General features: G+C 41.4%; 54 protein-coding genes and 2 other RNA genes (2 of these 56 only partly in view). 38 read left to right on the forward strand and 18 right to left on the reverse strand.

Going from position 1 to position 57,671, the window contains the following annotated elements:
• The 4 genes in view from N745_RS0102920 to N745_RS0102935 are tightly spaced (at most 16 nt apart) and all read left to right on the forward strand, a layout consistent with a single transcriptional unit that may run on beyond the window.
• Positions 1-1,867, forward strand: partial view of an HAD family hydrolase gene (locus N745_RS0102920; RefSeq protein ID WP_024850643.1) — the 3' portion only. Its footprint begins 323 nt before the window's first position; only the last 1,867 of its 2,190 coding nucleotides appear in the window; the start codon falls outside the window, past its left edge; the stop codon is at positions 1,865-1,867.
• Positions 1,864-2,709 carry an HAD-IIB family hydrolase gene (locus N745_RS0102925; RefSeq protein ID WP_024850644.1) on the forward strand — a complete coding sequence of 282 codons (846 nt, stop codon included), beginning with the start codon at positions 1,864-1,866 and terminating at the stop codon, positions 2,707-2,709. Before N745_RS0102920 ends, N745_RS0102925 begins: the two co-directional genes overlap by 4 nt.
• Before the next feature lie 16 nt (positions 2,710-2,725).
• Entirely contained in the window at positions 2,726-3,628 is a 903-nt protein-coding gene (locus N745_RS0102930) for a carbohydrate kinase family protein (RefSeq protein ID WP_024850645.1), read from the forward strand.
• An 11-nt stretch (positions 3,629-3,639) separates the two neighbouring features.
• Positions 3,640-5,592 (forward strand): alpha-amylase family glycosyl hydrolase, encoded by a 1,953-nt coding sequence (locus N745_RS0102935; protein WP_024850646.1) that lies wholly within the window; start codon positions 3,640-3,642, stop codon positions 5,590-5,592.
• Here N745_RS0102935 and N745_RS0102940 read toward each other — a convergent pair whose 3' ends face one another.
• From N745_RS0102940 to N745_RS0102960, 5 genes are all read right to left on the reverse strand, one after another.
• A complete protein-coding gene (locus N745_RS0102940) occupies positions 5,593-6,483 on the reverse strand; it encodes a DMT family transporter (RefSeq protein ID WP_024850647.1) in 891 nt (296 codons plus the stop codon). It abuts the gene before it with no gap.
• Positions 6,484-6,500: 17 nt separating this feature from the next.
• Positions 6,501-7,352 carry a sugar phosphate isomerase/epimerase family protein gene (locus N745_RS0102945; RefSeq protein WP_024850648.1) on the reverse strand — a complete coding sequence of 284 codons (852 nt, stop codon included), beginning with the start codon at positions 7,350-7,352 and terminating at the stop codon, positions 6,501-6,503.
• A 36-nt stretch (positions 7,353-7,388) separates the two neighbouring features.
• Complete coding sequence (locus N745_RS0102950) at positions 7,389-8,171, reverse strand: N-acyl homoserine lactonase family protein (protein ID WP_024850649.1); 783 nt, start codon at positions 8,169-8,171, stop codon at positions 7,389-7,391.
• Between the two features lie 20 nt (positions 8,172-8,191).
• The gene (locus tag N745_RS0102955; protein ID WP_024850650.1) at positions 8,192-9,202 is read right to left on the reverse strand and encodes a fatty acid desaturase; all 1,011 of its coding nucleotides are present in this window, start codon (positions 9,200-9,202) and stop codon (positions 8,192-8,194) included.
• A 100-nt stretch (positions 9,203-9,302) separates the two neighbouring features.
• Positions 9,303-10,292 (reverse strand): ABC transporter substrate-binding protein, encoded by a 990-nt coding sequence (locus tag N745_RS0102960; RefSeq protein WP_024850651.1) that lies wholly within the window; start codon positions 10,290-10,292, stop codon positions 9,303-9,305.
• 282 nt (positions 10,293-10,574) lie between these two features.
• Here N745_RS0102960 and ffs point away from each other — a divergent pair.
• The 4 genes from ffs (at position 10,575) to recR (ending at position 14,021) form a co-directional block, all read left to right on the forward strand.
• Positions 10,575-10,671, forward strand: an RNA gene (gene ffs / locus N745_RS12490) — signal recognition particle sRNA small type.
• Positions 10,672-10,804: 133 nt separating this feature from the next.
• Complete coding sequence (gene dnaX, locus N745_RS0102965; RefSeq protein ID WP_024850652.1) at positions 10,805-13,054, forward strand: DNA polymerase III subunit gamma/tau; 2,250 nt, start codon at positions 10,805-10,807, stop codon at positions 13,052-13,054.
• 26 nt (positions 13,055-13,080) lie between these two features.
• Positions 13,081-13,410 carry a YbaB/EbfC family nucleoid-associated protein gene (locus N745_RS0102970; RefSeq protein WP_024850653.1) on the forward strand — a complete coding sequence of 110 codons (330 nt, stop codon included), beginning with the start codon at positions 13,081-13,083 and terminating at the stop codon, positions 13,408-13,410.
• A gap of 23 nt (positions 13,411-13,433) precedes the next feature.
• Positions 13,434-14,021 carry a recombination mediator RecR gene (gene recR, locus N745_RS11655; protein WP_038070586.1) on the forward strand — a complete coding sequence of 196 codons (588 nt, stop codon included), beginning with the start codon at positions 13,434-13,436 and terminating at the stop codon, positions 14,019-14,021.
• A gap of 61 nt (positions 14,022-14,082) precedes the next feature.
• Here recR and argF read toward each other — a convergent pair whose 3' ends face one another.
• Positions 14,083-14,985: an ornithine carbamoyltransferase gene (gene argF, locus N745_RS0102980; RefSeq protein WP_024850654.1), complete on the reverse strand. Its 903-nt coding sequence runs from the start codon at positions 14,983-14,985 to the stop codon at positions 14,083-14,085.
• A 35-nt stretch (positions 14,986-15,020) separates the two neighbouring features.
• Complete coding sequence (locus tag N745_RS0102985) at positions 15,021-16,205, reverse strand: acetylornithine transaminase (RefSeq protein WP_024850655.1); 1,185 nt, start codon at positions 16,203-16,205, stop codon at positions 15,021-15,023.
• A gap of 286 nt (positions 16,206-16,491) precedes the next feature.
• Between N745_RS0102985 and N745_RS0102995 the strand changes: the two genes are divergently transcribed.
• Both N745_RS0102995 and N745_RS0103000 read left to right on the forward strand, forming a co-directional pair.
• Complete coding sequence (locus tag N745_RS0102995; protein ID WP_024850657.1) at positions 16,492-17,418, forward strand: branched-chain amino acid transaminase; 927 nt, start codon at positions 16,492-16,494, stop codon at positions 17,416-17,418.
• A gap of 27 nt (positions 17,419-17,445) precedes the next feature.
• Positions 17,446-17,637 carry a zinc-finger domain-containing protein gene (locus N745_RS0103000; RefSeq protein ID WP_024850658.1) on the forward strand — a complete coding sequence of 64 codons (192 nt, stop codon included), beginning with the start codon at positions 17,446-17,448 and terminating at the stop codon, positions 17,635-17,637.
• 75 nt (positions 17,638-17,712) lie between these two features.
• Here N745_RS0103000 and N745_RS0103005 read toward each other — a convergent pair whose 3' ends face one another.
• On the reverse strand, positions 17,713-18,720 hold the full coding sequence (locus N745_RS0103005) for a putative transporter (protein WP_024850659.1): 1,008 nt from the start codon (positions 18,718-18,720) through the stop codon (positions 17,713-17,715).
• A 186-nt stretch (positions 18,721-18,906) separates the two neighbouring features.
• Positions 18,907-20,313, reverse strand: coding sequence for a type I glutamate--ammonia ligase (gene glnA / locus N745_RS0103010; RefSeq protein WP_024850660.1), 1,407 nt, complete (start codon positions 20,311-20,313; stop codon positions 18,907-18,909).
• Positions 20,314-20,884: 571 nt separating this feature from the next.
• Between glnA and phoU the strand changes: the two genes are divergently transcribed.
• From phoU to phoR, 3 genes are read left to right on the forward strand one after another with little or no spacing between them, the layout of a single operon-like run.
• Complete coding sequence (gene phoU, locus N745_RS0103015; RefSeq protein ID WP_024850661.1) at positions 20,885-21,622, forward strand: phosphate signaling complex protein PhoU; 738 nt, start codon at positions 20,885-20,887, stop codon at positions 21,620-21,622.
• A 6-nt stretch (positions 21,623-21,628) separates the two neighbouring features.
• A complete protein-coding gene (gene phoB / locus N745_RS0103020; RefSeq protein ID WP_024850662.1) occupies positions 21,629-22,321 on the forward strand; it encodes a phosphate regulon transcriptional regulator PhoB in 693 nt (230 codons plus the stop codon).
• 19 nt (positions 22,322-22,340) lie between these two features.
• A complete protein-coding gene (gene phoR, locus N745_RS0103025; RefSeq protein WP_024850663.1) occupies positions 22,341-23,642 on the forward strand; it encodes a phosphate regulon sensor histidine kinase PhoR in 1,302 nt (433 codons plus the stop codon).
• A gap of 38 nt (positions 23,643-23,680) precedes the next feature.
• Here phoR and N745_RS0103030 read toward each other — a convergent pair whose 3' ends face one another.
• Positions 23,681-25,252, reverse strand: a complete 1,572-nt coding sequence (locus tag N745_RS0103030; protein ID WP_024850664.1) for an inorganic phosphate transporter — start codon at positions 25,250-25,252, stop codon at positions 23,681-23,683.
• Positions 25,253-25,456: 204 nt separating this feature from the next.
• Between N745_RS0103030 and N745_RS12785 the strand changes: the two genes are divergently transcribed.
• On the forward strand, positions 25,457-25,588 hold the full coding sequence (locus N745_RS12785; protein WP_281171880.1) for a hypothetical protein: 132 nt from the start codon (positions 25,457-25,459) through the stop codon (positions 25,586-25,588).
• A 49-nt stretch (positions 25,589-25,637) separates the two neighbouring features.
• Here N745_RS12785 and N745_RS0103040 read toward each other — a convergent pair whose 3' ends face one another.
• Positions 25,638-25,889 carry a 2Fe-2S iron-sulfur cluster-binding protein gene (locus N745_RS0103040; RefSeq protein WP_024850665.1) on the reverse strand — a complete coding sequence of 84 codons (252 nt, stop codon included), beginning with the start codon at positions 25,887-25,889 and terminating at the stop codon, positions 25,638-25,640.
• A 168-nt stretch (positions 25,890-26,057) separates the two neighbouring features.
• Entirely contained in the window at positions 26,058-26,591 is a 534-nt protein-coding gene (locus N745_RS0103045) for a DsrE family protein (RefSeq protein ID WP_024850666.1), read from the reverse strand.
• A gap of 102 nt (positions 26,592-26,693) precedes the next feature.
• Between N745_RS0103045 and N745_RS0103050 the strand changes: the two genes are divergently transcribed.
• Complete coding sequence (locus N745_RS0103050; protein WP_024850667.1) at positions 26,694-26,996, forward strand: BolA family protein; 303 nt, start codon at positions 26,694-26,696, stop codon at positions 26,994-26,996.
• Between the two features lie 4 nt (positions 26,997-27,000).
• On the opposite strand, the gene N745_RS11660 is transcribed toward N745_RS0103050, so the two are convergent.
• The 6 genes from N745_RS11660 to N745_RS0103080 are packed head-to-tail and all read right to left on the reverse strand — an operon-like array spanning position 27,001 to position 33,940.
• On the reverse strand, positions 27,001-27,582 hold the full coding sequence (locus N745_RS11660) for a hypothetical protein (protein ID WP_051453364.1): 582 nt from the start codon (positions 27,580-27,582) through the stop codon (positions 27,001-27,003).
• A 14-nt stretch (positions 27,583-27,596) separates the two neighbouring features.
• Positions 27,597-28,430, reverse strand: a complete 834-nt coding sequence (locus tag N745_RS0103060) for a symmetrical bis(5'-nucleosyl)-tetraphosphatase (protein WP_024850668.1) — start codon at positions 28,428-28,430, stop codon at positions 27,597-27,599.
• A 3-nt stretch (positions 28,431-28,433) separates the two neighbouring features.
• Entirely contained in the window at positions 28,434-29,255 is an 822-nt protein-coding gene (rsmA, locus tag N745_RS0103065; protein ID WP_024850669.1) for a 16S rRNA (adenine(1518)-N(6)/adenine(1519)-N(6))-dimethyltransferase RsmA, read from the reverse strand.
• Positions 29,252-30,250 (reverse strand): 4-hydroxythreonine-4-phosphate dehydrogenase PdxA, encoded by a 999-nt coding sequence (gene pdxA / locus N745_RS0103070; RefSeq protein WP_024850670.1) that lies wholly within the window; start codon positions 30,248-30,250, stop codon positions 29,252-29,254. The genes rsmA and pdxA overlap by 4 nt, the downstream gene beginning before the upstream one ends.
• Positions 30,250-31,596 carry a peptidylprolyl isomerase gene (locus N745_RS0103075; RefSeq protein ID WP_024850671.1) on the reverse strand — a complete coding sequence of 449 codons (1,347 nt, stop codon included), beginning with the start codon at positions 31,594-31,596 and terminating at the stop codon, positions 30,250-30,252. The genes pdxA and N745_RS0103075 overlap by 1 nt, the downstream gene beginning before the upstream one ends.
• A gap of 1 nt (position 31,597) precedes the next feature.
• Positions 31,598-33,940 (reverse strand): LPS-assembly protein LptD, encoded by a 2,343-nt coding sequence (locus N745_RS0103080; RefSeq protein WP_024850672.1) that lies wholly within the window; start codon positions 33,938-33,940, stop codon positions 31,598-31,600.
• A gap of 75 nt (positions 33,941-34,015) precedes the next feature.
• Between N745_RS0103080 and N745_RS0103085 the strand changes: the two genes are divergently transcribed.
• From N745_RS0103085 to N745_RS0103195, 23 genes are all read left to right on the forward strand, one after another.
• Positions 34,016-35,056 (forward strand): aminoglycoside phosphotransferase family protein, encoded by a 1,041-nt coding sequence (locus N745_RS0103085; RefSeq protein WP_024850673.1) that lies wholly within the window; start codon positions 34,016-34,018, stop codon positions 35,054-35,056.
• Positions 35,057-35,095: 39 nt separating this feature from the next.
• The gene (gene murU / locus N745_RS0103090; RefSeq protein WP_024850674.1) at positions 35,096-35,791 is read left to right on the forward strand and encodes an N-acetylmuramate alpha-1-phosphate uridylyltransferase MurU; all 696 of its coding nucleotides are present in this window, start codon (positions 35,096-35,098) and stop codon (positions 35,789-35,791) included.
• An 11-nt stretch (positions 35,792-35,802) separates the two neighbouring features.
• Complete coding sequence (locus N745_RS0103095) at positions 35,803-36,063, forward strand: hypothetical protein (RefSeq protein ID WP_024850675.1); 261 nt, start codon at positions 35,803-35,805, stop codon at positions 36,061-36,063.
• Positions 36,064-36,204: 141 nt separating this feature from the next.
• Positions 36,205-36,372 carry a hypothetical protein gene (locus N745_RS12635; RefSeq protein ID WP_157833740.1) on the forward strand — a complete coding sequence of 56 codons (168 nt, stop codon included), beginning with the start codon at positions 36,205-36,207 and terminating at the stop codon, positions 36,370-36,372.
• A 153-nt stretch (positions 36,373-36,525) separates the two neighbouring features.
• A complete protein-coding gene (gene yaaA, locus N745_RS0103105) occupies positions 36,526-37,299 on the forward strand; it encodes a peroxide stress protein YaaA (RefSeq protein ID WP_024850676.1) in 774 nt (257 codons plus the stop codon).
• A gap of 287 nt (positions 37,300-37,586) precedes the next feature.
• An RNA gene (gene rnpB / locus N745_RS12420) (RNase P RNA component class A) lies at positions 37,587-37,962 on the forward strand.
• Positions 37,963-38,419: 457 nt separating this feature from the next.
• Entirely contained in the window at positions 38,420-38,878 is a 459-nt protein-coding gene (mraZ, locus tag N745_RS0103115) for a division/cell wall cluster transcriptional repressor MraZ (protein WP_024850677.1), read from the forward strand.
• Positions 38,879-38,881: 3 nt separating this feature from the next.
• Positions 38,882-39,814: a 16S rRNA (cytosine(1402)-N(4))-methyltransferase RsmH gene (gene rsmH, locus N745_RS0103120; RefSeq protein WP_024850678.1), complete on the forward strand. Its 933-nt coding sequence runs from the start codon at positions 38,882-38,884 to the stop codon at positions 39,812-39,814.
• A gap of 81 nt (positions 39,815-39,895) precedes the next feature.
• The gene (ftsZ, locus tag N745_RS0103125) at positions 39,896-41,065 is read left to right on the forward strand and encodes a cell division protein FtsZ (RefSeq protein WP_024850679.1); all 1,170 of its coding nucleotides are present in this window, start codon (positions 39,896-39,898) and stop codon (positions 41,063-41,065) included.
• Between the two features lie 54 nt (positions 41,066-41,119).
• Positions 41,120-41,488: a cell division protein FtsL gene (gene ftsL, locus N745_RS0103130; RefSeq protein WP_157833741.1), complete on the forward strand. Its 369-nt coding sequence runs from the start codon at positions 41,120-41,122 to the stop codon at positions 41,486-41,488.
• Complete coding sequence (locus N745_RS0103135) at positions 41,481-43,361, forward strand: peptidoglycan D,D-transpeptidase FtsI family protein (RefSeq protein WP_024850681.1); 1,881 nt, start codon at positions 41,481-41,483, stop codon at positions 43,359-43,361. Before ftsL ends, N745_RS0103135 begins: the two co-directional genes overlap by 8 nt.
• A complete protein-coding gene (locus N745_RS0103140; RefSeq protein WP_024850682.1) occupies positions 43,358-44,953 on the forward strand; it encodes a UDP-N-acetylmuramoyl-L-alanyl-D-glutamate--2,6-diaminopimelate ligase in 1,596 nt (531 codons plus the stop codon). Before N745_RS0103135 ends, N745_RS0103140 begins: the two co-directional genes overlap by 4 nt.
• Positions 44,950-46,365, forward strand: coding sequence for a UDP-N-acetylmuramoyl-tripeptide--D-alanyl-D-alanine ligase (locus N745_RS0103145; RefSeq protein ID WP_024850683.1), 1,416 nt, complete (start codon positions 44,950-44,952; stop codon positions 46,363-46,365). Before N745_RS0103140 ends, N745_RS0103145 begins: the two co-directional genes overlap by 4 nt.
• A 9-nt stretch (positions 46,366-46,374) precedes the next feature.
• Positions 46,375-47,460 carry a phospho-N-acetylmuramoyl-pentapeptide-transferase gene (gene mraY, locus N745_RS0103150; RefSeq protein WP_024850684.1) on the forward strand — a complete coding sequence of 362 codons (1,086 nt, stop codon included), beginning with the start codon at positions 46,375-46,377 and terminating at the stop codon, positions 47,458-47,460.
• Positions 47,461-47,489: 29 nt separating this feature from the next.
• A complete protein-coding gene (gene murD / locus N745_RS0103155) occupies positions 47,490-48,854 on the forward strand; it encodes a UDP-N-acetylmuramoyl-L-alanine--D-glutamate ligase (protein ID WP_024850685.1) in 1,365 nt (454 codons plus the stop codon).
• Between the two features lie 12 nt (positions 48,855-48,866).
• Entirely contained in the window at positions 48,867-50,042 is a 1,176-nt protein-coding gene (ftsW, locus tag N745_RS0103160; RefSeq protein WP_051453365.1) for a putative lipid II flippase FtsW, read from the forward strand.
• Positions 50,039-51,085, forward strand: coding sequence for an undecaprenyldiphospho-muramoylpentapeptide beta-N-acetylglucosaminyltransferase (gene murG / locus N745_RS0103165; protein ID WP_024850687.1), 1,047 nt, complete (start codon positions 50,039-50,041; stop codon positions 51,083-51,085). Before ftsW ends, murG begins: the two co-directional genes overlap by 4 nt.
• A gap of 37 nt (positions 51,086-51,122) precedes the next feature.
• Entirely contained in the window at positions 51,123-51,941 is an 819-nt protein-coding gene (locus tag N745_RS0103170; RefSeq protein WP_024850688.1) for an SDR family NAD(P)-dependent oxidoreductase, read from the forward strand.
• Positions 51,942-52,000: 59 nt separating this feature from the next.
• Positions 52,001-54,022, forward strand: coding sequence for a methyl-accepting chemotaxis protein (locus N745_RS0103175; protein WP_024850689.1), 2,022 nt, complete (start codon positions 52,001-52,003; stop codon positions 54,020-54,022).
• 131 nt (positions 54,023-54,153) lie between these two features.
• Positions 54,154-54,960: a prolipoprotein diacylglyceryl transferase gene (lgt, locus tag N745_RS0103180; protein WP_024850690.1), complete on the forward strand. Its 807-nt coding sequence runs from the start codon at positions 54,154-54,156 to the stop codon at positions 54,958-54,960.
• Between the two features lie 12 nt (positions 54,961-54,972).
• Entirely contained in the window at positions 54,973-55,806 is an 834-nt protein-coding gene (locus N745_RS0103185; protein ID WP_024850691.1) for a thymidylate synthase, read from the forward strand.
• Positions 55,803-56,330 carry a type 3 dihydrofolate reductase gene (folA, locus tag N745_RS0103190; RefSeq protein WP_211239094.1) on the forward strand — a complete coding sequence of 176 codons (528 nt, stop codon included), beginning with the start codon at positions 55,803-55,805 and terminating at the stop codon, positions 56,328-56,330. The genes N745_RS0103185 and folA overlap by 4 nt, the downstream gene beginning before the upstream one ends.
• 52 nt (positions 56,331-56,382) lie before the next feature.
• Positions 56,383-57,671: the 5' portion of a methyl-accepting chemotaxis protein gene (locus N745_RS0103195; protein ID WP_024850693.1), read on the forward strand. It continues 1,177 nt past the right edge of the window; only the first 1,289 of its 2,466 coding nucleotides appear in the window; its start codon is at positions 56,383-56,385; its stop codon lies beyond the right edge, outside the window.

Consider the following 57,671-nt stretch of genomic DNA (forward strand, 5'->3'; position numbering starts at 1 on the left):
CAATATGATGAACTATTTTCGCGAGCAGGATGCTTACCCGGATATCTTACATAGTCATTATGCGGATGGTGGTTATGTGGCAGAACATCTGGCGAATCAACTCGGTATTCCTTTGGTTCATACAGGGCATTCTTTAGGGCGCGTGAAGCGTAGGCGATTGTTAGCCAGTGGATTGTCCGCACAAGAAATTGAAGTTCTCTACAACATGACGCGTCGAATCGATGCGGAAGAAAATGTGTTGGCTGTTGCCGAAAGGGTGATTACCAGCACTCACCAGGAAATAGAAGAACAATACGAGCTCTATGACTTCTATCAGCCTGAAAAAATGCGTGTATTGCCACCAGGAACGAATCTAAATGATTTTATGCCACCTGATGGTGATCATGAGTTGGATACCCCTTTGTTTTACGAACTGGTGAAACATCTGAAAGAACCATTCCGTCCGATAATTCTTGCTTTATCCAGACCTGACAAGCGAAAAAATATTGTTTCTTTGGTTGAGGCCTATGGTCAATCTTTAAGACTGCAATCATTGGCGAATTTGGTCATTATTGCGGGTAATCGAGATGATATAGACGATTTGGAGCATGGAGCACAATCTGTATTTCAAGAGATTTTTGTGGCGATAGACCGTTATGATCTTTACGGCAAAGTTGCATTACCAAAGCATCATAAACGAGAACAAGTTTCCCAAATTTATCGAATTGCCGCCGCGACCAAAGGTATTTTTGTCAATCCCGCACTGACCGAACCTTTTGGATTGACTCTGATAGAAGCAGCCGCTTCTGGGCTGCCCATCGTGGCAACAGAAGATGGTGGGCCGAGAGACATCATTGGCAATTGTCATAACGGTATTTTGATTGATCCTTTGGAGCCTGAAACCCTCAGTGATGCCTTATTAAAGCTACTGACTTTTCCTGACTTGTATAGTCGCTATGTAGAGAACGGTTTAAAAGGTGTGCGAGAGCATTACTCTTGGGACGCGCACGTTGAACGCTATTTGGATGTTACGGAAACCATAGCGAAAGATTCAGAACAACGACTGAAGCCGAGTGTATCAGGGCAGCGTCGAGATATTTATCCTGATCGTGTCTTTGTCACGAGTTTGGATCAAAACTTAATGGGCGACAGTGAATCATTGCATGAGTTGATAGGTCTGTTGCGTCAAAATCGTAAGAACACATTATTTATCGTCGCAACCGGAAGGCGTCTAGATTCTGCATTGAAGCTAATGAAAAAAAATGGCATGCCGGAGCCGGATATTTTGATTAGTAGTGGCGGAACCGAAATCAATTATGCACCCAAACTTACCATGGATACTGCATGGGCAAAACACATCGATTATCACTGGACAAGGCATAAATTAAAGCAGCTTTTGGATGAATATCCAGGTTTGGAACGTCAGCCAAAACTTGAACAAAGCTTCTTCAAACTCAGTTATTTTATTGATCCCGATATAGCCGATGTAGAAGAGATTAAACGTTTGTTGCATAAAGAAGAGCAGTCGGTGAATGTACAACTGTCATTTGGACAGTTTTTAGATATCTTGCCGATACGCGCGTCAAAAGGCATGGCTCTGCGCTATGTTGTCAATCAATGGCAAATTCCTTTGGAAAGGGTTTTTGTTGCAGGTGGTGCTGGCTCGGATGAAGATATGATGCGAGGCAATTCATTGGCTGCAGTCGTGGCAAACCGCCATGATGAAGAGTTATCTAAATTGGTGGATATTGATCGTATTTATTTTGCCGACCAACCTTATGAAAAAGGAATATTGGAAGCCTTAGAATTTTATGATTTCTTTGGTAGCTGTCGTGATCCGCGTGAAGAACAGGACGTAATCAAAACCATGGAGGTTGAAGGTTCGTGAATCAGCAATCGATACTCTTGTGTACCGACATGGATCGTACATTGATTCCTAATGGTGAACAGCCAGATGAACCTGAATCAAGGCGTTTATTTGCTCAGTGTTGTCGTTTGGATGACGTAAGCTTGATTTATGTAACAGGTAGGCATAAAGCTCTTGTAGAAGAAGCAATAGCGGAATATAACTTACCGACACCGGATTACGCGATTACCGATGTTGGTACACAAATCTATCATGTCGATAACGGTAAGTGGCAAGTTTGGCAAGTTTGGGAAGACGAAATCGCGCCGGATTGGCAAGGTTGGACAAACCAGAGTATTCGAAAACTGTTAGCGCCAATAGAGCAACTCTTACCTCAAGAAGAAAGTAAGCAGAATCATCATAAATTGAGTTATTACGTTTCTTTGCCTGTAGATGAAAAAATCTTGATGAAACAAGTCGAGGCCAGCCTGGCAGAAAATGCGATTAAGGCGAATCTGATTTGGAGTATTGATGATTTAACTAATGTTGGATTGCTGGATATTTTGCCTGCTTCTGCAACAAAACTTCATGCGATTCGCTTTTTACATCAACGCCTGAATCATGGAGAAAATCAGGTGTTTTTTGCTGGAGATAGTGGTAATGATTTGCCTGTGTTGGCAAGTGAAATTCCTTCGGTTTTAGTGGCAAATGCGACGGATTCAGTTAGAAAAGAAGCGCAATTGCAGGCAAGAAAACTGGGAAATGAAAGAGCACTTTATTTAGCGAAAAAGCAGCAACAAGGTAACGGCAATTACGTGGATGGTATTTTGCAAGGATTGGAATACTTTAAATTTTGTAATTTAAGGCTTAAATCAGGCGATTGATTGAGGTAAAGGGAAGATGGCGGATCAAACTCAAATAGTTGTATTTGGAGAGGTTCTATTCGATTGTTTTTCGGATGGAAATGAGGTGTTAGGGGGCGCACCATTTAATGTAGCTTGGCATCTACAAGCATTTGGTGATAATCCAATTTTTATTTCTCGAATCGGCAATGACCCGAGAGGGCAAAAGGTGGTTTATGAAATGCGTCAATGGGGTATGGATTTGACGCAACTTCAAGTCGATGCCACTCATCCTACCGGTCAGGTTGATATATCGTTACTAGATGGTGAGCCACATTATGAGATTACACCAGACTGTGCTTATGATTTTATTGATTTTCATGAAATAAGCCCTTTGCCTGAAGAAAGGATTCTTTATCATGGAACGCTAGGGTTACGTAATCGTGTTTCGCGTCATGCTCTGGTTGAAATGTCCTCGACTTTGGGAAACTCTATTTTCTTAGATGTGAATTTACGAGAACCTTGGTGGACGAAACAAGAAGTTCTTTATTGGCTGGATTCTGCGCGTTGGGTAAAGCTAAACCAAGACGAGTTGAGAGCGCTAGGTTTTACTACGCCAGATTTAAAATCGGCTTTGACGGAGCTGGCTGAAAACTATGCGTTGGAACAAGTCATACTGACTCGCGGCGAAATGGGAGCGATGGTGTTTGATGCTGAAGAAGGCTTCTTTGAAATAAAACCTGAAACTGTTTTATCCAATAACAATGCTGAAATTGTCGATGCAGTGGGAGCGGGCGATGCCTTCACTTCGGTCTATTTGCATGGATTAGTGCATGAATGGCCAATAGATAAAACCCTTAAAATGGCACAGGCCTTTGCGTCACAAATTATCAGCATGCGTGGCGCGACTACAAATGACTGTGACTTTTACCAAACAATCCTAAATACCATTAAAGAGTAGAAAGGAAATATATGTACGAACAGATCTCGCACACCCTGTTAAATGATATTCTCAACCAAATTAAACCGGAAATTTCCAAGGCAGATTTGCGTCATTTTTATACTAGGTTGGGGGCGAACTTTTACGCGATACATTCGTTATTTGAGAAGCTTTATGGGGATCGGGACGACTTTGCCGAACACGCTTTGCGTTTGGTTGAAACTATGGCGCGTAAGTACATTAACCGCTCAGAAGAACTCAAACTATTGGATGAAAGTAGAGAACGGGATTATAACTGGTTCTTAAGCCAGAAGTGGGTTGGTATGGCGTTGTATGCCAATGGATTTGCTGGCGACCTGAAAGGGTTGAGAGATCACTTGGGCTACTTCCAGGAATTAGGCGTGAATATGGTGCATATCATGCCAATTATGGAGTGCCCGGATGGCAGTAGTGATGGTGGTTATGCGGTCAGTAATTTCAGACAGATAGATGACAGAATCGGTACATTAGAAGATTTGAATGACCTAGCAAAAGATATGCGCCAGCGTGATCTTTTGCTGGTGATGGATGTGGTTCTGAATCATACATCCGATGAGCATGAATGGGCCTGTAAAGCGCGTAAAGGCGAACAAAAATACTTGGATTATTACTATACGTTTGAGAACCGAACGGTGCCAGATATGTTTGAACAAAGCATGTTGGAGGTGTTCCCACAGACTGCACCGGGCAATTTTACCTGGAATGAGGAAATGCAGCGCTGGGTGATGACGGTATTTAATAACTACCAATGGGATTTGAACTATAACAACCCAGCAGTGTTTATTGAAATGCTTGATATTATTCTCTTTTGGGCGAACCAAGGTGTTGATGTACTGCGATTGGATGCGGTGGCGTTTTTGTGGAAAAAAATTGGTAGTACCTGTCAAAATGAACGTGAAGCGCATTTGATTTTGCAGCTTTTAAAAGACTGTTGCCAAGTTGTTGCACCAAGTGTCCTTTTCATTGCTGAAGCGATAGTGGCGCCGTCAGAAGTGATTAAGTACTTTGGTGAAGATGCGGTTATCGCCAAAGAGTGTGAGGTTGCCTATAACGCAACCTTTATGGCCTTGATGTGGGATGCGGTAGCCACTAAAAACGCCAAACTTCTCAATCAGGGTATTAAGAGCTTGCCTGTGAAATTGGATCGCGCTACATGGCTCAACTATGTACGGTGCCATGATGATATCGGTTTAGGGTTCGATGATAAGGATGTGATTAAAGCTGGGTATGAGCCGACATCACATAGGCATTTTTTAGTTGAGTATTTTTTAGGAAAGTTTGATCACTCGCACGCCCGAGGGTTACCCTTTGGGCAAAATCTGAAAACGGGTGATATGCGAATATCTGGCTCGTTAGCCTCTCTTGTGGGTTTGCAATATGCATTGGAAGTTGGAGATATTGAGGCAACCGATAATTCAATCAAAATGATTTTGCTGCTACACAGTCTTATTTTTTCTTTTGGTGGCATTCCTCTGCTCTACTATGGTGATGAAATTGGTACCTTGAATGACGATTCCTATTTGGCTAACCCTTATAAGATGGATGACACTCGTTGGGTGCATAGACCCACCATTGATTGGGAGAAAGCCGATTTAAGGCATGCGCCGGGTACAGTGGAGTATGCCATTTTCAGTGAACTCAAACGGATGATTGCGGTCAGAAAAGAGATAGATGTTTTTGCAGACTTTAACAATCGTGAACTGATTGATGTAGATAACCCTAATCTGTTTGTATTCGAACGTTACAACCTGCACAAACAGGGTGACCATGTGCTTGTAGTGGCGAATTTTAATGCCGAACCCCAATACTTGAACCTAGAAGAGATTGGAGAATGGAAAAACCAGAAAGATCAAATCGTTGACCTTTATTCAGGTAAATCTCCTGATATTTATAAAAATATGTTGCTGATTCCTCGGTTTGGATTTTATTGGCTGCACCAAGCCTAATTAATGAGGTGCAGCGGCAATATGGGATTGTGATCGAAGCGCTTCTAACAACGCAGCGCATAAAATCAAAAAACCACCGATTGATTCGGTTATGTCTAGACTTTCATTGGTCAAGAGCACCGCTGAGATAACGGCAACGACGAGTTCCATAATGATAATCACTGAAGAACGGCTGGCGGGCATATGGGTCACTCCCCATTGTGAACCATAGTTAGCAATCAGCAACCAGACAAGTCCGTAGAAGACCAGCAGAGCCCAGTCCGATTGATGGATGAGGTTGGGGAGAGGGGCGTCAGTGACCAGAGCCAAAACGCCAGACAAGATCATGGTACCTATAAACAAAGCGCTGAGTTTTGGTACCATCGGAATGTCCTGATGGGCTCGGAATGCGAGATTATTCATCGCAAATAAAAAGCCGGACAATAAAGCAACACCATCGACCCAGCCTGGCGGATTTTCAAATATGGTCATTCCGCCCACAATCAGGAAGGCACCAAAGATAGCCAACCCGGCCGCGAGCCAACCTTTTGCATCCACATGTTCTTTTAGAATAAATTTCCCCCCCAATACACCCCATAGTGGCAGTAAATAGAAAAGTACCATCACACGAATGACCTCGCCATAAATCAGCGCGGTATTGAAAGCGAGGTTCGCACCGCCCCCGAGTAGAGCAATGAGCAGCCAAGGTCTTAAATGTGATACTAAATATTTCTTTTGCTGGAGAAGAAAGGGGATGAATGCTAATGACAATAACGCATAGGCAAAGAAAACGATGAGTGAACCATCAAAACCGGATTGATGAAGGATTTTGAGTGGTAGCCAACTCAATCCCCAAAAAATTGAGGCAAAAAGCAACACCATTACCGGAAAAGCATCATGTCTTGTGTTCATAGGAATGTATTCTTATATTAGGGTTGTAGCGTTTGTCGGAACTGCTTAAAGTGTTCGCGTTCAGTTGCGCCCATCCATTGGTTGACTTCCCACAGGTCGGCAACAGGCTTCTGAGTAAAAGGCATTAAATGTAAGTAACCATCAGGCCCAAATTCAGGGGTTAATGTGGAAAAAGCATAGCCTTTTAGGTACTGTTTTGTCCAAAACATTTCCCAGATGCCTTGATGAGATTTTAAAGCATCAGCGTATTCTGGAGCGGCAGGATTTGGCACTTGTGGGCCTTGATCGTAGCCGACGCGCCCATGAATATGATGGACGTTATTCGATAAGGCTTCGAGAGTCGGTATTTCAGAGTCCATTAAACGTTCACATACGACACACCAGTGGCTGATGTCAGCGGTTAACTTCATATTTGGCAGCTGTTCGATAATGCGAAGGGTTGTCCAAGGGTTAAATAGACTGCGACTACGATGGGTTTCAAAACTGATGGTTAAGCCATAGCTGTCAGACAGTTCAATGGCTCGCTGGAAAAAATCAATACTTTGCGATTCTTCCCAAGCATCACAGCCGGTAATGCAAGTCGCAAATAAAGGCGCAATCATTAGGCTGCTTTCTATTTGTCGTTTTAGATCATCAAGGTGCTGCTCTACTGTCCAATTTCTATTGGGAACATAGTCTCCTCCCGTGACGATTTCAGCGATATAGTCACTACCGGAGTTTTTGATGGCATTTAACATTTCGATTTGTTGCTCTCGGCTACTTGGAGCCTGACCTTCAATGCCACTGAATCCTGCACTAATAGCCTGATCACAGGCATCGTCGATAGATAATTGGTTGCCCCAAAGGGTTTTAAAGGTTTTTAGCTGCATCTTTGCTTGTCTTTATTTTATGAAGTAACGATTTCATCAGTCGAAAAAGTTAGGGAAACGATTGTGTTCTTGAAAAAACTGCCAGTCGTGATTGGGCCAGATATTCGCTTGAGTGGTTTTACTGACTTGCTTTAGCTTTTGAATACTTTGAATCGCCAGTTGTTCTTGATCTTGCCAGCACAGGCCGGGTGCGATTTCATCTTCGATATTCTCCATTAAATCGGCAGCGTCACCGGCAAGTAGTATTGGTTTCCCCTTTGGCAGTTCTATCAGCATCGACATGTGGCCTGCTGTATGGCCCGGGGTTTCAATGGCACTGACGCCTGGTGCTAAATCATATTCACCGGTTTGTAGTTTCCAGTTTAGAGGTAGCGCAAAGTCTGAGGCAAAGTAGGCTTCATCTGCAGGTTCCTTTGCAGCTTCCATTTCTTTGGTATGAACATGGACTTCTGCATTGCAAAATTCGCACAAGCCACCTGCATGGTCAAAGTGGAGGTGGCTACAAAAAACCATATCGACATCTTCTGGTTGTAGGCCCAAGACTTCTAAACGGTTTGGCAGACGCTCTTCTTCATCCATTTCTGGAGGGCCAAACGGAAAGCCTTCATGCTCATAGTAAAATTTGCGTTGTTCGGCATTCTGAATCTTTTCGTAATCACAGCCCACATCAAATAAGATGCGACCATTTGCGGTTTCGATTAAATAGGCCAAGATAGGGGCTTTAATGATTTCACCGTGGCCGCGTCCACGCGTCGATAAGGTTTTTTCGTAGGTGTGACGGCCTGTCAGAATGGGCCAGAATTTTTTTACTTGCGTCATGTTTATATCCTTGTGATTCGTTAGTGGGCGGTCAGGAAAGACACGCCGTCAACACCAATGAAAGTTTCGCCTTCGTCGGTTTTGACATCGAGATAAACTGGATCACCATTCAAGATTCTGGGTACACGATAGTGATGAAAACTTTTAATCAGGTGTCTTAAAGTCAGAACTTGTTGTTTATCTGAGCCATAGATTTCTTGGTGCAGCTTTGGTAGGCGATACCAAGGTTGTAATTGTTGGTCATGATGCACATTGTGATAACAGAAGTTCAGCACCAATAAATTTACCCAAGGATATTTTTCCGAGAGTAGGTTCGAGTAGGTGTTTTTGTGTTCAAATTCACGATCACGGAGTCTGGCTTCCGGGCCCCTAGGCTGATCAAGTGTTTCGAAAACTTCGTAAGTATGTTGGTGGATGTCCATAAAACGCATAACGGTTAAAAACAGCAAATAAGCAATAGGGTAGAGCCAGAGTACTTGAATGCTAATGCTTGCTAACAAGGTAAAGAAGGCAATTCGTAGAATTAAAACCGTGATGATTCGTGGGCGTCTTGCTTTGCGATTTTGTTTAACGAAAGGCAAGATAATCACCAAAGCGTGCATCAGAATTTCAAGAGCGGGAATATAAGCCCATTCGAGTGCTTTGATGAGTTTTAGAAATTTGGGATGTTGTGCTAGTAAGGGTCTAAAGTCGAAAGAGACAACATCGGCGCGATCTATATGATGGCGGTTATGCTTGTTTCGAATATCTTCGAAATGGGAATAACTATTTCCCGTTACCCAAAGCAGAAGTTCTGCATACCATTGGTTGTGTTTTTTATCTCGGAACAAGCTCATGTGAGCGGTTTCATGTATGAGATAAGCGGCAATGACCATGGCGTGTGCAAGAATAAGAATGCCCAAAATATTGGCAATCAGATTCTCGGTGAGGATGAGGGTAAACCCACCTGTATAGGTGATTAACACGTAGCTGAAGGCAAGTAGATTTGGAATCAGCGCGTCTTCGTGCCTAAAAATGGATTTGTTTTTCATGAGCTTCACCTTTGTTTTAAATGGTGGGCTTAAGGGTAAGTTGTATAAATGATCCCAGACGAGCAACGAATGTTGCTCAAGGGATCGAGAGGGTTAGTATTTATTTCAATGATTCAGTTAGGCTACCGTCAAAGTATGCATTGACATCTTGTGGCTTGTCATACACCTTGTTGGCAACGTTGAAGTCATCAGTTACTTTTGATGAACCGTAGATTGAATCTAGCCCTGGTCCTTTTTTGAATGCTGCTTTAGCTTCAGACAGAGTTAGAATTTTGGTTCCTTTTAATAAAGGTTCATAAGCTTTGGGTGAAATGTTGACTCGTGAAGCCATGATCTTAACAGCATCTGCATGTGTTTTAGGATCATTAATGTAGGCAACAGTTTTATACCAAACTTTTAGAACTTTTTCCCAGTCAGCTTTACGAGCTTCCAAGCTAGCAGGGTTTACAGATAAACCATCGTAAATTAAGCCAGGTTCACTTGCAGAAGTATAGAAAGCTTTTGAACCAGGAACAGATGTTAAAGCCTGTCCAGAGCTAGGTTGCCAAGCTGCGATAGCTGATACTTGACCAGAAGCTAATACTTGAGGTGTTTCATTTGTAGGTACATTCACCAATGTCACATCTGACTCTTTCATGCCAGCGGATTCAAGTGCTTTTAAAACTAAAAGATGATCTACGAAACCAACTTCAACACCAATTTTCTTACCTTTAAGTTGCTTTATTGACGTAATTCCAGGCTGACCGATAATCATGTCATTACCATCGGAGTAGTCATTGATAAGAATCATGGTACTTGGAGCACCAGTCGAACCAGTTACTAATGCATCACCATTAGTCATGTGAGTGGCATCTAGTTTACCGGCAGCGTAGGCATCCATGGAGGCTACATAGTCAAACCATTCGAAGTCTACATCAACGCCAGCTTCTTTAAACCAGCCTTTTTGCAAAGGAATTTCCCAAGCAACCCAGCCAGGCCAGTCACTGTAGCCAATTTTTAAAGGTTCGGCAGCATTAGCCTGCCAGCTCATTGCGCTTAGCGTTAATCCAGCGACGAAACCAAGCGTTTTGGATATAAGTTTGGATTTCATTACACATCTCCCAGTTATTATGATTTACCAAAAAGGTAATAATTCTTAAGCATTAGGTATACCATTAAATTTAAGTTATTGAAATAAAAGAATAATTTTTATTTATGTGTAAGATTTTTTTGATTTTTCTATCATAGTTGATTTATTTTGGTGCGAATTTTGTAATTTTTTGGTGAGTTATTGTTTGCAATGCTTTATATTGAAATCAGGTGGAATTTTTCAAACTTTATTTAAAGATGAGAGTGAACTCTGTATAATAAGCGCCTCACAATATGGTGACTCTGTTCGTCCCCTCGCGATGATAGGTTGGGAACCCCGCCAGGTCCGGAAGGAAGCAACGGTACCTTCTGATTCATGCGCCGAGGATCGGCGGATAGGGTCGCCACCCTTTTTTTAGTTTTCCTTTTCTTTTTAAGAATATTTTTCTTGCTTCAATGTCTGTTGAACTTTTTTCTATTGTGATTCGAGACAGGTTAAAATAATCTAAATTTTAAATGTGAAGTATTTGATTCGTGAGTTATACCGTACTTGCCCGAAAGTGGCGTCCGAAAAATTTTTCCGAGTTGGTAGGGCAGCAGCATGTTATGCAGGCTTTGTCCAATGCGTTGGATCAACAGCGTTTGCACCATGCTTATCTGTTTACAGGTACTCGAGGGGTCGGTAAGACGACGATAGCACGTATTTTCGCCAAGGCCTTAAATTGCGAGCAAGGTATTACCTCAAAGCCTTGTGGGCAATGTGCAACTTGTCGTTCTATTGATGAAGGGCGTTTTGTTGACTTGATCGAAGTGGATGCTGCGTCAAGAACTAAGGTTGAAGATACTCGCGAGCTACTAGAAAATGTTCAATACGCACCCGTTCAAGGGCGCTTCAAAGTCTATCTGATAGATGAAGTTCATATGCTTTCCAAAAGCAGCTTCAATGCCCTGCTGAAAACTTTGGAGGAGCCGCCAGAGCATGTGAAGTTCCTGCTGGCGACAACTGATCCGCATAAATTACCGATTACCGTTTTATCGCGTTGTTTGCAATTCAATCTAATGCGTTTGACGCCAACCCAAATTCAGAATCATTTGGCTTATATTCTTCAACAAGAGCAGGTGTCTTTTGAAGATGCGGCTTTGAGTATGATTGCAAAAAGTGCCGATGGGTCTGCGCGTGATTCTTTAAGTATTTTAGATCAAGCCATTGCCTATGGTGGTGGTCAAGTAATGTTTGAGCCAGTCCAAGCAATGCTTGGTTTAGTGGATCAGCAATTTGTCGTGAAAATTTTGACAGCTTTGTTGAACCAAGCGCCGCAAGAGATCAAAGCGGTGATGCAAGAGTTGTCACAAATGGGTGTGGATTATGAAGCGCTGAATCATCAGTTGATAGAGGCGTTTCACCAGCTTTCTTTGCTTCAAGTGTTGGGTGCGTTGAACGACTTAGCGGTTGTCGACGAATCTTTCTTGCAACAGGTTGCACAAACTTTATTCCCTGAAAAGGTGCAGGTGTTATATCAAATTGCACTTTTGGCTCAACAGGATATGCGTTTAGCCCCTGATGTGCGGATAGGGTTTGAAATGGCTTTGCTGAGAATGCTGGCGTTTGAACCTGCACAAGGTGGTGGTTCAGGTTCGAATGTAGCGTCATCAGGTATACAGAATGGTGCAAACAGTGTTGTTGCACCGCAATCCGTACAGGCGGCACCAAAAATGCAGCCAACCTCTATGCCTGAAAGCAATGCTCAAGCCCCTCAACAACCAATAGCAAGTGAAAATGCGGCTAATATTCAATCGCAAGTGCCTGCTTCGGACAGTGTAGAACAAACAATTCAAACGACACCTTCTCCAGTTGTGGCGTCTCAAGAAATATCTCCTGAGCCTTCGTTGCAGAAAGATAAAGATGCTCAACATCTAATGAGCTTAAAGGAGAAGATTAGTCAATCATTGGGAAAGCTCCAGGCTAAAAATTCGGTTAAAAGTGATGTTCAGAAAGAAGTTTCTTCTTCGACCGCTTTAGAATCGAATGTACCAATATTTGAAGATAGTCAGTCTTCAGAACAACAAGTAGCAGAAGAGCCTGTAATTGAAAATACTCCGCTGGAGACGGCATCGTCTGAGCAAGCAGAATTAACGCAATCAGATTCGTTTTTGGAATCAATTCCAGTTGAGGCTTATGAAAATGATATCTCATCTATGGCTGTTGAAGAACAGGGTGATGTGTCTGATAGTCATGCTGGTGCATTTAATGATGGACAGATGGCTTCAGCTGCTGAGGCTATGAGCCACAATACAGTCGCAGAACAATCGATTTCTAATGTTGTGGAAGATCGTGAAGAGCAGAGCACTTTGCAGCCACAGCCAGAAGAGCCTGTTATCGAGTTGCCTGAAAATGCCGAATCTATTGAAAATTGGGTTAGGTTGATACAAAGTTTAAATATAGATGGTTGGGCTGCTGAGCTAGTGAATCAATCTATGTTGGTTTCTTATGATCAACAAAAGCTTGTATTAAGTATTGATCCTGAACAAGCTTCGGCTAAATCCGATTTGGCATTGAGCAAGTTAACAGAGGTGGTGCAGCAAAGACTTGGATGTGAGCTTGTTTATGTTGAAACTCAGGGGGAGCACTATACGCCTGCAAAATATTGGCAGCATCAAAAACAGTTGCAGCAACAAGATGCAGTGCAATCTATTTATCAAGACCCGAGTATTCAGGGTTTTGTAGATATTCTAAATATGCGAGTGATTGATTCGTCGATTCAGTCACTTGGCAAAACGCAATAATGTTTTAAAGAGAATAAGGAGAAACCATGTTTGGTGGGAAAGGTGGTCTAGGTAACATCATGAAGCAGGCGCAAGAAATGCAAAAGAATATGCAAGCTGCGCAGGAAGAAATAACCAAAATGGAAGTCGTTGGTGAAGCTGGTGGCGGCATGGTCAAAGTTGTAATGACAGGAAAGCATGAATTGGTAAAAGTTGAGCTAGATGATGGTTTGATGGATGACAAGGAAATGCTTGAAGATTTGTTTGCGGCTGCGGTGAACAGTGCTGCACGTAAAGTGGAAGAGACAACTCAAGAAAAAATGGGTGGATTAACTTCTGGTCTTGACATGCCGCCAGGCATGAAAATGCCATTTTAGTCTAACCCAGCCTGGTAGATTTTATGCAAAGTCCTTTGCTGACAGAACTGGTAAATGCGCTGAAGATTTTGCCAGGTGTTGGGCCTAAGTCTGCACAGCGCATGGCCTACTATTTGTTGGAGCGTAATAGAACGGGCGCAGAACACTTGGCTGAAGTGTTGCAGGAGTCTTTGGAGAAGATAGGGCATTGCGAGCGCTGTCGTGATTTGTCAGAAGACACTGTGTGCCATTTGTGTCGCTCTCCTTCGCGTCATGCTAATGAGCTTTGTGTTGTGGAATCGCCTTCAGATGTGTTGGCAATTGAACAGTCAGGCATTTATAGAGGGTTGTATTTCGTCTTGATGGGGCACTTATCTCCAATTGATGGTATCGGTCCCGAAGAGATAGGATTGTCTCAGCTTGAAGATCGCCTTAAGAATGAAAATATTGATGAATTAATTTTGGCGACTAACCCGACAGTTGAAGGGGAAGCGACAGCGCATTATATTCAGCAGATGGCAAATCGTTTAGAAGTGAAGGTAACGCGTTTGGCGCAAGGTATTCCTCTAGGTGGTGAGCTGGAATATATTGACAGCGGTACACTAGGGCAAGCCTTTGCTGGTCGGAAATAATTTAAGTTGTAGAAATAAAAAAGCCCTCATAATGAGGGCTTTTTTGTCATTGGAATAAGGCTTATTTTTTTGCCATTAAGAATTCCAATAGTGCCTTTTGAGCATGTAGGCGGTTTTCTGCTTCATCCCAGACGACGGAGTCAGGAGCATCTATTACAGATGTACAAACTTCTTCACCGCGGTGTGCAGGTAAGCAGTGCATAAATAATGCATCATTATCTGCACGTTGCATTAGGTCTTGATTGACCTGGAAGCTTTTAAAAGCTTTTTCACGCTTTTTCTGTTCTTCTTCTTGCCCCATGCTTGCCCAAACGTCAGTAACGACGACATCAACGTTTTCGGCAGCTTCCATAGGGTCTCTGAATACTTCTACTATGTCAGCATGAGCTTTAACGAGATCGCTATTTGGATCGTAGCCTTCTGGCGCAGCTATGCGTAACTTGAAACCGTATTGTGCAGCTGCATTAATATAGGAATGACACATATTGTTGCCATCACCAACCCAAAGTACGGTTTTACCTTGAATGGAACCTCGGTGTTCATAATAGGTTTGCATGTCTGCCAAAAGTTGGCAAGGATGAAAATCATCTGTCAATGCATTGATAACTGGAACGGAGGAGTACTGGGCAAAGGTTTCGACAATATCGTGACCGAAAGTGCGGATCATGATGCCATCAGCCATGCTTGAAATGACTTTTGCGCTGTCTTCAATTGGTTCACCGCGGCCTAGTTGAGTTGCATCCGGCGACATAAATAAAGCGTGACCGCCTAATTGTGTCATACCAATTTCAAACGAGAGACGAGTACGAGTTGAAGATTTTTCGAAAATCATCGCCAAAGTTTGGTTTTTTAAAGGTTCGTAAATTTCACCTGCTTTTTGCATAGCTTTGAGTTCGGTTGCTCGAATCAAAAGTTTATGCAGTTCATCAGGGGTGAAATCTTTTAGCGTTAAAAAATGTCTCATAATCTTATAGGGTAGTTTTTAATTTTGGTTGCTTGTTACTCTGCGCTTGAGTGGTTTTTAATAAGTGCGACCACTTTTTCAATAAGCTCATCAATTTGTTGGTTTTGAATAACAAATGGCGGCAGCAAGCGAATGGTGTCACCACGGGTGACATTAATAAGTAGCTTTTGTTCTAAGGCTTGTTTGACCAGTTCACCACATGGCGAATCAAGTTGGATACCTATCATAAAGCCTTTTCCACGAACATTGACTACGTTTGATTGGTTTTTTAGTGCTTCTTGGAAACGCTCGACAATCATCTGTCCTTTGGTATGAACTTGATCGATAAGGCTATGTGTTTCCATAACATTAAGCGTCGCAAGACCAGCGGCACAAGCCAGAGGGTTGCCGCCAAAGGTAGTGCCGTGGTTACCCGGAACAAGTACTTCTGCAGCTTTCCCTTTCGCTAAGCAAGCGCCAATGGGGACACCGTTTCCAAGTGCTTTGGCAAGTGTCATAACATCCGGCACTATGTCGTCATGCTGGTGTGCAAACCATTTTCCTGTTCTGCCAATGCCTGTTTGTATTTCATCAAGCATCAATAGCCAGTCGTTTTGTTCACAAATTTCTTTAAGCTGTTTTAGGTATCCAGGTTTTGGAACGTGAACGCCACCTTCGCCCTGAATTGGTTCAACCAATATGGCGACAATGTCTGGGTCATTACTTAGTTCTTTAACCGCTTGAACGTCATCGAACGGTACGCGTACAAAACCTTCTACTAAAGGGTAGAAGCCTTCATGTACTTTTTCATTACCCGTTGCGGACAGCGTTGCTAATGTACGCCCGTGGAAACTATTTTCCATGACGATGATTTTAGCGCGATCAATGTTTTTTTGATGGCCATATTTACGTGCGATTTTCAATGTGGCTTCATTCGCTTCTGCACCGGAGTTGGAGAAGAAAACGCGATCCATTTGAGATAGCTCAATGAGTTTTTCCGCTAATAGATTTTGTTTTTCTACTTGATACAGGTTTGAGGTGTGAATGAGTTGGCCAGCTTGATGACAAATCGCTTCTGTAACAGCAGGGTGTGTGTGGCCTAGGCTACATACGGCAATGCCGCTTACCGCATCCAAGTATTCCTGGTGGTTTTCATCACGAAGCACGGCACCGTCACCAGAAATAAAAGTGATTGGTAAGCGTGCATAGGTATTCATAATGGGGTCAACGGTTGTTGTCATAATTGTTCGTTCTTTTATCTCTTTTGGTATTAAGCTATCCTGCTTGATGCCGTTGTGCCTAAAAACAAAAAAGCAATCGCAAGACGGGCTTGGGATTGCTTTCTTCATGAAAGTTAGTTTTTTGATTTTGATGAGGAATCAAAGTAATGATTTTAGCGATAAAAAAATGAATTTCAAGCTAAACAGGGTTATTTTGTCATCTTTTCGTTTTATAAAATCCAATGATTGGGATAGAATAATCCGTTTCAGATAATTATTAATTCATGATTAACGAAGGATATTTGCAATGCAAACAATGAGCGACCGCGATGGCCTGATTTGGTTAGATGGTGAGATGGTGGACTGGCGTGAAGCTAAGACTCATGTGTTAACCCACACTCTACATTATGGAATGGGGGTGTTTGAAGGTGTGCGCGCTTATGATGCGGAGCAAGGGACTTCGATTTTCCGTTTGGAAGCACATACGGATCGATTGTTCAATTCAGCAAAAATCATGAATATGGCAATGCCGTTTTCAAAAGAAGAAATTAATGAAGCGCAACGTGCGGCAGTACGTGAAAATAATCTAAAATCGGCTTATATCCGCCCGATGGTATTTTACGGATCAGAGGGGATGGGGCTAAGAGCAGATAACTTGAAAACGCATATTGTTGTTGCAGCCTGGGAATGGGGTGCTTATATGGGTGAAGAGAATTTGCAACGCGGCATTAAGATTGCAACCTCTTCATTTACGCGTCATCATCCAAATATTACGATGACTAAAGCCAAGTCAAACGGTCAGTACATGAATTCAATGTTGGCACTACAGGAAGCAACCAGTCACGGTTGCGATGAAGCGTTGTTGTTGGATAAAGATGGCTTTGTTTCCGAAGGTTCCGGTGAAAACTTCTTTATGGTTAAGGAAGGTGTTATTTATACACCTTTCCTGACTTCTGCTCTTGATGGAATTACGCGTAAAACCATTATTCAATTTGCTAAAGAAGAAGGATTTGAAGTTGTAGAGCGTAATATTACGCGCGATGAGGTTTATATCGCAGATGAAGCGTTTTTTACAGGAACGGCCGCAGAAGTGACGCCGATTCGTGAATTGGATAATCGCGAAATTGGTACGGGTTCTAGAGGGCCGATTACGGAATTATTACAGGCAAAATATTTTGATGTAGTGCATGGGCGTTCATCTAAACACTTGGACTGGTTAACGACAGTTGCCTAATGAGATAAAGTTTTTAAGAGAGAGATTATGTCAGATCAAAGCGTTGTAAAAATAACTTATGATGATGTTCCTTTAACTTGCCCAATGAACGGCCAGGAGCAGTGGAATTCTCACCCTAAAGTCATGTTACCGATTGAAGAAACTGGTAAATCTAAGTGTCCTTATTGTGGCACTGAATATGTATTGGAAGGTTGGGATCCTAATCATAGCGCTCATTAAGCGATAGACCCCAGCCTGGCAGATTTTGTCAGTATTAAAAAAGCCCCGATTTCGGGGCTTTTTTTTGTTTGAAGATTAAGCAGAATAGTCTTTTGGTGTGGTGACCAAATTTGGTTGGTTGGGTTCTATGCCATGTACTAGGTGTTTTTCAAACTCGTTCAAACGTTTGACGACGGAGATGAATTTGGTGATGTCTGTCCAGCGGTCAATTAAGTAAGAGAAGCTATCGTTAACTTTGCCGAAGGCATTTCCTGTTTGTGTTACAACTCCCAATGATATAGCACCAGTAAACAGAGAAGGCGCCATTAATAGGTAAGGTAGGATAATCATTATTTGCCCGTATAGAGTGCTCCAGAGCGTAAAGTAGGAGTAGTGATTAAACATTCTGAAGTAGTTGGTTCTTAACCCTGTGAAGAGCTCAGTTAAAGAAGGGATGTGCGCAAAGGATTTATCATCTTCAGAGTAGACTAATTGCTTCCGGTAGGCTGCTTCTACACGTTGGTTGTTGTATTCTAGCCCCGGTAGTTTTATGCCGACAAAATATGAGATGAAAATACCACCGATAGAAGTAATTAGTGCAATCCATACCAGAGAACCTTCAATGTCTTCAAGGAAAGGTAAAGTGACTTTGCTCGACAGTGTCCAAAGAATTGGGATAAAGGCAATTAGAGTGAGCGTTGCTCGGAACATACCTAACCCCAAACTTTCTAAGCTTTTAGCAAAGTCATAGGTGTCTTGTTGAATACGTTGTGAAGCACCTTCAATGGTGTGTGGTGTTTTTTCCCAGTGAGGAAGATAGTGGAAGGTTATCGCTTGTCGCCAACGGAAAGAATAGTGTTGAGCAAAATAAAAGGCAAACATCGCAATGAAAATATAGGGGATAGCGATATAGGTAAATTCAATCATGCTGTGCCAAAACGCTTGAATATCTTTCGCTTTTTGCAGGATGTCGTAAAACTTGCCATACCAGCTATTTAGCAATACGGTTAAGTAGACTTGAAGCCAGGTTACGCCAATCAGTAGAAATAATCCTCCCCAGGCCCAAAGAGCCCACTCCTTACGACCAAAAAAACTTTTTAACATCATTTACCCTTATGATTTTTCTTTGCAGACAGTTTAGTTGATATTTATGACCGACAGAAGCGTTAATGCGTTATTTTCATTGTGCATTCAGTGTTTTTTAAGAATTATTGTGCGGGAAAAATATTAGAGATAAATTTTAGGTATAAAAAAACCCGCACAAGGCGGGTTTTTTGTAATCGATTCCGATTATGAAGAATAATACATGTCGAATTCGATTGGGTGAGTTGTTGCACGGAAACGTGTAACTTCTTCCATTTTTAACTCAATGTAAGAGTCGATAGCTTCATCAGTGAATACCCCACCAGCTTTCAAGAACTCACGATCTTTGTCTAATTCAGACAATGCTTCGTCTAGAGACGCACAAACTGTGTTATAAGTTGCTTCTTCTTCAGGAGGAAGGTCATATAGATCTTTCTCTGCTGGCTCGCCTGGATCGATCTTGTTTAGGATACCGTCAAGACCTGCCATCAACGAAGCTGTGAATGCTAGGTATGGGTTAGCAGTTGGATCTGGGAAACGAAGCTCAACACGACGTGAACGCTCAGAAGGTGCGTATGGAATACGAATAGAAGCTGAACGGTTTTTACCAGAGTAAGCTAGCAGGATTGGTGCTTCAAAACCAGGAACCAAACGCTTATAAGAGTTTGTACCAGGGTTAGTGAAAGCGTTCAATGCGCGAGCATGCTTCATTAGACCACCGATGTACCAGATAGCTTCTTGAGAAAGACCTGAGTAGATGTCACCCGCAAAAATGTTTTTACCACCTTTAGATAAAGACATGTTGATGTGCATACCAGAACCGTTATCACCAACGATTGGTTTAGGCATGAAAGTAGCTGTTTTACCAAGTGCGTTACAAGTGTTGTGTACAGCGTATTTCAAGATTTGAACTTCATCTGCTTTCGCTGTCAAAGTATTACCAGCAACTGCTAGCTCACACTGTCCACCTGCTGCCACTTCATGGTGATGTGCTTCAAGTTTTAGGCCCATAGCTTCTGCCATAGCACAGATATCTGCACGAACTTCATGAAGTTGATCAACAGGAGGAACTGGGAAGTAACCACCTTTAACTTTTGGACGGTGACCAAGGTTACCGTCAGAATATACTTTTTCAGTGTTCCAAGCGGCTTCATTACCATCAATTTTTACGAAGCTACCTGACATGTCAGAACCCCAACGAACATCGTCGAAGATAAAGAATTCTGGCTCTGGACCGAAGAATGCTGCATCTGCAATACCAGTTGATTTTAGGTAAGCTTCAGCTTTTTTAGAGATTCCGCGAGGATCTTTTTCATAAGATTCCATTGTAGCTGGCTCAACGATCATACAACGAATGATTAGTGTTGGATCGTTAGTGAATGGGTCCATAAAGAAACCATCAGTTTGTGGCATTAGCAGCATGTCTGAATCGTTAATACCTTTCCAGCCCTGAATAGAAGAACCATCAAAGGTTTCGCCGTCTGCGAAAAAGTCTTCATCAACTTTCGATGCTGGGATAGTAACGTGTTGTTCTTTACCATGAGTGTCAGTGAATCGAAGATCAACCCACTTAACGTCGTTGTCTTTCATTAGATCAAAGATTTCTTGTGACATGCTGTGTCCTTATGTTTGTGTTGATTGGCACTCAAAATAGGTGCTCTGATTACCTGTTTAAACAGGCATGATGATAGCTTGAACTGTGCCAAAATTCCAATTATTTTTTTGAATAAAATAAGTGTATGAATTTTATCAAAAAAACTATTTGTGTCTAGTTTGTAGTGATAATGAAAAATACCAATCACGCCCTAGTTTGGTGCAGAGTTTTGATTATTTTGGGGCGTAACAAAAGTGTCAAGTATTATAAGAAAATTTAATCTGTTTGTAATTTGTATGGGTTATATTTCAGGCCAATAGTAGTTTGCGTGAATTTTTGTTCTGTTTTTTGTTTCTTTAATTGTCCTATGTGCAATACCCCTAGTTGGAAAGTATTGGTTGAGATTTGAACATAATTGAGTTGGCTTCAATAAAGTTTTATTGAAAAAAACGCTGTCTAAGTTATTATTGTTCCAATTAGGAGCTCCACGCAAAATTAAGATCCTTGATTGAAGAGACTTGTCGACAGTTTGGTTTCTAAGGTTATAAAAACAAAAAAGCAGCTCCTAAAATTTTTAAAGAGGAAAGGTAAATGGATAAGCAGGATTTTACGTCACACATCTCGACCGAATTAAATCGAAATCTCGAGGCTTTATTTAACCATATTTTGGAGATGGGTGGTTTGGTTGAAAGTCAGTTCGAAGGTGCGATGATGGCTTTGACCGAGAACAACGTTAATCGAGCACAAGAAGTAATTTTGCTTGACCGTGCTGTGAATAACGCTGAAATGACGATTGATAAATTATGCGCTAAGGTCTTGTCCAGACAGCACCCTACGGCATCCGACTTGAGATTGATTATCGCGACAATTCGCATCGCCATTGATTTAGAACGTATTGGTGACGAAATTGTGAAGGTTGCCAAAATGGTAATGACCTTTGCGAAAGAAGATCAAATTGATAGCTGTGCAACCTTACCTGGTTATCTTTCGTTGATAGATATGGCCAACCGATCAATTAATATGTTGCATGATGCATTAGATGGATTTGCTCGTGTAACAACAGAAGCGTCTCTAAAGCTTATCCAAGAAGAAGAGAATGTGGATAGGATTTATAAAGAAGGTTATCGAGAAGTGATTGAAGGTTTCAAAAATACACCTGAGAAAGCAGCGTGTTTAGCGGAAGTATTAATAACTTTGCGTGCCTTAGAGCGCATTTCTGATCATGCCCGCAATATTGGTGAAAGCATTATTTATTTGATTAAGGGTAAAGACGTGAGAGAAATGGATCGCGAAACTTTAGTGGCATTTATTAACTCTCTTGAGGATTAAGATAGGATGGCGAACCACACTGTATTGGTTGTAGAGGATGAAGCGGCCATTCGTGATATGTTGAATTTCACGCTTTCGGCAGCAGATTTTAAAGTCATTGAAGCACCGAATGCAGAACAGGGCTGGAATTTGCTTTTGGAGCACCAGCCTGACTGTGTCATTCTAGATTGGATGTTGCCGGGTACCTCAGGTGTTTCTTTAGCGCAACGAATTCGCCAGCATGATCAAGTAGGACATACGCCTATTTTAATGCTGACTGCAAAAGGCGAAGAAAATGATCAGGTTAAGGGGTTTGAGGCTGGTGCAGACGACTATGTTGTGAAGCCTTTTTCACCACGTGCATTGGTAGCAAGATGTCAAGCGTTGCTTAGACGTCACATGCCGGATAAGCATTCTTCTGAAATTATCAAAGCGGGGCTTTTGCAATTAGATTTGAGTAGCTATCGTTTTACTGTTGATGGTCAAGAAGTGAAGCTTGGTCCAACCGAATTCAAATTAATGCATTTCTTTATGACTCATTCTAATCGCGTGTATACGCGTTCCCAATTATTAGATCACGTCTGGGGTGAGAGTATTATTGTTGAAGAAAGAACTGTGGATGTTCATATTCGACGACTCAGAAAAATCTTGGAACCAGTAGGTGTTGCTGATGTTATTCAAACAGTTAGAGGAGCGGGTTACCGCTTTTCTACTGACTAAATGCAAGTAGGTTATTGCATTGACTGAAGGTGTTTCAAGAGAACTTACCTGGACGATTACAACGCTTTGGGGTGCACTTTTTATAGGCTGGTTAATTGAAGATTATGAGGTGGCTTTAGCGGGTTATCTTGTTTTCTTCTTGGGGCGCCATTTTTACAGTTTGAGGAAGTTTGAACTATGGCTAAAAGGGAGCTCTAAAGCATCATACCCTCCCGCTTCAGGTTTTTGGTCTGAAATAGGCTATTTGGTTTCTCGTAAGCAACGCTCGCTTGAAAAACTAGCTGAATTACAAGCACATAAATACCAGCAACTGCAAGCAGCATCCATGTCTATACCGGATGCCATTATCTCTATTGATCCCGGTGGTAAAATAGAGTGGTTCAATGCGGCAGCTAAGCGTATGCTGCACTTAAGGCATTCTGACGTTTCCCTTTCTCTTGAACCGCTTGTTCGTGTCCCAGAGTTTATTTCTTATTTAAAGCAAGAAAATTACACTAAACCTCTAATTTTGCCCTCATTTAAAGGTGTAAAAAGAGTTTTGAGTGTATCCGTTTTTGAATATTACCAGCATCACAAACTTATTGTGATTAAAGATATTCATGAGCTTTACAACTTGGCACAAATTCGTAAAGATTTTATCGCCAATGCCTCTCATGAGTTAAGAACGCCTTTGACGGTATTTAATGGCTATTTGGAAATGATGCTGGAAATGCAGTCGGATGAGTCCACGTGGCAAAAACCTTTAGAACAAATGCATACTCAGTCGCAAAGAATGCAATCCATCATCAATGACTTGCTAACCTTGTCAGCGATGGAGTCTGAAACGTTGACTGAAGATAAAAAAGTTATTGATGTACCATCTATTCTTAATGGCCTTCAATTAAATGCAGGGCTGATTAGCTCAGATAAACATCAGTTTAAATTTGAGATAGAGCCTGGTTTAAAAATAGTAGGTTACTTAACGCCATTAACCAGTGTATTTACAAACTTGATTGCTAATGCGGTTCGCTATACACCAGAAAATGGGTCGATTACCGTTAGGTGGTATCAAAATTCAAAGGGCGTGTTTTTTGAAGTTGAGGATACTGGGATAGGCATTGCGCAAGAGCACATACCAAGAGTTACGGAAAGATTTTATCGGGTTGATACGGCAAGATCACGTGACACTGGTGGAACAGGTCTTGGTTTAGCCATTGTTAAACATATCTTAGAAAGGCACCAAGCTGAGCTGGTTATTAAAAGTCAGGTAAGGGTTGGTTCCACTTTTATTTGCCGTTTTCCACTGACTGCAAAATCAGATGCGAAGACAGAAGAAGCTTAAAGTCCAGTATATTGAAGCTTGTTTGCTTGAACTGAACCTTACGGTAGCATAATGCCTCTAATCGTGAAGTAAATCAGTGCTGCAATTAATGCAGAAGCGGGTACGGTAATAAGCCATGCAGCAACAATTTTCAGAAAGGCAGAACGCTTAACTAACTCTTTTTGATAAACCTTATTTAAAGATTTACGTTCTTTTTTGGTCAGCTCAATAGAAGCTTTATGTTGCTTTAATTCTGCCAACATTTGCTTTTTTTGAATAAGGCTAGCACTAGAAAATTGCTTAATGTATTGGTCAACATCGGTTTGTCCGAGACTTTGATAGTGCTCCCGAATGTTTTGCAGGGTTTTTGCATGATTGCGCTTTAAATATTCCCGCAGAAATCCAACACCGAAAATCCCACCAACTGCAATGTGTGTTGAGCTGACAGGTAAACCTAGTTGTGATGCCACGATAACTGTAATAGCTGCAGCCATGGCGATCGAAAAGGCCCGCATTTGATCTAAATCAGTAATTTCTTCGCCCACTGTTTTTATCAGTTTAGGACCAAATAAAGCTAAGCCTAAACTAATCCCTAGGGCGCCAATAAGCATAATCCAAAGAGGAATGCTTGCTGTCGATGCAACGCCGTCATGAACGATGGCATCATTGATTGCAGCTAAAGGCCCTACGGCATTTGCGACATCATTGGCACCATGAGCAAAGCTAAGGAGTGCTGCAGCAAAGATAAGAGGAATCGTGAAAAGGGTGTTTACACTCGCCTTTTCATTTTTCATATGTATTGATTGACCCTTCATGACTTGTTTGACGATGATGTAAACCACAATAGCGACAATAAGACCGATAAGCGTTGCGATAGAGAAATCGGTTTTCCAAATCTTTTTGAAGCCTTTTAGAATGAGATAGGTTGAGAATGCCCATGCCATGATGGAAACCATAATGGGAACCATTTTGCGGGCGGCCGCGATCATGTCTTCTTTGTAAGTAATACTGCGCTTGATCCAAAGCAGAAAGGCAGCAGCAATGGCTCCGCCTATTACAGGTGAGATGACCCAGCTTGCAACAATAGAGCCCATTTTATCCCAGTTTGCAATGTCCCAGCCGGCGGCAGCGATACCTGCGCCGAGTACACCGCCAACAATGGAGTGCGTTGTTGAAACTGGTGCGCCAACAGCAGTAGCAATATTTAGCCAAATAGCACCAGATAAAAGAGCTGCCATCATTAACCAAACAAAGGTATGGCTATTTTCAATAAGTGCTGGGTCTATGATGCCATTTTTAATGGTGTTTACAACATCGCCGCCAGCAATCAATGCCCCGGCAGATTCACAGATAGCAGCAATAATAATTGCGCCGGTCAATGTAACGGCTTTTGAACCAACCGCAGGTCCAACATTATTGGCGACATCATTAGCACCGATATTCATGGCCATGTAGCCACCAATCATCGCACCGACAATGAGCTCAATGCTGAAAGAACCCGTTCCAAGGTGAAGGTTCGCAGAAAAGATCATAATGGAGATAATAAAAAGCAGTGATGCCCCTAAGCGGAACATCTCTTTGCGACTCTTTTGAGTAGCATCTTCAATTTCATTTATATTTCGAAATTCCATGAGACTTTTGCAATTTTGATATTCGTGTGCAGATTGTAATCAATTAAGTGGGTTTTATGACAAAAATGTGACAAAAAATAACTAATGAGCTGTTTTAGCAAAATTTTCAGGAGAATTAGCTGAAAAATTTTCATTGATATGTCACATAAGTACAGATGCAACAAGTCAGAATATTAGCTTTTAATTTTGCCAAAAGGTTGAGAAGTGAAAAGGTTTGTTGTGTTGGTGATTGGTGTGTTGAGTTCTGTGGCGTCTACTCAGGCAATTTCAGAGACGGCAATTGATAGAGCTGGAGAGTCATCTGGTCAGATTTTAGAGTTTATTTCTCAAGAATGAATTCCTGGCTTTATTTGTCGAATGAATAAAGCCAAAAAGGAAGAATGTTTTAAATTAACTCTATTTCAATATCTGAAGTAGGGATAACACTACAAGTCAGAATATCTTGTCCCTCTGTCTCATAAACTGCTTCTTGAATGTTTTCGATGCTGCCTGATAGTAAACGTACTTCACAGGCACCACAGTTGCCACCACGGCAGCTATAGGGCATATCAAAGCCAGCTTCATCTAAGCATTCTAAAAGTGAGAACTGTCCATCAAATTCACATTCACCTTGCCCAATTACGGTAATTTTATGCATAACTCTTTGTTCCTTAGTTCTTAGCGTTGTGCGATTAAAAACAGAATTATTCTAACAGATTCGCTGAAGCTAATAAGTTGCATTTATGAGGAGGTGATTGGGCGGATCTGGAGTGAAAAAATAAATTAAAGGAGCTCTTGAGGCTCCTTTAATCGGAACTATAGCAGTTTACCAAACGAGTAGTTTGTAGCCTTTTTCTTGTAAGGCCATGAGTGCAGCAGCACCAACTTGAGCATATTCCGCAAAAGGGCGCATGTCCTTGTCGGTCCAACCAATGGTTTTCATTGTGTTTCCGCAAGCAATCCATCGAACATGATAATCTGTCGCCAAACTTTTCACTCGAGCGTAGATTTCGGGAGGGACTTTTCGTTGTGGATGTTTTGCCAATACGTGAATACCAGGGCCGATAGCAACCACTGCAATGCCAACATTGTCACCGAATTCAGTAATCATAGCTTGGATTGAGTTAAGAATATGTGTTTGATAGTCTGGGTCAGATTTATTCCACATGTAAACCGCTTTATGTTCCGGTGGGTCACCCGGGAAACGGTCGCTTGGTGGTATTTGAAGTTCGGGAAGGACTTTTAAAGTGTGGTTTGCTTGTTTGGTCATATCTGCGTGACTTATAACCGGCAAAGCAATGAGTACAATTAAAGCAATTAAGTTTAATTGGAAAGGTTTGGGAATGATGAACTGTTTCATATCAAGTCCTTTATGAGGTCTGATGAAAAAAATCAAATATATAGTTTTAAGTATAAACGTTATTATATAGCGAATTATTCCAAAGTATGTATTGAGAAAAAAATGAGTTTACAAGCTGTAATAGAATCGAAAATCCAAACAGCATTTCAAGTTAAGTATTTAGCCATAGAGAACGAAAGTCATATGCACTCAGGATCTGCAGTTGAATCACACTTTAAAATGACGCTAGTAGCCAATGAGTTTGAGGGGATGTCAAAGGTAAAAAGGCATCAAGCTGTATATAAAGCTTTAGCCGAAGAAATGCCAAAGTTTCATGCCTTGGCATTACATACGTTTTCGCCGACAGAGTGGCAAGAAACACCTAGTGTTGCGGACTCTCCGTTATGTCAAGGCGGTGGAAAGTAGGAAGCTACTCTTCTTCTTCAGGTACGTAGTTTGGATCTGTTTCAGGGTGTTTTAGACGCCAAATATAAATGAACTTTTCAAGGTCCAGTTTGTTTTGTAGTAAGCGTATAGCAGCGATGTATTGCTCAATATAGATGAAATTTTTTCTGCGAACACTTTGCCATAGGTGACGATATTTTGTGGGTAAAAAATCATGAAAATGTGGGATTAACCCATACTCTCCCTCAAGTGCCTCGATGCGTCTAATGGCTTCGAGTCTGGCGAGCCCTTTAAATTTGCGCTCATATTGGTCTAACATTTGACCGATGATAAAGATTATGGCGGCAGATATAATGAAGCTGGCAATGAAGTAACCTGTTAAAAAGGTGCCAAGCAATGTACCTATGACCAGTATCAGGGCGCTTACAGGCATAGTCATAACAAATAGCCATGCCTGATTGCCTTTGACTTCTTCAGTTAAGTTTGCCAAGTCAAGGTCATCAAGGTTAACTTGTTGAAGACGAGTAAGCATCTCTTCCGCTGTTGGCGGAGAGAAAGTTGCTTCCTCTTCTGCTTCAGGTTGTATATATTCGTTTTCTTCCGCCATTTCTTACCTAAGTCTTATTTACGGCAATTTTCTGGACAGTTTACCGTATGCCTTTGATTGGTATCCAAACAGTATGCCGTGAGTTGTCCACCCCATAAGCAGCCTGTATCTGTTGAATGAATTTCATAAGCATCGATTGCGCCAAGTGTTGACCAGTGCCCGAAGAAAATTTGCTTATCGAGGTTTTGTCGTTCTTCAAAACAAAACCAAGGTTGGTACTTGGATTTTAGGATTGTACCTGATGGTGCCATTTTACTTTTAAATTCAAGTTTGCCATTTTTATCACAATAACGCATTCTAACTAACGCATTTAGAATATAGCGAATACGGTCCCAGTCTTTTAATTTGTCGTCCCATTCGTTGGGTTCACTGCCAAAAAGATGGTGCTTAAGGCTTTTTTTCCAGTCGTCTGCTTGAATCACTGCTTCGACTTCTTGAGCGCGCTCTTTAGCCTGTTTAATGGACCATTGTGGAGGAATGCCAGCGTGAACCATTACAGCAGGAAATTTAGAATGCTCAACAAATAATGGTTGATGCCTTAGCCAGTTAATGAGGTCGTCAGCATCTTTTGCTTTTAGGATAGGTTGGAGTGTATCTGTCTTTGCTCGGTATTTATCAAGCCCTGCATAGGCTGCCAATAAGTGGAAGTCATGGTTACCAAGTACCATTTTGCCTGAATCGCCAAGGTTTTTTACAAACCTCAAGCACTCTAAAGATTTTGGGCCACGATTTACGATGTCTCCAGCAAACCAGAGTTCGTCTTTTGCCGGATCATATTTGATTTTATCCAACAAATTCATTAAGTCATCATAACAGCCCTGTAAGTCTCCTATGATATAGGTTGCCATGGTTTACAAAGTCTCCTGATAAAGGTTCGCGAGTTTTACAAACCCTTCAACACCAATGCTTTCAGCTCTATCTGAAGGTGAGATGCCACAAGCTTCTATTTGTTCCGAAGATAGCAAGCCTTTTAAATTATTACGTAAGGTTTTACGTTTTTGTGAAAAAGCTTGTTTAACCAGCTTACCAAAAGCTTCTTCGTTTGTGGCCTGAAATGGCTTTGTTGGATAAGGTGATAATCGGACAATCGCTGAATCTACTTTGGGTGGCGGTGTAAAATTTGCCGGTCCTACGGTAAATAAATATTCAGCTTGGCAAGCGTATTGAATCATTACGCTTAGTCGTCCGAATGTCTTACTTCCTGGTTCAGCCGTCATACGATCTACGACTTCTTTTTGTAGCATAAAATGCATGTCGCGAATTAAAGGCGCATAGTTCAGTAAATGAAAAAGAAGTGGGCTGGAAATATTATAGGGAAGATTGCCAACAACTCTCAATGGGGTAGCTTCATCTTCTTCGGATTTCTCTATCAGTGATGCATAATCAAACGTTAAGGCATCATGATGGTGAAGGTGGAAAGCTTTATTTTGGCTAAAACGTTGTGTTAGTGGCTTAATCAAGTCGTTGTCTATTTCGATAATGTCGAGTTTGCGAACGACTTCAAGTAATGGTGCTGTTAAAGCAGCTTCACCAGGGCCAATTTCTACCAAGTGTTGTTCTGGTTTTGGTTGGATAGACATAACGATACGGTCAATGATTGTCTGGTTATTTAAGAAGTTCTGACCGAAACGTTTTTTGTGTTGATATCCTGAATGACCGCGTTTAGGTTTCATGATGCTCCTGTCATCTCAATGGCGACTTGTATTGCATAATGAAAACTATTGATGTCAGCTTGACCTGTGCCGGCAATACTTAGTGCGGTACCGTGATCAACCGATGTTCTGATAAAAGGTAGACCCAAGGTAACATTAACGGCTTTTCCAAATCCAAGCGTCTTCAACACAGGCAATCCCTGATCGTGATACATCGCTAAAAATGCATCAGCAGCTTCTAAGTTTGTTGGGCTGAAAATGGTGTCAGCAGGTAAGCTGCCAATAAGATCCATGCCTTCTTGTTGAAGTTTATGGATAACAGGGTTAATGGTTGTGAGCTCTTCTGTGCCCAAGTGCCCATCTTCGCCTGCATGTGGGTTAAGCCCCATAATAAAGATTTTTGGGCGTGCAATGCCAAATTGATTCTGTAGCGAGTCATGCAAAATGCGAATAACACTTTCCAGCAATTCAGGTGTAATGGCATCTGGTACTTCTCGTAATGGCAAATGAGTCGTTACCAACGGCACGCGAAGTTGTGGTGTTGCCAGCATCATGACAACTTGTTCGGCGCCGGAAGTCTCGGCCAGAAGTTCAGTGTGTCCAGTAAATTTCAGACCTGCCTCATTGATGATGCCTTTATGTATCGGACCGGTAACCATGGCATCGAAATCACCAGACATACAGCCTTGAATGGCAGTATCCAGCATTTGTAAAACGTAGTCGGCATTTTTAACATTAAGCTGTCCCGCGATAGAGGGGGCAGCAAGGGGTATGTCAATCAGCTTGACCCAGCCTGGTAGATTTTTGCTAGCAAGGGTACTGACGTCAAAAGCTTCTATGTTAATTGATAAGCCGATTTGCTTAGCACGTGCTTCAAGTAGGTCTTTATTGCCAATTACGACCCATTCGACATTGGAACCAAGATCAATGTCAGAATTGGCTAATTGTACGATCTGTTCAGGACCGATGCCTGCAGGCTCACCAGATGTAATGACAATGCGCTTAACCTTGGGCATTACTTATCATCCATTTTTTCACTATCGAGGTCGTTTTGTTTGCCAAGGTTGATGTTGATTACAGCATCATCTTTCAGGCGACGTAACCAAATCTCATAGGCTTCATTTGCTTTTTTCAAGCGTAATGTTTCTTCGGCTTGTTTACGTTTTCCTGCGGCATTCATATCTTGCAAGCGCTTACCATCTACAAACAAAATAACCCAACCTTTTTCGGTAGCAAAAGGGATAGCCGCATGCTTAGGGGGTACATCAGAGATCGCTTTGGCATATTCGAGTGGCATTTGTTGGGTAGTTTGCCATCCCAGGTTGCCATGAGCATTTACAGAAGCTGGGATATCGGAATATTTTTTATTCAATTTCTTGAAGTCTTCAAGAGACTTGATGTTCTTAGCCAATTCTATTAATGCTTTGGGTGGATTGGATTGCTTTTTGGCATTATCTGATAAAAGGATAAAGCGATAGAGATGGTATTGTTCTACCAATTTGCTGCCTTTATCTCGTTTTCCAAGCAGCTTGATAATGTGGTAACCAACTGGGCTGTGGATAATGTTACTGAGTTGTCCAACTTTTAAAGACTCGACAGTATTGGTAAAGAAAGTTGGGATTTGATCAGTTGTGAGCCAGCCTAGGTCACCGCCATTAAGTGCTTTACTGCCTTCTGAGTAGCGTACGGCAACTTGACTGAAATCTTCTCCATCTTGTAATCGTTCAAGGATTGCTTCTGCTTTTTGCTTTGCTTTGTCACGTTGTTCTGGCGTTGCAGAGTCAGGTAAATTCACCATGATATGACCAACATGATATTCAAAGTTATTTTGAATTAAGCTTTGGCGTTGTAGGTAGCTGTTGATTTCATCTTCAGTAACTTGTGTTTGGTCTAGGACTTCAACTTGTCGAAGTTTTTGGAATAGCATCTGTTGACGAATGCGCTGACGAAAATGTTTGAAACCATCTGGCTCGGATAAATTTAGGCGGTCACGAAGCTCTAAAACCGTTAGGTTGTTACGTTTTGCTATTTGTTGGATTTGACCAAGCACTTCTTCATCTTGAACTTGGATGCCATGCGCTTTGATGCGCTGTAATTGCAACTTTTCCATAATCATTTTATCAAGTACTTTACGCTTAAGTTGCTCAATGTCTGTAATTTGTACGTTGCGGGCAGTCAAATCTTTTTCGGTGGTAGCAACCTGTCGATCCAGTTCACTTTTTAAGATAATGTCATCATTTACGGTCGCCACGATGCGATCAAGTAATTGCCCTTTTTCCGGTGCTGCTAATAATACAGAAGGAAGGAGTGTGATGAAGGCGAAGAGGATTAAGTTGCGTTGCCAGAACTTTGAAAGTGTCATATTAGAAATCTAGTTTATTGGTTAAGTATTTTGAAAAAGAGGTCCCCACAGAGCTGAGCCCTTTAAGCTCAATCAGGTATTGGATGCTGTAATTATACAAGCCATTTCCTAATTGTGCTTCTTTAAGTGAGAGTTCGCTTGCCCAGCAGCAACTATCATAGCGTAAGGCTGAGTTAATTTCTGTATTGAGGCCTGCTGTGAAGTCATGGTTCCAGTAGCTGCCGAGTGTCCATTTGTCGTTCATTCGCCAGTTAAATCCAGCAGCGAGATTTTCTTGTTCGCCGGGTCGGTTATTGTTTGTCACTGTATTGGTTACCAAGAGTTTAAACTTAGGTGATAAGTCCAGTTTTAATCGGCTGTTGGCGTTGGTAAGCTCGAAGTTTTGTCTGGAATATTGGCTGGTTGAAGCAAAGGTAAATTTAGATGCAGTAAATCCGAGGTTAAGGTAGTAGTCAGAAGTACGGTTGGTGTCAATTGCATTGCCGCTGAGTTGTACTTTCCGGTCGTCTAAATAAAAAATCTGTCCTAAACCAGCTTGGGCAATGGGTGTGCCGTCCGAAGTTAAAAATCGTGTTGTTAGCGCTGCGGAAACTTGCTGTGTATCGCCAATGCGGTCATAACCTGAAAAACGATTGTATGAAAACAGATTGCTGAAATCCAAGCTATGAACGCCAGTATCAAAAACAGGAATATTGCTTTGATCTTGATAAGGCACAAATAGATATTGAATTTTAGGTTCTAGTGTTTGTATCAAGCTATGTGAGTCTAGGTTCAGATTTCGTTCAAATTTTAGACCGCCATTAAGGGCGTATTGAGGAATGGTAATATCATGTTCATTGGCTCCTGTATTATTGAAGCCATTATTTTTCATCGTATAGTGCACCTTGTTAGCAACGACTTCTGCTTTTATATGTCCATAAGGTTTCGTTAGTGTGTAGTCGATGCTCGGAGATAAATAAGTTCGTTTGGCTTCTGGTTTTTGCGCAAGTGCTGATGCCACCTGAAAGTCGGTTGCTTCGGCAATAATGTTGGTACTGAAGTTTTTTAACCCACCTTGTTCAAAATTATGTAAATAACTCATACCTATTTCGGGTTTTTTCTCATAGTTATAAGGCGCATTTTGTCGCAAACGCAAATAGTTGAGCATAGAAATATGGGATGAAAAGTTTTGATTTTGATAGTTAAGGTTAATGTGCCTTTCAGTGGTGGTAACGGTATCTAAAGTGGTATCCACCGGAATGTCAGCATAGAAGTTTTCATCAGACACTTCACGCCACAAAATATCACTATTGAGACCTGGTGCCCAGTGTTGGTTAGCTGTGAGTTGAGCGTCCCAGCGGTCAGCGATAGGTGTGGTCTGTTGAAGTGTTCCGCTGTTATTTGTGATTTGATCTCTTAACCAATGGGTTGTTAACGTCGCACTATGATTTGGTTCTAAGTAGCGGAATTCATTGCCTAAAACGGTACCGCGTTTTTCCATTTGGGTAATGGTTAGCGTGTCATCGTAGTTGGGCGCTAGGTTAAAGTAGTAAGGAACTGATAAATAAGATTCCGGTGTGGTTTGTGTTATCGATTGATGTGTTCCAAAGGTTGGAAATAGAAAACCGCTTGCGCGATTATCCATTGGAAAGTTGATGTAAGGGGTATAAAACATAGGAACGGATTTAAAATACAATACGGCATTCTTGCCATAAATACGGCGTTTTGCATCGTCTATTTTTAGATGGCTGAAATCCAGTTCCCAGTCGTATTTTTTAGTGGGTGATGATTTTTGGTCTCTATCCTGAAAAACCACGCCTTTACAGGTGGTATAGTTGGCATCATCTAAATTTGCTAGACGGTCTTGTTGGTCGAGAGATACTTTCTTTGCAGTACCATGTGCACGACTTGCTGTGAATTGGTATTGCGAGTTATCGAATATAGCTGTTTTGGCATTTTGGTTAAGTATTGCAGAGGTTCCAGTTAAAATTAGGTCACTGCGATGTAACTCAACCTGCCCAAATGCATGGGCTGTTTGTTTTAAACGATTAAATTTTGCTTGATCTGATATAAGGATGCTACCAGGACGCTCAATGACAACGTTTCCTAAGAGCCTGTAATTGTTTGGTGTAGTCTGTATTAATTCATCGGCGCTGGCGTTGTTTTGCGTGCTAGGACCTGGTATAGCTCGTGGCGTAGCTATCCAGTCAGGTTTACATGAGTCTTGTGCGGATGTGGCACACTTATCTTGTGAGTCTTGTTGTTTTTGTTCTGTCGCACTAGCTTGAGCGGTAGAGAAAATACCACTCCCTAAGACAAAAAAAATTAAACTTGTTTGTACAAGAGAACGAAGATGAATTGACATCCAATTAAAAATCGTGAATTATGAATTAAACGCCTATTCTAACCGAGATTACTCTCCGTACGACCAAAGATTTGCATGACACAACGATTTGATAACCTACAGAGCTGGCTTGAGCAGCTTGATTCCTTTACTCAAGACATTTTTACCACTCCAGAACCTGCTTCTAATGATGCCAGTTTTAGGCGTTATTTTCGCACGCAGTTAAAGCACTCTATTGGTGAATACTCACAAGGACAAACTTTTATTGTTATGGATGCGCCACCTCAGCATGAGGATTGTCGTCCTTTTATTAAAGTTTCTCAGGAAATGACTGCGATGGGGGTGAATGTTCCAAGAGTGATTGAGCAGAATCTTGAGCAAGGTTTTTTGTTGTTGACTGATTTGGGTGCGGATACTTATGCATCTAAATTAAATGAATCAACAGCGGACTATCTTTATCGCGATGCGATGCGGGCTTTGATTAAGTTACAAAGTCTGAGTGAACCTTATGTAAATGGGTTGCCATCCTATGATGGTCCGTTATTGGCAACTGAGATGTCTTTGTTTAGTGATTGGCTGTGCGAGAAACATCTTGGTTTGCATATGAGTAAACTCGAGAAAATAGAGTGGCAGGATACGCAGGATGTTTTGATTCAATCTGCTTTACAGCAACCCCGGACTTATGTGCATCGAGATTATCATAGTCGGAATCTTATGGTGTTGGCAAAGGGAAACCCAGGTGTTTTGGATTTTCAGGATGCTGTTCACGGGCCTTTGACCTATGATGCGGTTTCTTTATTTAGAGATTGTTATGTGCGTTGGCCAGCTGAACAAGTCAAAGAGTGGATTCGCGAGTATTTTTTGAGATTGGTTGAGCTTAGATTGCTTTCACGTGATGAATGGAAACCGTTCGTTAAATCGATTGATCTAATGGGAATTCAACGCCATCTGAAAGCATCTGGTATTTTCGCTCGCTTGTATCATCGTGATGGAAAGGATGGTTACTTGGCGGATATCCCCAATACTTTGAACTATATTGTAGAAGTGGGACGAGAGTATCCCGAAATGCGCTTTGTTGCTAACTTGGTTGAAGAAAAACTGTTGCCAACCTTGATAGAAGTCAATAAAGCCGTTTAATATTCTTTTCAATACAGTATTGAGTGGTAAATTAAAAGTATGGATAGGCAAGCGATGATTCTGGCTGCAGGCCGGGGGAATAGGTTAAGGCCGTTAACGGACACAGTTCCAAAGCCACTGGTGAAGGTTGGTGACTGTTCATTAATAGAGCATCATTTGCATAAATTCTGCCAGGCTGGGGTTAGAGAGTTAGTAGTGAATCACGCTTGGTTGGGTAAAGAAATAGAGCGTGCACTAGGTGATGGTTCAGATTACGGTCTAAAAATCGACTATTCACCTGAGCCAGAAGAAGGATTGGAAACGGCTGGTGGCATTTTACAAGCTTTGCCAAGCTTGACGGATGGTGTGCAGCCATTTTGTGTGGTAAATGGCGATGTTTTTACTGACTATCCATTTGAAAGCCTGGTTAAGCGAATTTTGCCAGACGGTGTTCTAGCACATTTGATCTTGGTGCCGAATCCGACCTTTAAAGAGCAGGGTGACTTTGGTATCAAAGGCAGTATGGCAACCTTAGAAAAAGACTATACTTTTTCCGGCTTGAGTGTGTTGCATCCTACATTGTTTCAAGGGTTACAGCCAGGGCGTTTAGCTTTGGGAGGGCTGTTGAAGCAAGCAATTGCAGAGCAAAAGGTGACGGCGGAGCTTTATGAAGGTTATTGGAGTGACGTTGGTACGCTGGATCGCTTGGAAAAGACAAGACAAGATTTTGAACTAAATTTTAATAAAAATAAATAAATGGAGATTTTATGGGACATAAACATCAAGCAATGGTAGATAAGGTATTTGCACACCCAATGGCAATGAACTTAGATTGGAAAAAGTTATCCTCAGCATTAACGCATTTTGGTGCTGAAATTACCGTTTCAGAAAGTAACCATGCAAAAATCATAGTGAATGGTAGTGAGTTTAATTTGAGTTTGCCACACCATGGTCATGAGTTGAATAATCGTGATGATATTGCCAGGCTTAAGCACTTTTTAGAAGAAAATGGTATTAAAGGGCAATAGTAATCGTTATAAAATCGAAGAACGGTAGGATAAAGAGAATCTCTACGAAAGAAAGAGTGGTTCGGTTGCAATTGCTTTACGAGTATTTAATAATGTTGCGGACTTATTAAGTTTCAACCAACCTTAATGAAAGGATAAAAAATGAGATTAACAGCTTTACTACTAACAATGATGATGGCTTTAGGTCTAACAGCTTGTTCTGGCGGAAGTGATTCCGGTAAATCTGCTAGCGAAAAGGCAGCGTCAGCTCCAGCAGCAGCTCCAGCAAAAGCTTATAACCCTGATGCTGATACAGATGGTGATTGCTAAGTTTTAGCAAAAAATCTTATCTGATTAAAGAAGAGCTAGTGCGTTTGCCTAGCTCTTTTTTTATGTGGTTTGAAATATAATTGTTACGATTGTTTGTTGTAAGAAATGGATCGCGTTTGAGGTCTGTGTAATTAATGATCTAAGGTGTTATTGATGTTATTTGTTATTTCCCCGGCTAAATCGTTAGACTCATCACCAGCGTCTTTGTCACTTAAAGAGAGTCAGTCAGATTTTCTGGATCAATCTCAGATTTTGGTTAATCAGCTTAAAGGTTTTGGACCTGTTGATATCGCGAACCTAATGGGCTTGAGTGATAAGTTGTCTGAGCTTAACTATCAAAGATACCAGGATTGGCAATTACCTATGCCAGCAGAATCCGCTCGGCCTGCAGGGTTTTTATTTAAGGGTGATGTTTATCAAGGACTTGATATACGTAGCTTGGATGAGCAACAAGTATCTTATTTGCAAACGCATTTAGGTATTTTGTCAGGCTTATATGGCATCGTTAGACCAATGGATGTCATATTGCCTTATCGTTTGGAAATGGGTACTGGGCTGGAGAATGAGCGCGGAAAAAACTTGTATCAGTTTTGGGGAGGTCGTATTACCGATTGGATTAATGCGCATTTAAACGCTAAAACAGGGAAGGTTTTGGTAAACCTTGCGTCAAATGAGTATTTTAAAGCGGTTGATCGTAAAAAACTGGATGCGACCATTATTACCCCTCAGTTCAAAGACTGGAAAAATGGCCAGTATAAAATGATTAGTTTTTATGCAAAAAAAGCTCGTGGTTTAATGGTTCGTTATGCTGCTGTTGAACAGGTTGAACAGGTTGAAGACTTAAAACATTTTGATTATGAAGGTTATAAGTTTGCGCCGGAACTTTCAAGTGAAACGGATTGGGTGTTTACACGTAAACAACCCTAAAACTGTAGGGTTACAGCAGAAAGCTCAAGCCATTGTTTTTGCCGTACATGGATAATAGGCTAGCGATAGCTAAAAACGATAAGCCTATTAAAAGTATATAGGGCCGAGCTTGGGCTAAAAAGCGTTTTTTTATAGGGTGCGTGTTGTTCATATGCTATCCATGTTTATGCGTTCGAGAATTTTAGCAAACGCATCTTTTTAAGACTAATCACTCTTCTTTATCTTTGTATAAATCTTTATTTTCATTTGTTTAGACTTTTGAGTCTCAATTCTGTATAGTTTGCGCCGAAGTGGATTAGACAATCGCAAGACTTTGTCTTGAGGAAAGTCCGGGCACCATAGAGCAGAATGCCAGCTAACGGCTGGGCGGCGTGAGTCGATGGAAAGTGCAGCAGAGAGTAGACCGCCTTTGGTTTGCCTTTGGCTTACTAAAGGTAAGGGTGAAAGGGTGCGGTAAGAGCGCACCGCTCAACTGGTAACAGTTTGAGGCTTGGTAAACCCCATTCGGTGCAAGACCAAATAGGAAAATACGTACTTCGGTACAGGGTGTGGCTCGCACCTTATTTTCGGGTAGGTTGCTTGAGCGGAGTAGTGATGCTTCGCCTAGATGAATGATTGTCGCCAGCAATGGTACAGAACCCGGCTTATCGATCCACTTTATTTTTTCTTCTTAGTTTCTTGTTTTTTTTATTACATGTCTTTCGTGTAACCCCTTCTTGATTATTTTTGTCCTTGTTTTGTGCCTTTTTATCTATTTTTTGTAAAAAATCCCCACTTACCACCACTTTTTTCTAAAAAAATGAATTTAATACTATATGTGGTGTTCTATTTTTATTTCCGATGTATATATGGTGTTTTTGTTGCTGGGTTGTGAAATTTGTTTTTGTTCAATGTATTGCATTTATAACCTTAATCTCTTCTTGATGTATTACTTGTAACTTATTGATTTAGTTGAATTTGAAAAAAGTTATATTTTGGTATTCATCCTTGTCTAGATCTCGCTAAGTTATTGGTCTGTATGGAAAAAGTATACAAAAACGCTATGGGGTTGCTTGACAGTGGGGTTTAAGTTGAATATAGTGGCGTCAAGTGGAGAAATGTGGTGTAAAGTGGAAACATAATGTTGTTTTTCAGAGGTATAAATTCAATCAACATGGATACAAAGGGAAGGTTAGCAATTCCCAAAAAGTATCGTGAGTCGATTGAGGAAGCGAGCGAAAGTCAATTGGTGGCAACCATTGATTTAAATAGCCCGTGCCTGCTGATTTACACCATGGATGAATGGGAAGTGATTGAGCGAAAGCTGATGTCATTACCCAATATGGATCCACAAGCCAGATTGGTTCAGAGGCTTTTGCTTGGGCATGCTACTGAGATGGAAATGGATTCTCAAGGGAGAATTCTTTTGCCGAGCATGCTGAGAGATCATGCAAAGCTAGATAAAAATGTGATTTTGCTTGGGCAGGGAAATAAGTTTGAGCTCTGGTCGCAAGAAGCATGGGATGCCTCTCGACCAGATATGTTGGATACAGCTTCGGCGGGTGATGTGTCTGACGCGCTATCAACATTGAGTTTGTAGTTTATGGAGACTCAGGAGCAATTCTCGCATTACTCAGTAATGCTGAAGGAATCCGTAGAAGGGTTGGCAATAAAACCGGATGGTATTTACGTTGATTGTACTTTTGGTCGAGGCGGACATAGTCGGGCAATATTAGACAAGTTAACGTCGGGTAAATTGTTGGCAATTGATCAAGATCCTGAAGCCATTGAGTACGCACAAAATAATTTTAAACAAGATGGCTTTGAGATTCAGTACGGTAGTTTTGAGCAATTAAAAGACTATTGTGAGGCCAGAGGCTGGCTGGGAAAAGTAGATGGCGTTCTGATTGATTTGGGGGTTTCTTCCCCTCAGTTAGATGATGCTGCTAGAGGGTTTAGCTTTATGCGTGAGGGGCCTCTTGATATGCGAATGAATCCAGAGCAGGGTTTGAGCGCTAAAGAGTGGCTTGCTCAAGTGGATGAAAAAACACTGGCTCAAGTATTGAAGCAATACGGAGAAGAGCGGTTTTCAGGGCGTATAGCTCGAGTCATAAAAGAAGCTGTTCAGCAAGGTCATTTGGAAACAACACTGGATCTTGCAGAGTTGGTAAAAAAAGCATCGCCAAAAACTGAAAAAAATAAGCATCCTGCTACGCGGACGTTTCAAGCGATTCGTATAGCGGTTAACCGCGAGTTGGATGTGTTAAAGAATGTGTTGGAAGCTGCAGTTGCAGTGTTATCGCCAGGAGGGCGGTTGTCGGCTATCAGCTTTCATTCGCTAGAAGATAGAATTGTGAAGCAGTTTATTAGAGATCAGTCTCAGATGAAGGATCTGTTTCCAGACTCTCCGGTGCAGTTGGAAGTGGTTGAACCTATTCTGAAGAAAGTAGGGAAACCAATTTTTCCATCAGCCGAAGAGTGTAAAGAAAATCCGCGTTCACGTAGTGCGGTATTGCGAATTGCGCAAAAAATTTAAGGTAGCTGCCTCGCGCTAATGCGGTGAGGTTTTTATTAAGACGGACAAGTTTTTTAACGTGTGTTGTAAGGGGAGAGTCACATGAAGTTTAATCTGCAAGAAACCATTCCAGAAGATGCTGGTATGCCAAAAATAAAAGTCATCGGTCTCGGTGGCGGCGGCGGAAACGCTGTTGATTATATGGTTCGCTCTCAAGTAGAGGGTGTTGATTTTGTTTGTGCAAATACTGATGTTCAAGCACTTAAAAATTCAAGTGTTGAAACTTGTATTCAGCTAGGTTTGAATGGTTTAGGTGCTGGTGCGAATCCTGAAAAAGGGATGGAAGCAGCTAAGGAAAATATTGAACAGGTCAAGGAAGTGCTTAAAGGTGCTGATATGGTCTTTATTACTGCTGGTATGGGCGGTGGTACTGGAACAGGTTCAGCTCCAGTTGTTGCGCAAGCGGCAAGAGAAATGGGTATCTTGACTGTTGGTGTCGTAAGCAAGCCTTTTGGTTTTGAAAGACGTCACAAGGTTGCCGAAGCCGGGATTGCACAACTTGAAGAGCATGTTGATTCTTTAATTACAGTGCCTAATGACAAGCTACTAAAAGTTTTAGGTAAAGATTTTGTACTAGCCAAGGCTTTTGATTATGCAAATGAAGTTTTGCATGGTGCGGTACAGGGGATTTCTGAACTGGTAACTCGTCCAGGTATGATTAACGTCGACTTTGAAGATTTGCGTACAGTTATGAGTGAGCGTGGTGTAGCTATGATGGGTGTCGGTCATGCGAGTGGTGAAGATCGAGCAATCAAAGCAGCAGAAAAAGCGATTGCCAATCCTTTGCTAGAAGATATTTCCGTTTCTGGTGCAAAAGGCTTACTTGTTAACATTACTTCTGGTTTGGATTTTACACTTGGTGAGTTCAATGAAGTAGGTGAGGTAATCGACCAAGTTGCTTCTGAAGATGCAAAAGTTATTATCGGAACTTCGATTGATGAAACCATGACGGATGAAATTCGTGTAACCGTTGTAGCAACTGGACTGAGTAACGTTTCAGGAAGCGGGCAGCGCCCTGAAATGGTTAAACCAAACCTTCAAGCTGTTGAAGCAAATAAAGCAGAAGAAAAGCAGCAGGTATTGGAAGAGGTCGAGAAAGCCCCTGAAGTTGTGCGACCAAAAATGGTTGTTAATGGTGGTGTGACGGCAAGTGTTGAGTCAAATTCCAATTACTTGGATATCCCAGCATTTCTTCGTCGTCAAGCCGATTAATTGGTTTGACCGATAGGAATTAGCTTATCGGTCCATTTGCTCGGCAGCATGGTGATGCAATCTCTCCCCGGTTCACGTCAGTTTAATTTATTTAACTGGCAACGGACCATTGCACTCCTGCTGTTGGGTATTATTTGTTTTCTTTTCATTTTAATTGTTCAGGTTCAGCATCAAGTTCGACATCTTGAAACTCGCTATGCGAATGCCCTCCAAAAAGAAGTTGAGCTTCACCAGGATTTTGGCAAACTTACTTTAGAATTACATCATTTAACAGCTTTAGCTCGTGTTGAGGAAGTTGCAACCAAGCAATTGAACCTTACTATTGATAAAGCACCTGATAAAAACAACGTTCAAACAATTTTTCTTGATCCTTTACCTGTAGATCAGTCAGCTACTTTTAAAAAAGGAATCTCAGGTGAATAACCATTTTCAATACCAAAGAATTAAGCGAGACACGGTTGTCTATAGCTTGGTTTTTATTTTGTTTATGGTGGTCCTTGCGAAAGCCTTCGATGTTCAGATCGTCCAATCTTCATTTTTGCAAAATGAAGGTAATAAGCGACAAATTCGTACCATGACGATTCCAGCCCCTAGGGGAGAAATTTATGATCGAAATGGTAATTTGCTTGCTCTGAGTACACCTATTGATTCTATTTGGGTCGATCCCAAAATCCTAAGCTATTATCTTGACCCTGTTCAACAGCAACAAAACGCAATCAAAGAACATTTAAGTGTGAAGGATGTGCAAAAACAGCAGGCACAAATTTCGCAAGATGTTAAGCGTTATAAAGAAATGCTTCGTATTTTAGGACTAGATGAGAAAAATATTACTCAGACTCTATTGGCAAAGAAAAACAAGCGATTTTTGTATATAAAACGTAGCGTGTTGCCTCCTGTTACCAGACAGGTCGAAAACTTGGATGTACCTGGAGTTTTTATACAAAATCAATATAAACGTTATTATCCAGCAGGCGAAATACTTGGACATGTTGTTGGCTTTACCAATATAGATGATAAAGGGATTTCAGGTATTGAGAAGGCTTATGACAAATGGCTGACTGGTCAGCAGGGCAAAAAAGAAGTGATTAAAGACCGCGCGGGCAGAGTCGTTGATTTTGTTAAAGACTTGGTGCCCGCGAAGCCAGGGCATAGCATTACATTAAGTATCGATAAGGATATTCAATTCTTTCTTTATCATGCGCTAAAAAAAGCCTATATTCGTCATCAAGCAAAATCAGTTCAATCGGTTATCCTGGATGCAAAGACTGGTGAAATTCTGGGTATGGCAACCATTCCAAGTTTTAATCCAAATAATCGAAGTCAATTACAAGGTAGTCGATTAAGAAACAGAGTAATTACTGATGTTTTTGAACCGGGGTCACCTGCTAAGCCTTTTATTATTTCAAAAGCACTCGACTTAGGTTTGATTAAGCTGGATACAATCATAGATACTTCACCAGGTGCAATGTGGATACAAGGTCAGCGCATTACAGATACAAGTGATCACGGCAAGTTAACCCCGCAGGGTATTATCGAGAAATCCAGTAATATTGGTGCCAGTAAAGTTGCCTTCAAAATGACGCCAGATCAAGAGTGGCAGATGTTAAACGGGGTTGGCTTTGGTCAAGATTTGGGGATTTATTTACCAGGAGAATCTATTGGCTACATGAAGTCTCCTGTTGAATGGCAAAAAATTGATCAGGCATCTGCTTCATTTGGCTATGGGTTTAATATCAACCTGCTTCAGTTGGCAAGAGCGTATACCATTTTTGCCAACCATGGTGTACTTGAGCCGGTATCTATTTTGAAATTGACGTCAAAGCAACTGACAGAGCGATTAAAGAAAACAGAGAAAACCAAGGCTTATGGTATAAAAAATGGCAATGAAAAAGATATCGGCTTAGATACAAATTACTCAGCAACAGAGGTTCATCGAGTTATTTCTGCTAAAACTGCTGATGAAGTTTTGGCTATGATGCAAACAGTCGTTTCCCCAGAGGGAACGGCGAAGAAAGCAAGAATACCAGGGTATACAGTTGCGGGCAAAACAGGTACTGTCCATAAAACAAAAGTTGGTGGTTACCATCAAAACGAATATTTTTCTGTATTTGTTGGATTAGTGCCAGCGTCAAACCCGAAGTATGTGATGGCAACGGTGGTGAATGAGCCGAGCCGAGGCGTGTATTATGGTGGTTTAGTGGCGGCGCCGATTTTTAAGGAAGTGATGCAAGATGTTTTGCGCATCAAAAATGTACCGCCAGATCAAACCCCAACAAGTCATAAGGAGGAAAGATGAAAAGCTTTCAAGAGCTGGTTGACTTTTTGGCAATAGATTTGCAAGAGCACTATTTACCTCAAGATAATGAGGCGATATTGACTCAAGCCTTAAAAAACCTTTTTACAAATTCCTCTGAGATGGCCCAAGGTGGCGTATTTTTGGCGCTTGCAGGAACGCAAAAACATGGTATTGAATTCTTGGATCAGGCTCTTGAAAAAGGGGCTGTTTGTGTCATAACAGATAAAATGCCAGCAGAACCCGTAGCACTTCAAATTCCATTATTGATGATTGACGATCTAGCCCAGCGTTTAGCGGGTCTTGCAGATTGGTTTTATCAAAGACCCAGTCAAAAAATAAAAGTGATTGGCATTACGGGTACCAATGGTAAAACATCAACGGCGCATTATATTGCGCAGATATTTAGCCAATCTTACTCCGTGGCAATATTGGGAACACTGGGTAATGGTGTTTTTGGGGCCTTGTTGCCTTCAGCCAATACGACTCTTGAGGTTGTATCGCTTAACCGTAAACTCTATGAGTTTGTTCAATTAGGCGTGGATTATGTGGTTATGGAAGTTTCATCCCATGCGATCGCGTTGGGTCGGATTCAGAATATAAGGTTTGAAGCTTTAGCTTTAACACAGGTTACGCGAGATCACCTAGATTTTCATGAAACAGAAGAAGCTTATCGTGAAACCAAGGCACGCCTGTTTTTGGAGTTTCCTGCTAAATTCAGAGTGTTAAATCTATCTGATGAGCTTGGTAAAAGCCTTATGGAAACGCTTGTACAAAGTGTTGGCGAGAAAGTGTTTGGTTATGCGTTAAATGATGATCTGTGCAACCAAGCTAGAATGAATTTACACCCTGAACTGGATGCCAGTTTTACTTGCGTAACTTTTCAGGAGTTGACTCTATTACCTTCAGGTATGGAGGGAGAGATTTCAATATCTAATTTGGGTGAGGATAACCCAAGTTCGACACAAATTTCACAGATGCCTTTTTTATCGAACCTGATGGGAAGTTTTAACGCGGAAAACTTACTTTGTGCGGTAACCGTTGCGCTTGGCTGTGGGTTGGATTTTCCTGCAATTGAAGATGGAATTAAACTTCTTTCTCCAGTAAGTGGGCGAATGGAAAAGGTTAATGAGCATCCATTAATTTTGATTGATTATGCGCATACACCAGATGCACTGGACTCAGCATTAAATGCGGTAAAACAGCACTTTTCTACTGAAGATATGAAATTATGGTTGGTGTTTGGCTGTGGTGGTGATAGAGATGCAGGCAAGCGACCGCTTATGGGAAAAGTTGCGGAACAATTGTCTGATCAAATTGTGATTACCGATGATAATCCTCGTAATGAAGACCCGGAACAAATTGCAGACCAAATTCGTCAAGGCATGTCTAGCTCGGCTGATGTAGAAATTATTCATGATCGAGCGCAAGCCATAGAGTATGCAATTCGTCATGCGGAACCTCAGGATGTTGTGCTAATTGCCGGTAAAGGACATGAAAATTATCAAGAAATTCAAGGGCAACGTTATTTTATGAGTGACGCCGTGTTGACAGATTTAACGTTAAGAGACCTTGAGAAGGAAACCAATACATGAAGTGGTCGTTGGATAATTTGATCGAGGCCACTGGCGGTACATTGCTTGGTCAACAAGACTCTGCCGTTGGCTTTAATTCAGTATCCACCGACAGTCGTGAAGTTGATGCAGCTAGTCTTTATATCGCGATTAAAGGCGTAAGATTCGATGGGCATGGCTTCATTCAACAAGCGGTGCAACAAGGGGCTGCTGTCATATTGTCATCTGAAGTTATTGAGACATCTGTTCCGGTGGTTTTGGTAAAAGATACTCGTATTGCTCTAGGCCTTTTTGCAGCGTGGCACCGTCAACAAATGCCGTTGAAAAAGCTCATTGCCATTACGGGTAGCAATGGCAAAACCACCTGTAAAAATATGGTTCAGCACTTATTATCCAAACACGCGAATGTATTGGCGACACAAGGTAACTTGAACAACGATTTTGGTGTGCCGAGAACACTACTACAAATCACTGAAGAACATGAGTATGCGGTCATTGAAATGGGCGCAAACCATTCAAAAGAAATTGAATATGTAACGCAAATAGCTAAGCCTGATATTGCATTGATTACAGTGGCAGCAGCTGCACATCTTGAAGGATTTGGCTCATTGGAAGGGGTTATTCAGACCAAAGCCGAAATCTTATCTGGCTTGGAAGACAATGCAGGTGTCGCAGTGTTGAATAGCGATTCGCCAGGTATCGATATTTGGCGCCTGATGTGTCATGACAGAGGCTTGAGAGTCTTGACTTTTGGTTCAACAAATATTTCCGATGTGCATTATGAGAACTTTGAGCAATCCCCTCAAACAATAGAGTTTGATGTGCAAACGCGTGATAGCGAATTTTTTGGTATGACTAGACTGCATGCTGTAGCGCCATTATTGGGTGAGCATAATGCAAAAAATGCTTGTGCCGCCTTAACTGTAGCAATGGCTTGCGGTTTTGAGTTAGATGACTTGATACCCAGCCTGGCAGATTTTGGTGGGGTTGTTGGACGGCTACAGAAAGTGAATTTGCCGAATGGTATTTTGATTGACGATAGCTATAATGCAAACCCAGATTCAATGAAGGCAGCGTTAAAAACACTTATAGGTTTGCCAGGCGATAGTATTGCTTGTTTAGGTGCTATGGCAGAGATTGGTGAGACGTCTGTAATCGCTCATGAAGAAGTAGCACGTTACGCTAAATCTATCGGAGTGCCTTATTTGCTTGTTTATGGTGAAGGGGCAAAGCCCATGGTGAAAGCATTTGGTGCTGGTGCCTATTGGTTTGACTCTCATCAGGATTTAGTTACCAAAGCCGTTGAACTTATGCAGGCACATAATCTTAACCATTGCCTGGTAAAGGGCTCGCGCTCCAGCCGTATGGAACTAGTCAGTCAGGGCATCTTGCAGTGCATGAATGACCAAACTTTAGAATCACAGAACACTTAGGATAGTCTTATGTTAATTTATTTAACCGAATTTCTAGCGCACTACATTTCAGGTTTTGGTGTTTTCAAATACATCACCATGCGCACAATTATGAGTGTTCTAACGGCGCTGATGCTGTCCTTCATAATCGGGCCTAAAGTCATTCGCTGGCTGATTCGCCTGAAGGTTGGTCAAAGTGTACGTTTGGATGGCCCAGAAACCCATTTAGTAAAAACGGGCACACCGACAATGGGCGGTGTGATGATTTTGTTTTCCGTTACCATTTCAGTTCTTTTATGGGGGGATTTGACCAATCACTATTTGTTGATTGTCACGCTTACCATGCTGGCTTTTGGTGTTATAGGCTTTATTGACGATTACAAAAAAGTGGCCTACAAAGATCCCAACGGTATGCGTTCTCGTACCAAATACCTTTGGCAATCGATTGTCGGTTTGATTGCGGCTTACAGTCTTTTTTCTTTGGCACAAGTACCGGCTGAGCACCAGTTATTGATTCCGTATATGAAAGATACCTTCATTAATTTAGGGGCATGGACGGTTGTTTTATCCTATTTTGTGATTGTCGGAACCTCTAATGCAGTAAATCTAACTGATGGTTTGGACGGGTTGGCGATTATGCCGACGGTTATGGTCTCTGCCGCTTTGGGTATATTCGCCTATATGACAGGTCACCTGTACTTTTCAGCTTATCTAACCATTCCTTATATTCCAGGTGTAGAAGAATTAACGATTTTTTGTGCAGCCTTAGCAGGAGCGGGTTTGGGATTCCTTTGGTTTAATGCTCACCCTGCGCAAGTGTTTATGGGTGATGTAGGTTCTTTGTCTATCGGTGCTGCACTTGGCGTGGTTGCCGTGGCCGTGAAGCAAGAATTGATTCTGTTTATTATGGGTGGAATTTTTGTTGCAGAAACCCTATCGGTGATTTTGCAAGTAGGATCCTACAAGCTCCGCAAGGGTAAACGCATTTTCTTGATGGCGCCTTTGCATCATCATTTTGAGCAAAAAGGTTGGCATGAATCTCAAGTGATTGTTCGTTTTTGGATTATCACCATTTTCTTAGTGCTGATTGGTCTTGCTAGTTTGAAAATTCGCTAATCTTAAATTATTTTTAAAGGAAAACAAACGTGCACCTAGTGGTTGGATTAGGAATCACCGGAAAAAGTGTTTTACAGTATTTGCTGTCACAAGGCGAAGCTTGTTTTGCTTATGATACAAGAGAAGAATTTGATTGTTCAGCATTGCAAAACGAATTCCCGATGGTAACTTTTGCTTGTGGGCAGTTGCCAGCTGCTTGGGTTGAGCAAGAAGTTACGAATATCGTTATCAGTCCTGGTGTTGCCACTTCTGAGCCTTGGTTGGATACCTTTCGCGAAAAAGGGGTGCCGATTATTGGCGATATTGAATTATTTGCTCGCGCAGTGGGTAAGCCTGTTGTGGCGATTACGGGCTCGAATGGGAAAAGTACGGTAGCGACTTTGACTGCACAGGTGTTAGCACAAGCAGGCTACTATGTTGGCCTTGGCGGTAACATAGGTGTGCCTGCTTTGGATTTGTTGCGAAGCGATCAATATTTTGATGTATTCGTGCTGGAATTATCCAGTTTTCAGCTTGAGACGACTTATTCTTTACAGCCTACCTCTGCCACGGTACTGAATGTATCCGAAGATCATATGGATCGTTACACAGGTCTGGAGGACTATTTACAGGCGAAGATGACGATTTTAAATAACACACAATGGAGTGTGTTGCCCTATGATCTTGCGGATAGCCCGACCAGTGATCAAACCCATGCTTTGCATTTTGGTTTACAAAATGAAGGCTGCGAGTTAAAAGATACTCAATATGGTTTGATTGAGAAAGATGGCGCTTCTTACCTTGGCTATAACCATACGCCTTTATTAGCAGTAGAAAAAATGGCTTTAAAAGGGGAGCATCATCAACTCAATGCACTGGCAGTTATGGCTTTATGCCGACCTTTTGAAGTTTCACCTTCAGATTACCAGCAAGTATTTTCTTCCTTTAAAGGGTTGCCGCATCGCACGCAATTGGTGATGGAAAAAGAAGGTGTTCAATGGATTAATGATTCTAAGGGCACCAATGTTGGCGCAACCCAAACAGCGATTAACAGTATTGCAAAACAAACTGCGCAGACGGAAGGGAAAATTATCCTGATCGCTGGTGGTGTTGGAAAAGAAGCTGATTTTTCAATGATGGCAGATGATGTACAGAAAGCTTGCCGTAAAGTGATTTTGTTTGGAAGAGATAAAGCCCTTATTGAAGAAAATCTACTACCAAATGTAAGTAAAGAAAAAATCGTGCTAACTGAAAACTTAGCAGAAGCTGTAGCAATAGCTAAAGAGCAAGCATTGACAGATGATGTTGTATTGTTTTCGCCAGCTTGCGCTTCTTTTGATCAATTCGCTAACTATGTAGAACGGGGCGAAGTGTTTGAACAGCTTGTGAAACAAACCTTAAGTACTAACCCATAAAGCGATGATTGTATGAATCAAACAGATAAGCCGCTTTCCATTAATAGAATAGGCGATTGGCGTGAACTCAGTAAGCAGTGGCCAATTGATTTTTGGTTATTAGGCGCATTGCTAATTTTAATGGTATTGGGCTTAACCATGGTTGCTTCCAGTTCGGTGGCTATTAGTGAAAAGCGTTTCGGCACGACGCTGCACTATTTTCTCCGCCAAGCTTTTTCGATGGGGCTGGGTGTGTTTGTTGCCTATGTCGTATTGCATGTGCCTTTATCTTTTTGGCAAAAGCACCGCGGCAGAATCTTTATTGTTGGTCTAATATTACTGGTTTTGGTGCTAGGCATTGGTCGAGAAATCAATGGTTCAAAGCGTTGGTTACCATTGGTTGTTATGAATTTTCAAGTTTCTGAATTTATGAAACTGGCAGTTGTTATTTTCATGGCGGGTTATCTTAATCGACATGCAAATGCGGTAAGAGAAAGTTTTGAAGCCGTAATGAGGTTGGCAATCCCGTTTGGTTTTATGGCGATATTGCTGTTAATGGAGCCAGATTTCGGAAGTACTTTTGTTATCGCTGTCGTCATTACGGGCATGCTATTAATTGCTGGCGCACCTTGGCGATTTTTTGTATTAACCGTTTTGCCGATGGCTGCCATTCTTGTCACCATGGTTATCACTTCACCCTATCGAATGGCAAGGGTTACGAACTTTTTGGATCCTTGGTCAGACCCTTTTGGAAAAGGTTATCAGTTGACACAAGCGCTTATAGCCAGTGGTCGCGGCGAATGGTTTGGTGTCGGTATCGGAAAATCTGTACAAAAACTCTTGTATTTACCAGATGCACATACTGACTTTTTGTTTTCTATTTATGCAGAAGAATTCGGTCTTGTTGGTGTTGCATGCTTGATTTTGCTCTATCTATGGATTTTATTCCGTTGTTTCAGAATCGGGCGTAAAGCAGTCGAGCAGTCTAAAGTGTTCGGAGGCTTGATTGCATATGGTGTCGGTATCTGGATAGTGCTGCAAGCCATTATCAATATGGGGGTAAATCTTGGATTGTTCCCAACCAAGGGGCTGACATTACCGTTTATGAGTTATGGAGGGAGTAGTGTGCTCATACTTTCCATAGCCATCGCATTGGTTTTTCGTGTTGATTATGAAACTCGCTATTACGACACGGAGAAAAAAGAATGAAACGAATTTTGATTATGGCTGGTGGTACTGGTGGGCATGTTTTCCCGGGGTTGGCTCTTGCAGATGCACTAAAAGCACATGATGTTCATATCAGTTGGCTCGGTACTTTAGGAGGTATGGAGCAAGAGTGGGTTACCAAACATAATATTGATTTTTACCAGATTCGTATCAGAGGATTACGAGGTAATGGTTTACGAGGTTGGCTTAAAGCGCCTTTAAACGTGTTACGAGCTTGGTGGCAGGCTCGTAAAATCATAAAAAAAATTCAACCTGATGTAGTTTTGGGTATGGGGGGGTTTGTTTGTGGCCCTGGTGGGTTAGCAGCAAAAAGCCTAGGAATTGATTTGGTATTGCATGAGCAAAATGCAATTGTTGGGTTAACCAACCGCTGGCTTGCCCCTTTTGCCAAACGTATTATTACCGCGTTTCCTCAGAGCCAACTGCAAGGTGATAAGGTGGTGTGTTTAGGTAACCCTGTACGAGAAGGCTTAGAATCCATTTCAACAGTAATTAAACACCAGCCACTTCGGATATTGGTTCTTGGCGGTAGCCGTGGTGCTTTGGCTTTAAATCAAATCGTGCCGCAAGCATTGGCATTACTTCCTGAAACTAATCGTCCAGAAATTATGCACCAAACGGGGAGTAAAACACTGGAGGAAGCCAAACAGGCTTATGAAAAGGCCAAAATTTTTGCGCAGATCGTTCCTTTTATTGAAGATATGCAAGCCGCTTATCAATATGCAGATTTGGTGATTTGCCGTTCCGGTGCCTTGACTGTGTCGGAATTGATGGCGGCTGCCAGACCAGCCATTATGGTTCCTTTTCCTTATGCTGTGGACGATCACCAAACAGCTAATGCGCAAGTTCTAGCATCAATAGGAGGAGAGGTTATTCAGCAAAGTGAGTTAACTCCTGAAAAGTTGGCAAGCATGTTAGAAACTTGGCAACAAGATAATAAATTACAAGTCGCATCAGAGAATATTCGAAAACAAGTCCCTCAGAAAGCAAAAGAACAAATTGTTTCTTTGTTGCTAAATCTTTAACACTTATTTAGAAAACATTTTCCTAGCAGGAGCCGTTATGCCAAGCCGTACAGATAAGTCATCTCTACAACCCGTTTTCCCTGATTTAAAGGGGAAGCGTATTCTGATTACGGGTGCTTCAAGTGGCATTGGCGCAGGTATGGCAAAAGTATTGTCGGAAGCAGGCTGTCGTTTAGTGCTTCATTATCACTCTAACCCAGAAGGTATCAGCCGTACTTTAGATGAAATTAAAGATTCTGGTGTTGAAGTGCAAACTCTTCAGTGTGATTTTAGTAGATTAGATCAGATTGAAGAGTTTTTTGAACAAGCATGGGCAGTTTTTGCCGGGTTAGATGGCTTAGTAAACAACGCAGGTGTGGTTACTAAAAGTTTAAGTTTGGCAGATGATCAAGCCAAAGAATTTGATTATACTTTGGCGGTAAACTTACAGGCGCCTTACCGTCTGAGTACACTTTTCGCTAAGTATTGTCTTGCTGATGATAAACCTGGTGTCATAGTGAATAACTCTAGTATTCATGGGCAAGCCACATGTGAATGGTTTGCCGCTTATGCTTCAACCAAGGCAGGGTTAGATGCTTTAACTAAGGTACATGCAGTTGAGTGGGGGCAGTACGGCATACGTGTCAATTCCTTGGCGCCAGGAGTCGTGCCAGTAGAGAGAACTTTTGATGTGTTATATCAGCCAGCTATGGAAAAAAAATGGGTCGGTGCCATGCCCGCTGGGCGTTATGGAAGTGTCGAAGATATGGGGCTAGCAACGGCTTACCTGTTATCTGATGCAACCAGTTGGATGACGGGAAGTGTACTAACATTGGATGGCGGGTTAATTGCCAGAGGGAATTACCCTCATAGATAAAGGGTTTTGGCATTTTAATTGCTTGGCATAGACGTCAAGAAAATATAACGGATAGAATCATGGTGGAATTTCTAAACAAGCTCACAGTCAAACGAAAAATGCGCTTTGGTTTTGGCGTAATTTGGGCTGTTCTAGCAGTAATCACTATACAGGCCGCAGTTAACTTATACATTGTACGAGTGAATGTTCAAAAAGTAGTGGATAACAAGCAGCCCGTGGCGTTGAAATCCAGCGAGATGTCAATGACACTTGAAAAGAGCATGAATTCTTTGAGCATGTATATGCTGACAAAAGATTCTAAAACTCTAGATGCTTACCAAACTGGCATTAAGAAGGCGGAAGAATTATTGATGGAGGTTCGTAAGAATATTGATTCTAGCGAATCATCACAAGCTGCTGATTTGGCAGCCATTCAAAAGTCTTTAAAAGAGCTTCCTCCTCTGGTTGATGAAGTGAAGCTTCTGCAAACCGACCGTAATAAAAAATTCCCAGCATTTGAGTTCGTTAATAAACACATGGTGGGTCCAGCGCAAAAGATTCAACAGCAAATCAGCTTGATGATTTCATCTGAGCTCGAAGACTTGCAGGCTAGAAGAAAGCCAGTACTTTCCACCTTGCTATCGATGCAAAAAGACTGGTTAAATGTTTTGAGCAGTATTCGAGGTTACGTTGCCTTCAGAACGGATGGTATGTCTGCCGATGCGGAAAACTACCTTAACCAGTTTGAGTCTGGTGTAGATACATTATCTCAGCAAAAGGATGTTGAGTTGACACTGGAAGAAGAAGATGGTGTCGATGCAATCAAAACAGAATATGTCGATTACCGTGAAAGTTTCATGAAGCTAAAACAAATCCATCAAGGCCCTAAATGGCGAATGGATACTTGGTTAATGGAAAATAAAATTCAACCTGTTTTCAGACAAATTGAAGAACATTTGAATTCAATTTCAGGTCAAGCAATTAGTGATATGCAAGATACAAGTCAGGATGTTGTTGACAGCACATTACGTAACTTAATCTTGCTGTTAAGTTTATCAATCTTCGGTCAGTTGATTGGTATGATTATCTCTCGTAAGGTAACAAAATCAGTTGTCTCACCAATTGAAAACTTGACTGAGGCAATGAAAAACATTTCTCAGGGCGAAGGTGATTTAACAAAACGTCTGGCAATTAAAGGTAAAGATGAGCTTGCCGATTTAGCGAATTACTTTAATTTGTTCATTGAGCGTATTCAAGAAATGCTGAAAGAAGTTACTGAGACAGTTCATGAGTTGGAAGAAGCTTCTAGCGGTCTTTTGCATGTAACGCACGAAACTAAAGATGGCGTTGAAGAGCAAATGGCTGCATCGGAAAAATTGAGTCGTTCAATGGTTATTATGGATGAAAAAGCCAAGAGCGTTGAAGACCACTCTCACAATACTTCTAGTGCAACTGCACAAGCAGTGTCCCGTGTTAAAGAGAGTGGAGAAGTGGTGACAAGTGCTGCGGATACGATTAAATTGGTTTCAAATCGCATGGATGAAATTACTCAAGCGGTTATGCAGTTGAATAATGATAGTCAGACGATTAGTACAGTCATTAATGTTATTCGTGAAATTGCAGAACAAACAAACTTGTTGGCTCTAAATGCTGCAATTGAAGCAGCCAGAGCCGGTGAGCATGGACGAGGGTTTGCCGTTGTAGCAGATGAAGTTCGTGGCTTGGCTCAAAGAACGCAAGAGTCAACTTTGCAAATTGAAGCAGTGATTCAGAAGATTCGTAAGGCGACGGAAGAAACGGTTACTGTGGTTGAGCAAGGACAAGAAACGACTAAAATTGGTTATGACTCAGTCATGAAAGTTCAAAAAGTTTTGAGTCCAGTCATTATATTGATGGATGACATTAATAATATGAGTAATCAGATGTTGTCATCAGCGCAATCACAAAATGAGCTGGTTAATGAGGTGAATAATAATATTAACCAAATTCACCGAGTAACTCAAAACACGGTTGAAGGCGCTGCCAATACAGAAACTTCAGGTAATCGTTTACAACAGTTAGCTGACAAACTTGAGCAACTTGTTCACCAGTTTAAAATCTAATTTCACTAAAAAACTGCCAACTGGCAGTTTTTTTTATATTCCATAAGAGATATTCATTTTCGCTTCCGCCTAGGTTTTGCTAGACTTACGTTTTGTAATTTTTATCCTAACTTTTGTGTTTGAAAATACCTATGTGGACTTATCCCTCGATTGACCCTATTGCCTTATCTTTAGGCCCCATACAGATTCATTGGTATGGACTCATGTATTTAGCCGGTTTTCTTTGTTTTTGGTTGTATGGTTCTTACCAAGCTCGAAATGATAAAAATTGGAATAAAGATCTTGTAAGTGACTTTCTTTTCTATGGTGCCCTAGGTGTTATTTTAGGGGGCAGGATTGGTTACATTTTATTTTACGACCTTCCTCATTACATAGATCATCCAGCAGATATGCTCAAGCTATGGATGGGCGGTATGTCATTCCACGGCGGTTTGATCGGTGTTACTATCGCGATGCTCTGGTTTGCTCGCTACAAAATGAAAGTCTCTGTTTTTGTTGTGGCAGATTTTGTAGCACCTTTGGTACCTTTTGGCTTGTTTTTCGGACGAATTGGGAACTTTATCAACGGTGAGCTTTGGGGAAAGGTTGTTGATACACACTCCATGTTTGCGATGAAAGTATTCGACCCTACATTAAACCAAGTGGTTGCTAAATATCCTACGCAATTACTAGAAGCTTTTTTAGAAGGTATTGTCTTATTTACCGCGTTGGCGTTTTACCGTCGAGGTAATAGACCAGTAGGTGCTGTTTCAGGAATGTTCCTAGTGCTTTATGGTACCTTCAGATTCTTTGTTGAATTTTTCAGAATGCCGGATCCACAATTAGGGTATTTAATGTGGGGATGGGTGACAATGGGACAAATTTTGTCACTGCCAATGATTTTGATTGGACTAGCCATGATTGCTTGGGCATATCGTAAACAAACTAAAAGCGTATAACTTGAGATAAAGATGAAACAATATTTGGATTTGCTACAGCATATTATTGATAACGGCTATGATAAGGGCGATAGAACGGGTACCGGAACGCGCTCTGTTTTTGGCTATCAAATGCGATTTGATTTACAACAAGGTTTTCCTCTTGTAACGACTAAGAAGTTGCATTTAAAGTCTATTGTTTACGAATTACTGTGGTTTTTAAAAGGTGACACCAATATCGGTTATCTAAAAGAACATGGTGTTCGTATTTGGGATGAGTGGGCGACAGAAGAGGGTGATCTTGGTCCTTTATATGGAAAACAGTGGGTTGCTTGGGAAAAGCCTGATGGTTCAACGATTAACCAAATACAAGAAGTGATTGAAACCCTAAAGAGCAATCCGAATAGTCGTCGCATGATTGTTTCTGCCTGGAATCCGGCTGATTTGCCAGATGAATCTATCTCGCCTCAAGAAAACGTGAAACAAGGACGTATGGCGTTAGCCACTTGTCATGCCTTTTTCCAGTTTTATGTTGCAGGCGGTAAACTATCTTGCCAGCTTTACCAAAGAAGTGCGGATACTTTTTTAGGAGTGCCTTTTAATATTGCCAGTTATGCACTTTTGACACATATGATTGCTCAGCAAACAGGTTTGGAAGTGGGCGATTTTGTTTGGACGGGGGGAGATGTTCATTTGTATAACAATACTATGGAACAGGCACAACTCCAGTTAACAAGAGCGCCTTTTCCTCTACCGAAGCTTCACATTAAACGCAAACCAGCTTCTATTTTTGATTATGAGTTTGATGATTTTGAAATTGTTGATTATGAATCTCACCCTCATATTAAGGCACAGGTGTCGGTATGACCGAAACTCAGGATTTTGACTTCTCTGCCTGCAATATTTCGATGATTGCAGCGATGGATTTAAACCGTGTAATTGGTATTGATAATCAGATGCCTTGGCATTTGCCGGATGATCTAAAATTTTTTAAAGCCAAAACGCTTGGCAAAACCGTTGTAATGGGCCGAAAAACCTTTGAATCTTTAGGGTCAAAGCCTTTGCCAAAGAGACGTAATTTGGTGATTAGTCGTAATGCTGATTATATCGCTGAAGGGGCTGAAGTCTTTACCTCGATTACCGATGCATTGCAGACTTGTCAGGCTGAACCAGAAGTTGTGATTATGGGAGGCGGGGAGCTTTATAGACAAATGCTGCCTTATGCCAGCAAGCTTTATGTCACTTGGGTGCAAACGAAGGTGGCGGGTGATACAGAGTTTCCTGAATGGAAAGAGGAAGAATGGGGTGTTATGGAAAAAGAATGGCATGAAGCTGATGAGAAGCATCAATACCCATTCGAGTTTGTAACGCTGGCAAAAAATAAAAAATAAAAAATAAAAAATAAAAAATAAAAAATAAAAAAAATCAGAGGATGTAGGTGTAATGAGTATAAAAACAAGAATGTTTATTGGTATTTTGGGAGCCGTTTTTTTCCTATTTATTTCGAATGTAATTGCTCAGTATGTATTTAACTCAACCACGGCCACATCAAGAGAGATTACCGATGTTAACTACCATAAAGTTGATTTACTCAATCGACTAAAAAACCTTTCTGATAAGCGAGCAATTTTTTTTCGCGACCTAGTTATTTATCAAAAACCTGAACTATTGAAAAAAACTCGCGAAGCGCTGAAACAAACAGCAAATGACATAGGTGAGATTTTTAAAGAGCTAGAAAAATCGAACTTAAATGCAAAAGAGAAAGATTACTTTCAGAAGATTAAAGATAATGTGGTCAGTGCTAACCAGTCTTTCGGTAGCTTTATTACCGCATTGGATGAAGGGTTTCCTGAAGATGCACATGATATTCTCATTAATGAATTTAACCCAAAGTTTCTTGCGTTTTCGAAAATTGTTTCAGATTTCAAAAAGTATGAAGAAGTGCAAAATGTGCATTTAGTTCAAACTCTTGATGAACAGCAGTCTTGGGGTAAAAACGCTTTATGGGCGGTGTTGGTTTTAAGTGTTTTGATTTTCTCAATTGTGGGTGTGATTGTTGCACGTAGCTTCTTAAAGCCTATTAATGCGATGCGTGACACCATGACAAAAATTATCGAAACGGGCGATTTAAGTCATAGAACGCCTGTTTATTCCAACGACGAAATAGGACAAAGCGCTAAAGCCATTAATGAGCTTCTGACAACCATTCATGCAGCTATTGATGATGTTAACTCTGTGATGAATGAGATTTCTAACGGTAGCTTCAAGCAGAAAATTGAAAGTGATTACTTAGGTGATTTTGATGTCCTCAAGTCGGGGGTTAATAACTCTTACAATCAAATTTACAACATGGTTGTTATGTTGCGAGGTACAGCATCCAATTTAAGAAATGGTTCTTTGGAAGCTATTCATAATGAGCACGCAGAAATGAAAGGTGACTATGCGGCGGTTATTGATGATATGAAAACGGCCATGGACACCATTCAACACACCGTAGAAGATATTGCCGTTACACTAAATAGTCTTGCTTATGGTGACTTCAGCAAACGTGTTGAAGTGGAAGCACTGGGTGAGTTTGCAAAACTAAAAAATGCAATCAACCAAACGATTGATAGCTTAGATCAATTTGTTGGTGAGGTGGTGAGCGTTCAGACAAAAATTAGTGATGGCGATTTGACAGATTTCGTTAAGAAAAATTACCACGGAAAAATGGCTGCGTTAAAAGACAGTTT

The sequence above is a fragment of the Hydrogenovibrio kuenenii DSM 12350 genome (assembly GCF_000526715.1).
Classification (GTDB): Bacteria; Pseudomonadota; Gammaproteobacteria; order Thiomicrospirales; family Thiomicrospiraceae; genus Hydrogenovibrio; species Hydrogenovibrio kuenenii.

What these genes read in the sequence shown, in the direction of transcription:
- yaaA (WP_024850676.1), top strand. Translation starts at nt 36,526, where the DNA reads ATGTTATTTGTTATTTCCCCGGCTAAATCGTTAGACTCATCACCAGCG.
- N745_RS0102955 (WP_024850650.1), bottom strand. Translation starts at nt 9,202, where the DNA reads ATGAAAAACAAATCCATTTTTAGGCACGAAGACGCGCTGATTCCAAAT.
- phoU (WP_024850661.1), top strand. Translation starts at nt 20,885, where the DNA reads ATGGATAAGCAGGATTTTACGTCACACATCTCGACCGAATTAAATCGA.
- N745_RS0103045 (WP_024850666.1), bottom strand. Translation starts at nt 26,591, where the DNA reads ATGAAACAGTTCATCATTCCCAAACCTTTCCAATTAAACTTAATTGCT.
- N745_RS0102960 (WP_024850651.1), bottom strand. Translation starts at nt 10,292, where the DNA reads ATGAAATCCAAACTTATATCCAAAACGCTTGGTTTCGTCGCTGGATTA.
- murG (WP_024850687.1), top strand. Translation starts at nt 50,039, where the DNA reads ATGAAACGAATTTTGATTATGGCTGGTGGTACTGGTGGGCATGTTTTC.
- N745_RS0102985 (WP_024850655.1), bottom strand. Translation starts at nt 16,205, where the DNA reads ATGACAACAACCGTTGACCCCATTATGAATACCTATGCACGCTTACCA.
- N745_RS12635 (WP_157833740.1), top strand. Translation starts at nt 36,205, where the DNA reads ATGAGATTAACAGCTTTACTACTAACAATGATGATGGCTTTAGGTCTA.
- N745_RS0103185 (WP_024850691.1), top strand. Translation starts at nt 54,973, where the DNA reads ATGAAACAATATTTGGATTTGCTACAGCATATTATTGATAACGGCTAT.
- N745_RS0102950 (WP_024850649.1), bottom strand. Translation starts at nt 8,171, where the DNA reads ATGACGCAAGTAAAAAAATTCTGGCCCATTCTGACAGGCCGTCACACC.
- N745_RS0102935 (WP_024850646.1), top strand. Translation starts at nt 3,640, where the DNA reads ATGTACGAACAGATCTCGCACACCCTGTTAAATGATATTCTCAACCAA.
- mraY (WP_024850684.1), top strand. Translation starts at nt 46,375, where the DNA reads ATGTTAATTTATTTAACCGAATTTCTAGCGCACTACATTTCAGGTTTT.
- ftsZ (WP_024850679.1), top strand. Translation starts at nt 39,896, where the DNA reads ATGAAGTTTAATCTGCAAGAAACCATTCCAGAAGATGCTGGTATGCCA.
- murU (WP_024850674.1), top strand. Translation starts at nt 35,096, where the DNA reads ATGGATAGGCAAGCGATGATTCTGGCTGCAGGCCGGGGGAATAGGTTA.
- N745_RS0103085 (WP_024850673.1), top strand. Translation starts at nt 34,016, where the DNA reads ATGACACAACGATTTGATAACCTACAGAGCTGGCTTGAGCAGCTTGAT.
- rsmH (WP_024850678.1), top strand. Translation starts at nt 38,882, where the DNA reads ATGGAGACTCAGGAGCAATTCTCGCATTACTCAGTAATGCTGAAGGAA.
- N745_RS0103175 (WP_024850689.1), top strand. Translation starts at nt 52,001, where the DNA reads ATGGTGGAATTTCTAAACAAGCTCACAGTCAAACGAAAAATGCGCTTT.
- N745_RS0103000 (WP_024850658.1), top strand. Translation starts at nt 17,446, where the DNA reads ATGTCAGATCAAAGCGTTGTAAAAATAACTTATGATGATGTTCCTTTA.
- N745_RS0102940 (WP_024850647.1), bottom strand. Translation starts at nt 6,483, where the DNA reads ATGAACACAAGACATGATGCTTTTCCGGTAATGGTGTTGCTTTTTGCC.
- N745_RS11660 (WP_051453364.1), bottom strand. Translation starts at nt 27,582, where the DNA reads ATGGCGGAAGAAAACGAATATATACAACCTGAAGCAGAAGAGGAAGCA.
- N745_RS0103040 (WP_024850665.1), bottom strand. Translation starts at nt 25,889, where the DNA reads ATGCATAAAATTACCGTAATTGGGCAAGGTGAATGTGAATTTGATGGA.
- lgt (WP_024850690.1), top strand. Translation starts at nt 54,154, where the DNA reads ATGTGGACTTATCCCTCGATTGACCCTATTGCCTTATCTTTAGGCCCC.
- N745_RS0103080 (WP_024850672.1), bottom strand. Translation starts at nt 33,940, where the DNA reads ATGTCAATTCATCTTCGTTCTCTTGTACAAACAAGTTTAATTTTTTTT.
- N745_RS0103170 (WP_024850688.1), top strand. Translation starts at nt 51,123, where the DNA reads ATGCCAAGCCGTACAGATAAGTCATCTCTACAACCCGTTTTCCCTGAT.
- phoB (WP_024850662.1), top strand. Translation starts at nt 21,629, where the DNA reads ATGGCGAACCACACTGTATTGGTTGTAGAGGATGAAGCGGCCATTCGT.
- glnA (WP_024850660.1), bottom strand. Translation starts at nt 20,313, where the DNA reads ATGTCACAAGAAATCTTTGATCTAATGAAAGACAACGACGTTAAGTGG.
- N745_RS0103060 (WP_024850668.1), bottom strand. Translation starts at nt 28,430, where the DNA reads ATGGCAACCTATATCATAGGAGACTTACAGGGCTGTTATGATGACTTA.
- ftsL (WP_157833741.1), top strand. Translation starts at nt 41,120, where the DNA reads ATGCAATCTCTCCCCGGTTCACGTCAGTTTAATTTATTTAACTGGCAA.
- ftsW (WP_051453365.1), top strand. Translation starts at nt 48,867, where the DNA reads ATGAATCAAACAGATAAGCCGCTTTCCATTAATAGAATAGGCGATTGG.
- rsmA (WP_024850669.1), bottom strand. Translation starts at nt 29,255, where the DNA reads ATGAAACCTAAACGCGGTCATTCAGGATATCAACACAAAAAACGTTTC.
- N745_RS0103030 (WP_024850664.1), bottom strand. Translation starts at nt 25,252, where the DNA reads ATGGAATTTCGAAATATAAATGAAATTGAAGATGCTACTCAAAAGAGT.
- folA (WP_211239094.1), top strand. Translation starts at nt 55,803, where the DNA reads ATGACCGAAACTCAGGATTTTGACTTCTCTGCCTGCAATATTTCGATG.
- argF (WP_024850654.1), bottom strand. Translation starts at nt 14,985, where the DNA reads ATGAGACATTTTTTAACGCTAAAAGATTTCACCCCTGATGAACTGCAT.
- N745_RS0103005 (WP_024850659.1), bottom strand. Translation starts at nt 18,720, where the DNA reads ATGTTAAAAAGTTTTTTTGGTCGTAAGGAGTGGGCTCTTTGGGCCTGG.
- mraZ (WP_024850677.1), top strand. Translation starts at nt 38,420, where the DNA reads ATGTTGTTTTTCAGAGGTATAAATTCAATCAACATGGATACAAAGGGA.
- N745_RS0103050 (WP_024850667.1), top strand. Translation starts at nt 26,694, where the DNA reads ATGAGTTTACAAGCTGTAATAGAATCGAAAATCCAAACAGCATTTCAA.
- N745_RS0103140 (WP_024850682.1), top strand. Translation starts at nt 43,358, where the DNA reads ATGAAAAGCTTTCAAGAGCTGGTTGACTTTTTGGCAATAGATTTGCAA.
- N745_RS0102970 (WP_024850653.1), top strand. Translation starts at nt 13,081, where the DNA reads ATGTTTGGTGGGAAAGGTGGTCTAGGTAACATCATGAAGCAGGCGCAA.
- N745_RS0103145 (WP_024850683.1), top strand. Translation starts at nt 44,950, where the DNA reads ATGAAGTGGTCGTTGGATAATTTGATCGAGGCCACTGGCGGTACATTG.
- N745_RS0103075 (WP_024850671.1), bottom strand. Translation starts at nt 31,596, where the DNA reads ATGACACTTTCAAAGTTCTGGCAACGCAACTTAATCCTCTTCGCCTTC.
- N745_RS0102930 (WP_024850645.1), top strand. Translation starts at nt 2,726, where the DNA reads ATGGCGGATCAAACTCAAATAGTTGTATTTGGAGAGGTTCTATTCGAT.
- pdxA (WP_024850670.1), bottom strand. Translation starts at nt 30,250, where the DNA reads ATGCCCAAGGTTAAGCGCATTGTCATTACATCTGGTGAGCCTGCAGGC.
- N745_RS0102995 (WP_024850657.1), top strand. Translation starts at nt 16,492, where the DNA reads ATGCAAACAATGAGCGACCGCGATGGCCTGATTTGGTTAGATGGTGAG.
- recR (WP_038070586.1), top strand. Translation starts at nt 13,434, where the DNA reads ATGCAAAGTCCTTTGCTGACAGAACTGGTAAATGCGCTGAAGATTTTG.
- N745_RS0103095 (WP_024850675.1), top strand. Translation starts at nt 35,803, where the DNA reads ATGGGACATAAACATCAAGCAATGGTAGATAAGGTATTTGCACACCCA.
- N745_RS0102945 (WP_024850648.1), bottom strand. Translation starts at nt 7,352, where the DNA reads ATGCAGCTAAAAACCTTTAAAACCCTTTGGGGCAACCAATTATCTATC.